Raw genomic sequence first — 57,671 nt, 5'->3', positions numbered from 1 at the left:
GCAGATGGAACCGGGAGATGCTGCGCCCCGAGCCGCGCCCCGCCCCGTTCTGCAGGGCGAAAAGGACCACGGGACGATGAAACATCTCGGCGATGCGCGAGGCGACGATCCCGATCACGCCGGGGTGCCACTCCTCCGAGGCAAGGACGATGCTCTTGCGCCCCTTGTAAGCGCCGCTGGTCAGCATCTGCCGCGCCTCCTCAAGCATGGCGCGCTCCAAAGCCTGGCGCTGGGCGTTGCTGTCATCGAGCTGCTGGGCGATCTCACGGGCCTGGTCCGGATCTTCGGTCAGAAGGAGTTTGAGCCCCAGGGCAGCGTCTTCGAGGCGGCCGGCGGCGTTTAATCGCGGGGCGAGCCGGAACCCGACGGCACCGCATCCCACCTCGCCGGTGGCGCCGGATACTTCCTTGAGCGCCTTGATCCCCACCCGTTTTTCCGCAGTCAGTTCCTTGAGGCCGTAGCTGACCAGGACCCGGTTCAGGCCGAGCAGCGGCACGACGTCGGCAATGGTCCCCAAGGCGACCAGGTCCAGGTACCGGCGCAGGTCCGGTTCCTTACCGGGAGGGAAATGGCCATCGCGCCGCAACCTGGCGCGCAGGGCAACGAGGAGGTTGAAGGCGACCCCAACCCCGGCGAGTTCCTTGAACGGGTACTGGCAGCCGGTCTGGTGCGGGTTGATCACGGCGTAGGCGTCGGGGAGGGTTTCCGGCGGCGCATGGTGGTCGGTGACGATGAGGTCGATACCGGCGCCGCGGCATAAAAGCGCCTCGGCGACCGAGGAGATGCCGCAGTCGACGGTGACCATGACCGCCGTCCCGCGTACCCGGGCGGCTTCCACACCGAGATCGGAGAGGCCGTACCCTTCGGTGAGCCTTTTGGGTATGTAGGGGAATGCGTTGAGACCGATTTCCTCGAAGAAGGAAATGAGGAGTGCCACGGAGGTGACCCCGTCCACGTCGTAGTCGCCGTGGACGCATACCGTCTCGCCCCGGGAAACCGCCTGGGCCAGGCGCTCGACCGCCGCCGGCATCCCGGTGAGCGTCATCGGGTCGTGCAGCGCCTTGAGCGCCGGACAAAGAAAGAGATCGGCCACCTCGGGATCGACGATGCCGCGGTTGGCCAGGATGCGGGCTTCCAGGGCCGGGATCGAGGAATCGACGAGCCTTTGCACCCCTTCCGGCGCCCCCTCCCGGGGGAGCCACTCTCTTCGCGTGACAGGTTGCATAAAGGGGAGCTCCGTAACAGGGATAAATCAAAATGACAGTTGGGGAAGACTACAGTATTTTCTGCGGAAGCGCCATTCCTGGCGCGCGTGATCAGAAGGTATTCGCTCCCACAGTGTCAATCACACTCGGTCCCGAAATGCACTGGTGGGTCGAGATGCCCAAAAAACGGCACCCTCCCCTTGAAAGAAAGAGGAGGGTGGACTGGATAAGACAAATCCCCCTAAATCCCCCTTCGCAAAGAGGGACTTGGGCGGACCTATGACTGATTACTGATTACAGATTTCTGAATCTGCCTACTGGCTACTGGTATCTGACGACTATTTCTTGCCCATGCCGGGGGGCATGTTCGCCATGTTCTGCATCTCGGACTTGATCTGCTGGGCGGTCGGGCTGGTCGAGTCGAACTGGAGGTACTTGGTCCAGATCTCGCGCGCCTTTTCGGGCTGCTTGAGATCGTTCATGTACACCACGCCGAGGTTGTAAAGGCTCTGCAGGTGCCGCGGATCGGTCGCCTGCGCCTTCTCGAAGTTGGCGATCGCCTTGTCGTACCAGCCGAGACGGCGGTACATGATCCCCTGGTCGGTCAGCGCATTCACGTTCTTCGGCTCGAGCTCCAGCACCTTGGTATAGGCGTTGACCGCCTTCTGGGGCTGATCGGTGTCGAAGTAGTCGTTGGCGAGCTGGTTCCAGACCTGTACGTTTTGGGGCTCGCGGGCGACGATCTTTTCGGCCTCGGCGATGCGCCGCTGGTAGTCGGTCGGAGAACCGGCGCCCAGCGGGACCGCGGCGTTGTTCGGCTCCTGCTTGTTGCTGCTGCTGATATTGAAGATGAGGTAGCCGCCTAAAAGTCCGACGATGAGGGCGACCACAATGGTAAGCAGGTTCTCTTTGCTCATCGATTCCTCTCTTATGCCTTGACCTCTTCCGGTGCTTTCTCCCAGATCACGACGATCGGGCTGGCCACGAAGACGGACGAATAGGTACCGACCGCGATCCCCACCGCAAGCGCGAAGGCGAAGTCGTGGATCACCTCGCCGCCGAAGACGAGCAGCGCGACCGCGGACAGAAACGCGGTGAGCGAGGTGACGATGGTACGGGAAAGGACCTCGTTGATGCTGCGGTTGAATACGTCCATGAGGGGATCCTTGAGGCTTTTGTGCAGGTTCTCACGGATTCGGTCAAAGACGACGACGGTGTCGGTCATGGAATAACCGGCGATGGTAAGGACCGCGGTGATCAGCAGGAGGTTGACCTCCTTGTGCAGCAGGAAGAAGACCGCGAAGATGGCGAGGACGTCGTGCAGGGTCGCCACGACGGCGGCCACGCCGAACTTGAAGTCGAAACGCCAGGCGATGTAGAGGACGATGCCGAGCATCGAGATGGCGACGGCGACCAGGGTGTCCTTCTTCAGCTTCTCACCGATGGAGGGACCGATCTCGGTGGAGCTCTCCACCTGGAACGGGTTGGCCGGGAACTCCTTCTTGAGCACGTCCTGAATGTGGTCGGCGACCTTCACATCGCCTTGGGAGCCCTTGCGGATCTTGATCAGGAGTTTGTTACCGTCGGTGATCTCCTGGAGTTCGGCGTCCTTCACCCCTTCCCGCACCAGGGCCTCGCGGGCCTGCTGGATGGTGACCGGCTTGTCGAATTTGAGCTGCATCGCGATGCCGCCGGAGAAGTCGATCCCCATGTTGGCGGCGCCGCGGCCGATCTGGATGATGGCGATGAGCCCGATGAGGGCTATGATGCCGGAGATGACGAAGGTAACCTTCTTCATCCCCATGAAATCGATCTTGGTTTTGCCGATGAGTTCCATTGTCTCCCCCTTATATGCTGAGTCTCTTCACGCGGACGCGATCGAGGAACATGTCGAAGATAACCCGGGTGGATACCAGCGACGTGAAGAGGTTGATGATGATACCGAGGCTCAGGGAGACGGCGAACCCTTTGACCGGGCCGGTGCCGAACTGGAACAGCACCGCCGCGGTGATGAGCGTGGTAACGTGGGAGTCCATGATGGTCAAAAACGCCTTGTCGTAGCCGGCGTCGAGCGCCGCATGCGGCGTCTTGCCCAGCCGGAGCTCCTCGCGGATCCTCTCGAAGATGAGCACGTTCGCGTCGACCGACATACCGACCAGAAGGACGATAGCGGCGATGCCCGGGAGGGTGAGCGTCGCGCCGAGGGCCGCCATCGCCCCCATCAGGTAGACGATGTTGAGCACCATCCCGATGTTGGCGACCATGCCGGAGATCTTGTAGTAGATCGCCATGAACACCACGACCAGGGCGACGCCGATCAGACCGGCGAAGAGCCCCTTGTGGATGGAGTCGGCACCCAGGGAAGGACCGACGGTGACGTTCTGCAGGATCTTGACCGGAGCGGGGAGCGAACCGGCGCGCAAAACGATGGCGAGGTCGGAGGCGTCCTTTTCGGTGAAGGAGCCGGAGATCTGGGCGGAGCCGCCGGAGATCCTTTCCCGGATGACCGGGGCGGAGTAGATGTTGTTGTCCAGCACGATGGCAAAGCGCTTGCCGACGTTGGCGGCGGTGACCTGGTCGAAGAGCCGCGCGCCGGTCGAGTTGAACTCGATGGCGACGTAGGGCTGGTTGTACTGCGAGTCGATGCGGATCTGGGCATCGGTGAGGAGCTCGCCGGTGATCATCGCCTTGCGCTTGACCACGAGCGGCGTCTCGGAGACGGCGCCGGTGGTGGGATCGGTGCGCTTTTCATAGAGGAGTTCGTCGTCCTCGGGGATGGTCCCCGGGGTGGCGGTCGCAGCGTTGACGTTCTCGTCGACGAGTTTGAACTCGAGGCGGGCGGTCTTGCCGATCAGCTCGATGGCACGCTTGGGATCCTTGATGCCGGGGAGCTGTACCACGATGTGGTCGATCCCTTCGCGCTGGATGATCGGCTCGGCGACGCCGAACTGGTCAATCCTGTTCCGGATCGTCTCCAGGGCCTGGGCCACCGCGCGGTCCTTGCGGACCTGGGCCTCTTTCTCGTTGATGCGAAGCTGCATGTTGACGAAGCCACCCTCGTTGGTGGCCGGGAGCAGCTCGAGGTCGGGGTACTTCTTTTTCACCAGCTTCTGCACCGCATCGGCAGAGGCGCTGTCGTAAAGGGTGACCTGAACGCGGTCGCTGCTGATCTTGCCAACCTTCTTGAAGCGCACCTTCTGCTCGTTGAGCGAGTCCTCGATATCGGTGGCGATCAGGTCCAGCTGACCTTCCACCGCCTTTTGGGTCTCAACCCCCATCACCAGGTGGGTCCCCCCCTGCAGGTCAAGACCGAGATGGATTTTGTCCTTGGGGAGAACACCGCTCCACCACGAGGGGAGCTGCCCGACCACCGTCGGTACCAGGTAAACGATTGAGGCGACGATGAAGAGGGCAATCAGGCTGACGCGCCAAGCGTATTTCTTCATGAACAAACTCCTTTGCCGGATAGTAAAAACGCTCTAGTCCTTCTTGACGATCGAGGCGATGAACCCCTTGTTGAACTTGATGTTCACGCCGGGGGAGACCTCGATGGTAACCACCTGGTCGTTGATGTCGGTCACCTTGCCGTGCATGCCGCCGGCGGTAACGACCTGGTCACCCTTTTTCAGCCCCTCGAGGAGCGAACGGTGCTCTTTCGCCTTCTTCTGCTGCGGACGGATCAGCAGGAAGTAGAAGATGGCGAACATGAGGATGAGCGGGATGAACTGGGCGAAGGGGTTCGAAGCGGCCCCGGAAGCGCCGCCCGGGGGAGAAGCCATTGCAAACGCCAAACCTAACATTGTCATACCTCCTGGATAGTTATTGCATTTGTTATTGAAAATACAGGGTCAGGGGTCGGGGATCGGGGATCGGGGAAACCCGGACCAGCCTCCGGCCTTTTATTTCGTCCGTTACCTCCCCCCTTTGCGAAGGGGGGTCGGGGGGGATTTGCTTCTCCCCTCATCAAAACATCAAAGGCAAATCCCCCTAACTCCCCTTTTGCCAAAGGGGGACTGGGAAGGACTTATTACTAATTCTGTCTACCGTTCACTGACTACCGATCCGGCCCCGCCTCTCTGAGCGTAGAACTCCTTGCGGAACGCGGAGAAGGTGCCGGCGGCGATGGAGTCGCGCACCTGGCGCATCAGGTTCAGGTAGTAGTGCAGGTTGTGCCAGGTGTTCAGCCGCGAGGCGAGAATCTCCTGGCTGCGGTACAGGTGCCGCAGATAGGCGCGGCTGTAGTTGCGACAGACGTAACAGTCACACTCGGGATCGACCGGGCCGGTGTCTTCCTCGAAACAGGCGGCCTTGATGTTGATCCGCCCGAAGCTGGTGAAAAGAGCCCCGTTTCGTGCGTTGCGGGTCGGCATGACGCAGTCGAACATGTCGTAGCCGGCGTTAACCGCCTCGATGAGGTCCTCGGGCGCGCCGATGCCCATGATGTAGCGGGGAAAGTGCTCCGGAACGTACGGGGCGCAGGCGTGAAACATCTCGTGCATCAGCCCTTTTTCCTCCCCTACCGAAAGCCCCCCCAGCGCGTAACCGTCAAAGCCGATCTCGATCAGCCGCTCGGCGCTTTCGCGCCGCAGCTCCGGATGCATCCCCCCCTGCACGATGCCGAAGAGCGCCTGGTCGGTCCGGGTGTGGGCCTCCTTGCAGCGCCGGGCCCAGCGGGTGGTCAGCTCCAGCGATTTTTGCACGTAGGAGACTTCCGCGGGGTACGGGGGACATTCGTCGAAGCACATGGCGATGTCGGCCCCCAGGGATTGCTGAATCGCGATGGAGAGCTCGGGGGAGAGAAAATGGCGGGAACCGTCGATATGGGAACGGAATTTGACCCCCTCTTCCGAGATCTTGCGCAATTCGCCGAGGGAGAAGACCTGGAACCCGCCGCTGTCGGTGAGGATCGGGCGGTCCCAGTGCATGAAGCCGTGCAGTCCTCCCAGCCGCCCCACCAGCTCGTGGCCGGGGCGCAGGTAGAGGTGGTAGGTGTTGGCAAGGATGATCTGCGACCCCGCTTGCACCAGTTCCTCGGGGGTCATCGCCTTAACCGTGGCCTGCGTGCCCACCGGCATGAAAATGGGGGTTTCGATCTTGCCGTGTGTGGTTGTCAGAGATCCGAGCCGGGCCGAGGAACCCGGGTCCTTCTTTATCAGTTCAAATTTCAGGTCGAACAATCGAACTCCATCGGTCAATTGACCGGACCATGGGCACAGGATGGCTCTCTAGCAAATTTCTTGCCGGACATCCGTCAAGTCCCCCTTTGCGAAGGGGGATTTAGGGGGATTTGCTTTAAGGTTTTAATGGGGGATAAGCAAATCCCCTCCCGCCCAACTTGGTCGAAGGGGGGAGTTGTCGGGGCCGTATCTCAAAGCCACCTGCGGCACATTAGATAATCTTTCGTCAGATGGCCGTTATTCTTAAACTTTTTTTGCCTAGGTCTTTTAGCCGATGAACATCGCGTCGCCGTAGCTGAAAAACCGGAAGCGCCGCTGCACCGCCTCGGCATATGCCGCGAGCATCCGCTCCTTCCCCGCGAAAGCGCAGACCAGCATGAAGAGGGTCGACTTCGGGAGGTGAAAGTTGGTGAAGAGCGCGTCGACGGCGCGGAAGCGATGCCCCGGGAGGATGAAGATGTCGGCCTCCCCCGGCCCGCTCTTGATTTCGCCCAAGGAAGCCGCGTGCTCCAGCGCCCGAAGCGTCGTCGTACCCAGCGCGATCACCCGCCCGCCCCGTTGCCGGGTTCGCTGCAGGGCGGCCACCGTCTCCTCGGGGATCCGGTAGGACTCGCGGTGCATGGTATGTTCGGCAAGCGCCTCCACCCGGACCGGCATGAAGGTGCCGAGCCCCACGTGGAGGGTGAGCGAAGCGATCTCGGTACCGCGGGCGCGGATCTGCCCCAAAAGCTCCTCGGTGAAGTGCAGCCCCGCGGTCGGCGCCGCCACCGCCCCGCGCTCCCGGGCGAAGACGGTCTGGTAACGCTCCCGGTCCGCCCCTTCCGGTTCCCGCTTGATGTACGGGGGAAGCGGCAACCGCCCTACCCGCTCCAGCCACTCATGGAAGTCGTCGAAGCCTGCGAAGCGGACCCGCCATTCCCCCTCGCCGCGGGAAAGCACCGTCGCGGTCACCCCCTCGGCAAGCTCGACGACGCAGCCGTCGGAAGGTGATTTCGAGGCCTTGATCAGTGCGCTCCAGATCTCGGAGTCGCCCCCTTCCCGGCGCACCAGGAAGATCTCCACCTTGCCGCCGCTGCTCTTCTTGCCGAAGAGCCGGGCCGGGATCACCCGGGTGTCGTTCAAAACCAGGAGGTCGTCGGGGCGAAAAAGCGCCGCGCAGTCGGCGACGACGGTTTCCCCGATGGCGCCGCTTTCGCGGTTCAGGGTCATCACCCGTGATGCGTCGCGGCGCTGGGCGGGGTGCTGCGCGATCAGCTCCGGGGGGAGCGGATAATCGAAATCGGAAAGAAACATCTAGTAATCGGACACCTTGGCGAGCTTCACCCCGGGATAGTAATAGGTGAGGATCTCGCGATAGCTGAAGCCATCGGCCGCGCGCTGTTTGGCACCCCATTGGCAGAGGCCGACGCCGTGGCCGCTCCCCACCCCGGCGATGACGCATTCGTCGCCTGAGACGCGGAGTTCGAAATTGGTGCTCTTCACGAAGCTGTAGCCGAGTGCCTTGCGGAAGCCGACCCCGGGAACCGCGGTGTTGCCGCGAGAGGAGACGACACCGACCTCCTCGACCCTGCCGCTGCGGTTTCTCCCGAGCACCTTGAGGTCCCGGATCGTGCCGACCGGGTAGCCGGCCGCACGCAGCCCTGACTCCAGCTTCTTCAGCGAGACGGTCTGCTCCCAGCGGGAGGGGTTCGCCTCGCCGCAGTAGCTGCAGGGTACGCCGTGCAGGTAGGGGACCGACTGGCCCCAGACGTTTTCGGCGTCCTCGGTGTGGCCGCCGCAGTTGGAATGGTAGAAGGCCTGGATCACCCTGCCGTCGTAGGTGAGCACCTCCCCCGCCGTCTCCTGGACCCCGCGCGCCGCGCGACTGTCCTCGCCGTCGGCGCCATCGTAGACCTGGTCCATCACGCTCGACTCCAACTGGTAGGGGGCTCCCCGCCGCGCCGCCTTCTGGTACATGGCATAGGAGCGGGCGATGACCGCCTGGGCCTTCACCGCCTCGATGGGCCAGGCCGAGGAGATCTCGCAGTTGATGAGCCCGACCAGGTATTCCTCCAGGCCGAGTTCATTGACAACCAAAAGCCCCTTGTCGGAGGGGCTGATATCAAGCAGTCCGCGGTATCCCTTTCCGTTCACCGTGACCCGCTGGGGGGCGGAGACGATGAGCCGGCGCAGGGTTTTGCCGTTCACCAGGATCCCGTCCCGGCCGCGACGCAGCTCGAACGGGGGCTCCAGGTCCAGCGGCATGGTCCCATCGGTTAAGAGGAGACCGGAACCATCGACCCGCACGCTCTCCGCTCCCTTGAGCAGGGCGACCCGGATCGTTTCCGGTCGCGGAGAGGCGATGCTCCCCCCGGCAACCAGGGAGAGCATCAGTATGATCAAGATCCGAAAACGGTTCATGTGCGGCACAATGAGTGGATTTACCCTTTCTAAAAAGCCTCAGATATTAATCATAGAACACCCTGCGAAGTCAATCATTTTGTCTGGCACGACGGGCGCTTCGGTTGGCTCGCGACTTGCTTTAATTAGAACCCTGGCTTGCGCTCTTTAATCTTACCACTGATTCCCGGAAACGCGGAGCCGGCGCGGGAAAAAAGGTAACACTCAACCCGGGTGCAATGGCGAAATCTGTTGTGGTTTCCCGCGAATTACGCTATATCGCTTCTACGTTTCGGCGATTTGGCAGAGAATCCGCTGAGCAGGGGGGGTATGTACAGCTCGCTCAAGGTGAAAATTCTAACGTTGATCACCGTTATCCTGGTGGTGATCTTCTCCACGGCGGCCTACCTCAACTACCAGAAACAAAAGGAGATGCTCCAGGAGATCGCCAACCGCAACACGGCGGTCCTCATCGAGACGATCCGCAGCAGCATCGGCAACGCCATGCTCTCCGGCCGCTCCGACGAGATCGCCAACATCTTCGCCCGCATCAAATCCCGCGAGTTCGTGAAGTCGATCCGCATCATCGACACCAACGGACGGGTCCTCAATTCGGCGGTCAAGGAAGAGATCGGGAAGATGGTCCCCGACCTCGACGAGCGCGCCATCCCGAGAAACTACAACTTCTTCAGCCATGACGGGGTCTTCGAATCCTACGCCCGCATCGGCAACGCCCCCCAATGCTACAAGTGCCACTCTCCGTCCAAGGACACCCTGGGCCTCTTGGAGATCCGGCTCTCCCTCGATTACATGACCGGCTTTCTGGAGGGTGAGCGCGAGACCGCCATCATCGCCTGCCTGCTCCTCACCCTGCTCGTCTCCGGGATCATCGCCCTCTTCCTGACCGGCTACGTGGAACGCCCGATCCGCCGCCTGATCTCCTACATGAAGGAGGTCGAAAACGGCCGCTTCGACCAACAGATCGCCCTCAAGGGGAGCATCGAGATGAGCACCCTCGGCGAGAGCTTCAACCTGATGGTGGGTCGGCTCAAGGGCCTGATCGACTCCACCTGCGCCCAGGAACGGGAACTGGCCCGGGCCCAGGAGAACCTCAAGCACCACCAAGAGACCGACGCGATGAACGCGCGGCTCGAGGAGCAGATCCGGGAAATCGAGAACTTGAACGTCTCCCTGGAGGAGCGGATCGAGGAGATCGAGGAGGCGAACTACAAGATCGCCGACCTCGCCGGCGAGCTCGAGGACAAGAACACCAACCTGGAGAAGGCGGTCACCAAGCTCTCCACCCTGTACCGGCTCGGCCTGGCGATCAACGGCACCATGGAGATCGACAGCCTGCTCAACCTGGTGGTGAAGACGACCATCGATACCATGCAGGCCCAGATCGGTTACGTCGTCCTCTACGACGCCGAGCGCGGTTCGCTGAGCGTCACCAATATCATGGGGAACGACCGGCCGATCCCGAACGGGACCCGGATCCCGATGAAGCGCTCCAGCGTCTCCACCTGGGTCATCGAAAACCGCAAGCCGCTCCTCATCGCCGACATCGAGGCATCGCCGCACTTCGACCGGATTTCCGCGCTCGGCTTCGAGACCAAAAGCGCGATCTGCGTGCCGCTCATGGTGAAAGAGGAGATCATCGGAACCATCACCGTCATCAACAAGGTGAACAACACCAAGTACAACCATGAAGAACTGGAGCTGTTGAGCACCATCGCCGCCCAGGCGAGCATCGCGATCAAGAATGCCAAGCTCTACGACGAGCAGCAGAAGACCTACCTGAACACGATCCAGGCGCTGGTCTCCGCCATCGAGGCCAACGACAGCTACACCCGTGGCCACTCCGAACGGGTCACCCGCTACTCCCTGGCCATCGCCCGGAAGCTGGAGCTCCCCCAGGAGCGCCTGGAGGTGATCGAGCGGGCGGCGATCCTGCACGACATCGGCAAGATCGGGATCAACATGGCGCTGCTCAACAAGAAGGACGAGCTCACCCCGGAGGAGGTCGCCGAGCTGCGGCAGCACCCCTCCATCGGGATGAAGATCCTGGAGCCGATCGAGTTTCTCCACGACGTGCGCCTTTGCATCGGGCAGCACCACGAGCGGTTCGATGCCCAGGGCTACCCGGGCCGGCTCGGGGGGGACCGCCTCCTTTTGGAATCGCGCATCCTCGCCATCGCCGACGCCTTCGACGCCATGACCTCGGAGCGCCCCTACCGCAAGCCGCTCGGGCTTGCCGACGCGATCCAGGAGCTCAGAGACCACGCCGGAGCCCAGTTCGATCCCGGGCTGGTGCCGATCTTCATCACCATTCTCAAAGATCCCGACTTCGTCGCGGACCTGCCGCGTCCGGCGGCGCCGGCCGAGCCGGTCGTCCCCGTCGCCCCCCAGGATTGTGCCCCCGGCCGATTCGTGGTATAAAGGGGGACCTGCCCTTTTCGGGGCAACCTACTGAAATAACTCAATGAACGTCGCAGGGCGGGCAGCGCCTCCCCGCCATTACCAACCCATCGGGTCGACCGCGTGGGCACCGGGTGTCCACCTTACGGCTACCGCGAACGGAGTTTCCGTGGCTCTTCTGGAAATTAAAGGTCTCTCGACGCACTTCTCCCTTCCCCGGGGCATCCTCAAGGCCGTGGAGCGGGTCGACCTGACCGTAGAGCGCGGCGAGACGCTGGCCCTGGTCGGAGAGTCCGGTTCGGGCAAGAGCATCACCGCCGCCTCGATCATGCGGCTGGTCCCGCCGCCGGGACGCATCGTCTCCGGGTCGATCCTGTTCGAGGGGGTGGACCTGCTCCAGCTCTCCGAAGATAAGATGCGCGAGATCCGGGGCAACCGGATCGCCATGATCTTTCAGGACCCGATGACCTCGCTGAACCCGGTCTTCACCATCGGGGAGCAGGTCGCCGAGGGGCTCAGGATCCACCGCGGGCTGAACCGCGCCCAGGCCGAGGAAGCCGCCGCGGAGATCCTCGCCCAGGTCGGCATCCCGGCGCCGCGGGAGCGCCTCAAGGATTACCCGCACCAGATGAGCGGTGGGCAGCGCCAGCGCGTGATGATCGCCATGGCGCTCGCCCTCAGGCCGGAACTGGTCATCGCCGACGAGCCGACCACCGCGCTCGACGTCACGATCCAGGCGCAGATCCTCGAGCTTTTGGACCGGCTCAAGGAAGAGACCCGCATGGGGCTCATCCTCATCACCCACAACCTCGGCATCGTCGCCGAACGCGCCCACCGCACCGCCATCATGTACGCCGGGAGCATCATGGAAAGCGCCCCCACCGAGGAGCTCTTCGCCAACCCGCTCCACCCCTATACCAAGGGGCTCCTCGCCTCGCTGCCGGAAAACGCGAAGCCGGGCCAGGAGCTCGCGACCATCAGCGGCAACGTGCCGGTCCTCTACGGGGGGACTGCCGGCTGTCCGTTTCGGGACCGCTGCCCGATCGGCGATGCCGGCTGCGCTGCGACCTATCCGGAGATGCACGACGCAGGAGGGGGGCACCTGGTCCGGTGCCTGAAAGCTCATGACTGATCTTTTGAGAGCCGAAGGGGTGGAAAAGCAGTTTGCCGCACGGGGCGGGGGGATGTTCGCGCCGCACCAGAGGCTGATGGCGGTGGCGGGAGTGGACCTGGAACTCAATCCCGGGGAAACACTGGGGATCGCCGGGGAGTCGGGGTGCGGGAAATCGACCGTGGCGCGGCTTCTGACCGGCCTGATCCCCCTTTCCGGGGGCCGGGTCACCTACCAGGGCCGGGACCTCGCCGCCTTGAGCCGGGCCGAGATGGCGCTTTTCCGGCGCGAGGTGCAGATGATCTTCCAGGACCCCTTCTCCTCGCTGAACCCGAGGATGCGGGTCTCCGAGATCCTGGCCGAGCCGATGGTGATCCACGGCATCGGCACCGAGGCCCAGCGCCGCGACCGGGTCGATTTCCTGATGAACCGGGTGGGGCTTCTCCCCGAGCAGCTTTCCCGCTTCCCCCACGAGTTCTCCGGGGGGCAGCGCCAGCGGATCGGGATCGCCCGCGCCCTCGCCGTCTCGCCGAAGCTCATCATCGCCGACGAGCCGGTCTCGGCGCTCGACCTCTCGATCCAGGCGCAGATCATCAACCTGCTCCAGGAGGTGAAGCGCGAGCTCGGCCTGGGTTTCCTCTTCATCACCCACGACCTGTCGGTGCTGCGCCACGTGAGCGACCGGATCGCCATCATGTACCTGGGAAGGATCGTCGAAAGCGGCAGCGCCGAGGAGGTCCTGGAGCACCCGCGCCACCCCTACACCGAGGCGCTGCTTGCCGCGATCCCGAGCGTGGACCCGAAAAAGCGCCGCAAGCACGCCGCCCCGAAGGGAGAAATCCCCTCTCCGCTGGCGCCGCCGTCCGGCTGTCCCTTTCACCCGCGCTGTCCCTACGCCGAGGAGCGCTGTCGGGTCGAGCGCCCGGATCTGGTGGAAAAGGATCGTCCCGGGCACCGTGCCGCCTGCCATTTCAGTGAAAAGCTGCCCCGCTGAAGGTTTTCGTTGACAAAACCCCGACCAACATTCAAATATAGTGATTCCTACCATAGTTGATCGCCTGAAGCGATCGGACTTCGAGGTAGAGGGTGCGTCCCACTTTAACCAAGGGGATTCAGGGGGATTTGCCGTCAGGGTTTACCCCCTTCCCAGGTGCTCCGGGAAGGGACCCCAAAGCAAATTGCCCCCAGCCCCCTTTGTCGAAGGGGGAGAGCAAGGCAGGCAGAAGTAATCGAGGAGGAGTTTACGTTGGCTTTCGATACCACGAGGAATTATTCCAAGGAAGCGGAAATACTGAAGGTGCTCGGGCACCCGATCCGGCTGAAGATCGTCTCCGGGCTCTGCACCCAGGAGTGCAACGTCAAGCATATCTGGGAGTGCCTGGGGCTCCCCCAGGCGACCGTCTCCCAGCACCTTGCCCTGCTGAAAAACAAGGGGATCATCGAAGGGACTCGCGACGGGGTCGAGGTGCACTACTCGGTGATCCACCCGCTGGTGCGGAAACTGGTGGACGTCCTGTCGGAAAACTGATCAGCTACCGCTAACGTCGAGTTCGGCGATGCGCAGCGCAGGAGCACCGGTACCACCAAAGAAGCGAAGGTCATCGGCAACCAGGTCTACCCGCTGGAACAGTTCCAGTACGTTTCCGGCTATGGCAATGCCTTTGACCGGATGGACGATCTCACCCCGCTCCACGTAGAAACCGGCAGCACCGACCGAGAAGTCCCCGGAAATCGGGTTGGCGGTATGCATCCCCATCACTTCGGTGATCAGGACCCCCTTTTCCATCCCTTCCCGTAGCGCCTCCGGCGAGGTTTTCCCCTTTTCGACAAAGAGGTTGTGCACCCCGGTGCGCGGGGGACTCCGGAGCGAACCCCGCACCGAATTCCCCGTCGATGCCACCCCCGCTTTCTGTCCCCAGAAGGTGTCGCAGAGAAATCCCTTCAGTTCGCCCGCGCGGACCAGCTCGACGTCCTGCTGCGGTACCCCTTCGCCGTCCCACGGCGCCGTCCCCATCCCCCCGTCCAGAAGACCGTTGTCTCGGACCGAGACCAGCGGTGAGAAGACCTGCTCCCCCACCTTCCCCTTGAAAAGCGACTTCCCCTTTTCGACGTTTTCCACCAGGAACGAGGCCGCGACGATGTCGAGAAGCTGGGTAGCGACGTAGTTGTCGAGGATCACCGGCACCCGCATGGTGGCCATGCTGCGCGCCCCCAGAAGCGACGTCGCCTTGGCGATGGCGCCGCGGGCGATCTTCTCCACGTCGATCCCGGCATAGCCGGTCGCGTAATCGAAGTCCCAGCCGATCTGCGCCGCGCCGTCTGCTTCGGCAACCGCCGAGGCGCTGCAGGAGACGTAGCTGCCGCGGTAGGCGCCGGTGACGCCGAACGAGTTTCTCAGGTAGAGATCAAAGACGCTTTCGCTGTAGCTGCACTTGCGGACCCGTTTTACCCGCGGGTCCCCGGAGAGGGCCAGGCGCTCCAATTGCAGGGCGCGCTCGACCTTTTCCTCGTGGGGAACCTTTTCCAGCTCGGCGTCGTAGATGCCGGACGGCTCCGGGTAGACCTGCGGAAGCGGGAAGGAGTTCGCGGCATCGGGGGTCTGCATCCGGGCCGCGGTGAGGGCCCCTTCCACCATGCGGGAGAGTGCCGCCGGCTCCAGGGTGGTCGAAAAGGAAAACCCGAGGCCGTCCCCCTTGAGCACCCGAATCGCGATGCCGAACGGCTCGGCGACCTTGTAGCTGTCCACCTTTCCTTCCTTGGACTCCAGGGAGAGATCCTTGGAGGAAGAGACCATGATTTCGAATCCGTCAAGCTGCTCGCGCTTTAAAAGCGCCTCGACCGCGTCGGCATGTTGGGAAAGCATAGGAGCTCCTTTCAATTGACAATTGACAATGGACAATTGACAACGAAAAACCTTGAAAAGACGTAAGTAATTGAAAAAGAAAGAGTGCGCCAACTAGTATACGGGAATTAAGCGCACTCTCTCAGCAGATCGGGTTCTACATTGTCAATTGTCAATTGTCCATTGTCAATTGCCTACCCGATTTCAAGGATCATCGCGATCTCGTCGCAGTCGGGGAACTTCGGGCATTTGATGCAGTCGCCCCAGACCTTGTGCGGCAGCTCGGATTTGTCGACCACGCGAAAACCCAGGGTGCCGAAGAAGTCGGGCTTGTAGGTGAGACAGAAAAGCCGCTTCAGCCCCAAGGCGCGCGCCTCTTCGAGACAGGCGTTGACGACCTGGCTCCCGATCCCCCGCCGCCCCGCCTCTTCGGCAACGGCGACGGAACGGATCTCGGCCAGATCCTCCCATACGATGTGCAACGCCGAAACCCCGAGCAGGCCGCCGTCTTCCTCGAAAACGTAGAAGTCGCGCAGGGCCTCGTAGAGCTCCGAAAGGGAACGGGAGAGCATCTCCCCTTTCCCGGCATATTTGGTCAACAGTTTGTGAATGTCCTTAACGTCAGCGATTTTTGCCTTACGAATCACGTTGCTGCCTCCTGAATCAACTCCCGGGCGTGCTCGAGGGTCTTCTCGGTCACCCGCGCCCCCCCCAGCATCCGCGCCACCTCGGCCACCTTGTCGTCGCCGGAAAGCGGGATCACCATGGTGAGGGTCCTTCCGTTTACCACCGACTTCTCCACCTTGAGGTGCCAGTCGGCAAATGCCGCCACCTGCGGCAGGTGCGTGATCGCCAGCACCTGCTGGGAGGACGCCACTTTCTTGAGTTTCTTCCCGACCAGTTCCGAAGTCGCCCCGCCGATACCGGTGTCTACCTCGTCGAAGATGAGGGTCGGCACGTCGCTTTCCGGGTGGAGCTGCTTCAGGGCCAGCATCAAGCGCGAGAGCTCCCCGCCGGACGCGATCTTGGCCAGCGGCTTGGGGGGTTCCCCGGGGTTGGGGGAGAAGAGAAACTCGGCCCGTTCGTAGCCGGCCGCTTTCGGCTCGGAAAAGGTCTCAAAGGAGGTGTCGAAGAGGGAATGCTTCATGGCGAGTTCGCCGAGCTCCCGCTCCATCCCCTTTTTCAGCTCGCCGGCCCCGGCCTGGCGCGCCTTGGTAAGAACGGCCCCCTGACGCGCCATCTCGGCGCGCAGCCGGTCCAGCTTCTCGACCAGCTCCCCCTTGGCCACCTCGCGCCCGGCCAGTTGGGCCAGTTCCGCCTCGATGTCGCGATGGTAGCGGATGACGTCGGCGACGGTCTCGCCGTACTTGCGCTTGAGGCGGTTCAACTGGTCGATCCGGTCGTCGAGCTGCTCCAGCCGGGCCGGATCGGTCTCGATGCGCGCCCCGTAGTCGCGCAGGGTAAGGGAGGCATCCTCCAATTGGGCGTAGGCTCCTTCGAGGGTTTCCAGAACCGGCGCCAGGGAGGCATCGACGCTTCCGGCCTCGGTCACCGAGCTGATCGCCCGGCGTACCCCGCCCAAAACGGCGGCGTCGTTGCCGTAGAGGGTGTCGTAGGCCTGCCCGGTGAGCAGGCGGAGCTTCTCGCCGTGGGCCAGAAGGCGCCGCTCCTCCGCCAGCTCCTCTTCTTCGTTTTCCGACAGCTTGGCCGCGGCGATCTCCTCGCTCTGGAAGGCGAGGATGTCGATGCGGCGCGCCGCCTCGCGCTCCCCTTCCTCCAGTTCCTGGAGCTCGGCGCGGGTGCGGGAGTACTCGTCGAACAGGGTGGCGAAGGTGCTGCGCAGCGGCAGGCAGCCGGCGAAGCCGTCCAAAAGGTGCAGGTGCCGGTCGGTCTTCAAAAGGGTCTGGGACTCGTGCTGCCCGTAGATGTTGATCAAAAGGCGGGCGAGTTCGGCGAGGATGGCGGTCGTCGCGAGCCCGCCGCCGATGAAGACGCGGTTTTTGCCGCCGCGCGAGACCACCCGGCGCACCAGGAGTTCGCCGTCGCAGTCGATCCCCCGCTCGGCAAGCTCGCTCACCAGTTCGGGCCGGTCGGAGAGGTCGAAGACCGCCTCCACGCTCGCCTCCTCGGCCCCGGCGCGGATCAGGTCGGTGCTCGCGCGTCCTCCCAGGATCAGGTTGACCGCGTCGATGATGATCGACTTGCCGGCGCCGGTTTCCCCGGTGAGGATGTTCATCCCCCCGTGGAACTCCACGTGGAGGTTCTCGATGATGGCGAGGTTTTTTATCTGCAGTTCACGGAGCATATGAAACCTTCGTTCGACGTTTTTACCAGATCCAGCCCACCACTACGTCCCCTCCCCTTCACGGGGAGGGACCGGGTGAGGGTGGGGCTCGGTGCGATTTTTCCACTGTCCCCAGCTTCCTTCTTCGTCCACAACACCACCGAAAGGCAAATCCACCCCGCCCCCTTCGCTAAGGGGGGAGTCTTAGGTGCCCCCTGCCACGAAAAAGGGCAGGAAAACGATCCCGCCCATTTTAATCATTGCGATACAAACTGCAAACTGAAATCTTACCCGGCACTTGCAATGCCTAACGCTCTCCCCACTTCAGCTTGGTGCGCAAAACGGAGAAGTAGTCCTTGGTCCGCGACTGCACGAGCAGGGTCCGCTGCTCAGCCTCCCAAATCTGCACCACGTCGCCGTAGGCAAGTTTTACCCCCACCTGCCCGTCCAGGGTCAGGTATACTGCCTCGTCGGCCGTGGTGAGTTCGATGGAGATCTTGGAGCCGGCGGGGATCACCAGCGGCCGGTTGGTCAGGGTATGCGGGCAGATCGGGGTGATCGAGACGCAGTCCAGCGCCGGATGGATGATCGGGCCGTTGGCGGAAAGCGAATAGCCGGTGGAGCCGGTCGGGGTCGAGACGATGAGACCGTCGGCCTTGAAGGTGGTGAGGTAGCGCCCGTCGACCACGGTTTCCAGGTCCACGATCCGCGCCAGCGCCCCCTTGTTGATGACGACGTCGTTCAAAACCCGGTGCCGCTCCAGTTCCGCCCCGTCGCGCTGGATCGAGGCGATGAGCATCATGCGCCGGGTCACCTCGAAGTCGCCGTTCAGGCAGCGTTCCATGGACTGGTAGAGTTCGTCCAGCGTGATTTCGGTAAGAAAGCCAAGGCTCCCGAGGTTCACCGCGAGGATCGGAATCTGGCGGTCCCCCAGGACACGGGCTGCGGCGATCAGGGTGCCGTCCCCGCCCAGTACCACGGCAAGGTCGGTGTCGCGCACGACCTCCTCGCTGTCGGCACTCAAGGCATGGCCGGGGGTGCTGAGCCTTTTGGAGAGGTGATCTTCGACCAGGGCGGTGACGCCCCGGTCGGCCAACCACTCGGTGAGTTCCTCGGCGACGCCGAGGCAGCGGGGGTCATGCACCTTCGCAAAAATAGCGATTTTTTTCATCACAACCCCTTTACCTTACTTGTAATCCTGGATCTAGTAGCATATATACAGTATCATTGTCCACGGTAAACTCCATGAGCCATGGACGCTGGATCAGAGCGGTACCACGCATGTCAATAACGACAGGAACAGGGTGCGCACATGACAGATGAACTGGATGCGATGAACGAACCACTGGACAAGGACATGATCATCATCAAGTCCTTCCTGGAGCATCTGGAATACACGCTGGGCAAAGACAAATACTCCGCGACCAAATACGACCGTTACAACGCTCTTGCCTATGCGGTGCGAAAGTACCTCGTCGAACGCTGGCTCGACACCCAGCAGGCGTATTACAACACCGATAACAAGCGGGTTTATTACATCTCCATGGAATTCCTCATGGGGCGGACCCTGGGGAACAGCCTCATCAACCTCGGGCTCTACGACGATTTCCGCGACGCCATCAACTCGCTCGGCTACGACTTCGAAGAGATCCTCTCCGAGGAGCAGGACGCCGGGCTGGGAAACGGGGGGCTCGGGCGCTTGGCCGCCTGTTTCCTGGATTCCATGGCGACCATGTCCATTCCCGCCTACGGCTACGGCATCCGCTACGAATACGGGATCTTCCGGCAGCAGATCGTGGACGGCGCCCAGGTGGAGATCCCGGACAACTGGCTGCGCTACCGCAACCCCTGGGAGCTCGACCGCCAGGAGCACCTGCATACGGTCAAGTTCTACGGGCGGGTGATCACCACCTTCAACAAGGACAACAAGCTGGTCCGGGAGTGGGTCGACACCGAGGACGTCATGGCGATGGCCTACGACACCCCGATCCCCGGCTACGACACCCAGACGGTCAACACGCTCCGGCTCTGGAGCGCCAAGTCGAGCCGTGAATTCGACCTCAAGTTCTTCAACGAGGGGAACTACATCCGTGCCGTGGAAAAGAAGATGCAGACCGAGACCATCTCCAAGGTCCTCTACCCCGCCGACAACGTCATCGAGGGGAAGGAGCTGCGCTTCAAGCAGGAGTACTTCCTCGCCTCCGCGACGGTGCACGACGTCCTGTACCGCTTCAAGAAGAAGCACACCGATATGCGGCTTCTTCCGGAGAAGGTCGCCATCCAGCTGAACGATACCCACCCTACCCTTGCCATTCCGGAGTTGATGCGGGTCCTCATCGACCTGGAAAACGTGGAATGGGAGGATGCCTGGGCAATCACCAAGAAGACCTTCGCCTACACCAACCACACCATCCTTCCCGAGGCGCTCGAGCAGTGGCCGGTCTGGTTCTTCGAGCAGATCCTGCCGCGCCACCTGCAGATCATCTACGAGATCAACGACTACTTCATGAAGGAGGTGCGCGCCCGTTTCCCGGACGATCCTGACCGGCCGGCGCGGATGTCGATCGTGGAGGAGCACTGGGAGCGCAAGATCCGGATGGCGCACCTTGCCATCGTGGGGAGCCACTCGGTGAACGGGGTCGCGGAGCTGCACTCCCAGATCCTCAGAGAGCGCCTGTTCAAGGACTTCTACGAGATGTACCCGGAGCGGTTCAACAACAAGACCAACGGGATCACCCAGCGGCGCTGGCTGAAGATGGCCAACCCGCCGCTCGCCCACCTGATCGACGATTACATCGGCGACGGCTGGGTCACCGATCTGTACGAGTTGGAGAAGCTGCGCGCGGTGGCGGAGGATCCCGAGTTCTCCCAGCGCTGGCAGGAAGTGAAGCGGTGCAACAAGGAGGAGCTCGCCGCCTACATCCTCAAACACAACGACATCGTGGTGGACCCGAATTCCCTTTTCGACTGCCAGGTGAAGCGGATCCACGAATACAAGCGGCAGCTTTTGAACGTGCTGCACATCATCACCCTCTATAACCGCATCAAGGAAAACCCCGAGGCGGAGGTCACCCCGCGCACCTTCATCTTTGCCGGCAAGGCGGCCCCCGCCTACTTCGCCGCCAAGCTCGTGATCAGGCTCATCAACGGGGTCGCCAAGGTGGTGAACGAGGACCCGGATGTTGCCGGCCGCATCAAGGTGGTATTTCTGGCCAACTACTCCGTCTCGCTCGCCGAACAGATCTTCCCGGCATCCGACCTTTCCGAGCAGATCTCCACCGCCGGGACCGAGGCCTCCGGGACCGGCAACATGAAATTCGCCCTGAACGGCGCCCTCACCATCGGGACCCTGGACGGCGCCAACATCGAGATGGCGGAAGAGGTGCACCGGGAAAACATCTTCATCTTCGGCCTCACCGCCGAGGAGGTCAGCCACCTCAAGGAGCAGGGATACAACCCGAGGGAGTACTACAACGGCAATCCCGAGCTCAAGAAGGCCATCGACATGATCTCCAGCGGTTTCTTCGCCCAGGGGACCCCCGACCTCTTCGTCCCGCTCACCGATTCCCTCATGAACCTGGGGGACAACTACATGCTCCTGGCCGACTACGCCTCGTACATCGCCTGCCAGGAGGAAGTCGGCAAGCTCTTCAGGAACAAAAACGAGTGGGCGCGGCTGGCAATCCTCAACTGCGCCGGCATGGGCAAGTTCTCCAGCGACCGGACCATCGAGGAGTACGCCCGGGAGATCTGGGGGATCAAGCCGATGGACGTGCACCCCGGCACCGTCAACGTAAAGAGGCTGTAGCCGGTGGATCTATTCGAAGCGGCAACCCAAAAGGTCGCGCCTCTCGCCGAGAGGATGCGGCCGCGCACCATGGACGAATACGTCGGGCAGGGACACCTCCTGGGCGAGGGCAAACTCCTGCGCCGGCTCATCGAGACCGACCGACTCACCTCGCTGATCTTCTGGGGCCCCCCGGGAAGCGGCAAAACCACCCTGGCGCGCATCATCGCCGGCGCCACCCAGTCCCATTTCATCTTCTTCTCCGCCATCATGTCCGGGATCAAGGAGATCCGCGAGATCGTCAAGGAGGCGGAGGACACCCTCAAGTACCACGGCAAGAAGACCATCCTCTTCGTGGACGAAATCCACCGGTTCAACAAGACCCAGCAGGACGCCTTTCTCCCCTACGTCGAGCGCGGCACCTTCACCATGATCGGCGCCACCACCGAGAATCCCTCTTTCGAGGTGATCGCGCCGCTGTTGTCGCGCTGCAAGGTCCTGGTGCTCAATCCGCTCACCCGGGAGGAGGTCATCGAGATCCTGGTGAGCGCGCTTGAGGACAAGGAGCGTGGCCTGGGGGAATTGGGTCTCAGCGCCGAGCCGGAGGCGCTCGCCTTCATGGCGGACCAGGCCGGCGGCGACGCCCGGGTGGCGCTGAACACGCTCGAGACCGCGTCGCGGGTGGTGAAGGAGGGGGCGATCACCCTGGAAACGGTGCGGGAGGCGATCCAGAAAAAGCCGCTGCTCTACGACAAGGGTGGCGAGGAGCACTACAACGTCATCTCCGCCTTCATCAAGTCGCTGCGCGGCAGCGACCCGGACGCCGCTCTCTACTGGATGGCCCGCATGATCGAGGCGGGAGAGGACCCCCTCTTCATCCTGCGCCGCATGGTCATCTTCGCCTCCGAGGACGTGGGGAACGCCGACCCGCGCGGGCTGCAGATCGCGATCTCCGCACTTCAGGCATTCCAGTTCGTCGGGATGCCGGAGGGAAGGATCATCCTGGGGCAGGCGGTCACCTATCTCGCCACCGCTCCCAAATCGAACGCCTCCTACGTCGGCATCAACAACGCGCTGCGCGAGGTGCGCCAGAGCGGGGCCCTGCCGGTTCCCCTGCACATCCGCAACGCGCCGACCTCGCTCATGAAGGACCTGGGATACGGCAAGGGGTACCAGTACCCGCACGACTACGCCGAAGGTTACGTCCCCCAGGGGTACCTCCCCGATGATCTGGCCGGCAGGAAGTTCTACGAACCGATCGGCTACGGCTACGAGAAGAGCATCAAGGAACGGATGGAGTGGCTGAAGAAGTCACGCGAGGAGTAGCGGTTTTTTCCAAATCTTCACAGTGCAGACTCCGAAACAGATGTAATACTCACCAGACGCCATAATCGGGACGGGTAAGGGCCGGACGGCATCGGCGGCTTCCTGTCCATTTCCGGGAGAGCACGATGAAAAGGATAGGGATCATAACCAGTGGTGGAGATTGCTCCGGCATGAACGCCGCGGTTCGGAGTGCAACCCGCACCGCCATCGGTCACGGCGTGGAGGTGCTCGGGTTCCGCAAGGGTTACCTCGGTCTTTTGAAAGGCGATTACCTGGAGATGACCTCGCGGGAGGTGGCGGGGATCCTGCACCGCGGCGGCACCTTTTTGCAGTCGGCGCGCAGCGAGGAGTTCCGGACCGAGAAGGGGCGCGAGAAGGCGGTCCAGCGCCTGAAGGATCTCGAGGTGGACGGGCTGATCATCATCGGCGGCGACGGCTCCCTCAAGGGTGCGCTCGCGCTGCATCGGCTGGGGGTCCCGGTGATCGGCATACCGGCGAGCATCGACAACGACATCCCCTTCACCGACATGGCGCTCGGCGTCGACACCGCGCTCAACAACATCATCTATGCCGTGGACTGCATCAAGGACACGGCAAGCTCCCACGACCGTGCCTTCGTCATCGAGGTGATGGGAAGAAACTCGGGGTATCTCGCCAGCATGTCGGCCATCGCCTGCGGCGCCGAATACGCCATCGTCCCCGAAATCGAGTGCGACCTCTCCGATCTTTGCAACCAGCTGCGGCTGCGCTGGGAGGAAGGACGCAGCAACGCCATCATCATCCTGGCCGAAGGGGCCGGGCACGCGCAGAACATCGCCGACACCATCAAGGACGCCATCGGCTTCGAGACCCGGGTCACCGTGCTCGGGCACTACCAGCGCGGCGGTGCGCCCTCGGTTTTCGACCGTCTGTTGGGAAGCCGCTTCGGCAATTCCGCGGTGGAATTTCTGCTCGCGGGGCAGCGCGGCAAGATGGTGGGGCTGATCTGCAACGCCATCGTTCCCACCCTGCTGGAGACCGTGGCGGTCAGCGAGAAGCGCCCGCAGGAGGAACTTTTGGGGATGGCGTCGGTGCTGGGAATCTAGATCAATGAACAATGAAACAATGAGACAATGAACAATACGAACCGGTCCCGAAGCAGGACGGAACAAAAAAGCGCGGCACCTGGATTCTACCGGTGCCGCGCTTTTTTTGTCACTGTTTCACTGTTTCACTGTTTCATTGTTTCATTGTCCCGTTATTCCCGGCAAATAGGTTATGGCGCTCACTACTCCGCCCTGCGGGTCCTCGATAACGCAGAAGCGGCCCACCTTGGGGATGTCGCGCGGCGCCACCAGGAGCTTGCCCCCCAATTCCACCGCCCGCGCGGCGGTGGCATCGACATCGGCGACGGTGACATAGACCCCCCAGGCAGTCGGGCGTCCGGTCCCCTCACCATGCGGGGAACAGATACCGCCGACCTGTTTGCCGTCTACCTTGATCAGGCTGTAGCCGTTCTTGGCGGCGAGCCATGGCTCGGTGGTCCAGCCGAAGATCCTGGTGTAGAAGGATTCGGCTCCCTTGGGGTCCGACGTCCTCAGTTCGAACCAACTTATCGCCCCGTGCTGCCTGAACTGATCCATTCTCCCCTCCCTTCTCCAGCGTCTGACACACAATTCTACTACCTTCCTCAGAATTGCAACGGCATCTGTCAAAAGGAGCTTTTGCCCAAGTTATAGCATCGGTCGTTCCTGAATATAGCTGATGCCAAAACCCACATTATCGACAGCCCCAACCATTCTGCTCCATCCCGGTACCGGTCTACCAGAGAGCCGCCGCGAAACACGATCTTTCAGCCCCGGTCTCAAATAGCCTTTTGTTACCGGTTATCTTGCTGTTCGGACCAAAGGGCATGCGCGCCGGCAATGGCTCCCCGAGGATAAGGAAGTGCCGCTCTTCATTCGCTTGGTATGCAGCGATCACAGGTTAAACTTCCCCAATATTTTTTTCACGGGAGGTGGGTTTCATGTCCGAACCGAAGAGAAGGTTCCCGATCGGAGCGGAACTCGTCAAGGGCGGGGTACATTTCCGGGTGTGGGCGCCCAGCTGCAAGAAGCTTGAGATCGTTGTTCTCGGGGAGGCAAAGGATGCCCCGCCCCTCGAGACGGTCCAGATGACCAAGGAGACGGAGGGATACTACTCCGGGATGAGCTCACAGGCCGGGGCCGGGTCCCGTTACAAGTTCCGGATCAACGGCGAGGACAGCTTTCCCGATCCCGCCTCGCGTTTTCAGCCGGAAGGGCCGCACGGCCCCTCCCAGGTAATCGCCCCGAAGACCTTCGCCTGGAGCGATCAGAAATGGCGCGGCGTGGAGGTGACCGGTCAGGTGATCTACGAGCTCCACATCGGGACCTACACCAGGGAGGGAACCTGGCTGGCGGCCATGGAAGAGCTCCCGGCGCTGGTCGACCTGGGGATCACCCTGGTGGAGGTGATGCCGGTGGCCGACTTTCCGGGCCGATTCGGCTGGGGCTACGACGGGGTCAACCACTTCGCCCCCACCAGGCTCTACGGCGAGCCCGACGACATGCGCCGCTTCGTGGACCGGGCCCACGCCCTCGGGCTCGGGGTGATCCTCGACGTGGTGTACAACCATTTCGGCCCGGAGGGAAACTACCTGGAACGCTACTCCCTCGATTACTACAGCCCGGCCGATAACTTGTGGGGTAAGGCGATCAACTTCGACGGTAAGAACAATGGGCCGGTGCGGGAGTTCTTCATTACTAACGCCGCCTACTGGATGAGCGAGTTCCACCTGGACGGGTTGCGCTTCGACGCCACCCACGCCATCTTCGACGAGTCTCCCATCAACATCCTCGGGGAGATCACCGAAAAGGCGCGCCAGGCCGCCGGGGAGCGTAAGGTCATCATGATCGCCGAGAACGAAACCGAGGAGATCCGCTGCCTGCGTCCCAAGGAGCAGAAGGGGTACGGCATGGACTGCGTCTGGAACGACGATTTTCATCACAGCGCCCACGTCTCCCTGACCGGCTACCATGACGCCTACTATTCCGAATTCCTGGGCGCGCCGCAGGAACTCATCTCCACCATCAAGTGGAGTTACCTCTTCCAGGGGCAGCGCTATTTCTGGGAGGACAAACGCCGCGGCACGCCGACCATGGGGTACAACCGGAGCCGCTTCATCAACTTCACCCAGAACCACGACCAGATCGGCAACTCCGCCTGGGGAATCCGGCTGCACAAGCTCGCCAACCCGGCAACCCTTCGGGCCGTGGTGACCCTGCTCCTTCTCGCCCCCCAGACGCCGATGCTGTTCCAGGGGCAGGAGTACAACGCCTCGACCCCCTTCCTCTATTTTGCCGACCTGAGCCCGGAGATAGCGGAGCAGGTCCATGCCGGGCGCATCGAGTTCCTCAAGGAGTTCACCAACATCGACTCGCCGGAGATCATCGCGACCATCGACAAGCCATCCGATCCCAACACTTTCGAGCAGTCGAAACTGGACCTGACCCAGCGCCAGCGGCACGACAAGACGTATGCCCTCTACCGCGACCTGATCGCGCTGCGTCGCGAGGACCCGGTGTTCCAGAAGGGATACCAATGCCAGATCGAGGGGGCGGTGCTGGGTCCCAACGCGTTTTTGCTCCGCTACTTCCTCGAAGATCAACAGCGGCTGCTGCTGTTCAACCTCGGGCGCGAGCTGCACCTGGCGCCGAGCCCGGAGCCGATGCTGGCCCCTCCGGAGGGATGCCACTGGGACATGCTCTGGAGCAGCGAACGGATCATCTACGGCGGCTCCGGGACCCCCAGTCTCGATCTGGATAAATACTGGCGGGTGCAGGGGAATGCGGCGGTAGTGCTGGTCCCGGAACAAAACGAGGCGGTGAAGCCACACAAGCACCAGGAGAGGACGCTCTGACGCCAGAGCAGGCGATTAGCAGCGGAGGAGACCTATGGAAAATCTTTTCGCAGCACGGGCCTTGATGGGACTTTCCCTCGCGTTCCATATCGTCTATGCAACGGTAGGGATCGGACTTCCTTTTTTGCTCATGCTCGCCGAAGGTCTCGCGCTGAAAACCGGAGACGACTCCTGGCATGACCTGGCACGGGGCTGGATCCGTCCCGCCGGGGTTCTCTTCGCCATCGGTGCGGTCTCCGGGACGATTCTCTCCTTCGAGCTCGGGCTCCTCTGGCCGCAGTTCATGGCCTTCAGCGGCCCCTTGATCGGCCTTGCCTTCTCGATGGAAGGGTTCGCCTTCTTCACCGAAGCGATCTTCCTGGCCCTTTACCTTTACGGCGAGCGACGCCTTTCCCGCCGCGCTCTCTTTCTCTGCACCATCCCCTTGAGCGTCGCAGCCGCAGTTTCCGCCGTCTTCGTCATCAGCGCCAACGGCTGGATGAACACCCCTTCCGGCTTCCAACTGGTGCAGGGTTCGCCGGCCGGCATCGATCCGGCTGGGGCCTTCTTCAACCCGGCCTGGCGCCACGAAGCGGTGCATGGCACCCTTGCGGCCTACACCGCCACCGGCTTCGGTATGGCCGGGCTCTACGCGGCGGCACTTTTGCGGGCGGCGCCCTGGCCCCATGCAGTGAACGCGCTGCGACTGACCCTCGGCGTAGCGACGGTGGCGCTCCCCCTGATGCTCTTTTCGGGAGACTGGGCGGCGGTATCGGTGGCTCGAGACCAGAAGGGGAAACTGGCCGCCATGGAGGCGCATTTCGTTACCCGCCCCGGTGCCCCGCTCATCATCGGTGGCTGGCCGGAGCCGGCCGAAAACCGGGTAGCGTACGGGATCCCGATCCCCAAGCTGCTCAGTCTGCTGGCGCACCGCAATCCGGACAGCGTGGTGGCAGGGCTCGATGCCCTTCCTCGCGCAGACCGGCCGGACCCGCGCCTGGTACACCCTTTTTTCGACCTGATGGTCCTATCTTTTTTCGTCATGTCGACGGCCGCCGGTTTGTTTTGGTGGAGCTGCCGCAGGCACGGACAACACACTCCCGGGCGTTTGACGCTTCGGTCGGTCGTCATTGCCGCACCGTTTGGATTGATCGCGCTGGAAAGCGGATGGATGGTGACGGAATTCGGCCGGCAGCCGTGGGTGGTACAGGGATACCTGAGGACGTCGCAGGGGGTTACCATGCACGGAGGGATCCTGCTGGTATTTCTCACCTTTTTCCTGGTCTACCTTGCCCTGACCGTGGCCATCTTCCGCTTGTTGCTCCGTCCCGACGGCGGTTCACGAAAGAGGCCTGCGGAGGTGGTTCATGAGTGAACTGGTCCTCTGCGAGCTGGCGCTCGGCGCCGGTTTCATACTCTATGCCCTTTTCGCCGGGGCCGACTTCGGCGGCGGCATTTGGACCGCGTTCGCCTTCGGCCCCCGGGCGGGACAGCAGCGCGACGCGCTCTTCAACGCGATCGGTCCGGTATGGGAGACCAACCACGTCTGGCTGATCTTCGTCGTCGTCACGCTCTTCACCGTCTTCCCGGCCGGTTTTTCCGCCCTCTTCACCACGTTGCTGACCCCGCTGGTGCTGGCCCTGGTCGGGATCAACTTTCGAGGGGCGGCTTTTGCCTTCCGGCACTTTGGCCGCCAGGCAGGGCGGGAGGTCCCCTGGAGCGCGGCGACCTTTGAAGTCGCCAGCGTGCTGACGCCGTTCACCCTCGGGCTTGCGGTCGCGGCAACTGGTGCCGGGAGGATAACCCTGGCCGGGGGGCAACCGTCGCTCGGGGTCGGGACCTGGCTCAATCCGTTCACGCTGATGGGCGGGCTGATCGGCGTTGCGATCTGCGCGTATCTCGCGCCGGTTTATATGACGGTGCGGGTAACCGGTGAGTTGCGGGAAGATTTTCGCAAGGAAGCTCTGCTGGCGGGGCTCGTGTTGGGAGGGTTGACCACACTGGCGCTACCGGTTGCCGTGTACGAGGCACCGGTTTTCGCCCAGCGACTGCTGCGATCCTGGCCGATCGCGTTCGTCGCTTTGGCCGTCGCGGCGGGATGCGCCACACAACTCTTTCTTTGGCGTCGGCACTATGCCCTGGCGCAGGTCTGCTCCGGAGGGGCCGTCGTCTGCACCCTCGGCGGGTTCGCCGCCGCACTCAGCCCAGAGCTTCTCATCGGGACCCTGTCATTTGCGGCCGCGGCGGCTCCGCGGCCGACCCTGAGCGCCTACCTGGCGATCCTGCCGATCGGCGCACTCATCCTGATCCCGTCGCTGGTTTATCTCTACTGGACCTTCCGGGGCGAGCCGGACCCGGAAAGGCCTGGGTCGAGCGTTAAATAGGCCTGTATTTTCAGCGGCTTGCCGGATTTTGTATTCTCCGGAAAGAATAATCATGAGCGCTCCGGCTCAGGCCCGGATTTGACGTCACGGCAGGTAATCTTCCCGAACCGGGGAAAACACCTCTATTGCCACCGCATCCTCCAGGATGTCGGCACCGTGGATGGCAGCGCCGGGGATGCACCAGCTGTCCCCGGAAGAAAGTTCCCGCGCTTCCTCCCCAATCCGGAGCCGGATTCGCCCCGAAACAAGGTAGCCGATCTGCTCGTGCGGATGCGCATGTTGCGGCAGTACCGCCCCCTGCCGCAGCCGAAACTCCACCATAAGAGTCTTGTCCCCATGAACCAGCGTCTTCTGCTCGATCCCCTCGAGCGCCTTCTTATACCCATCCCTGCTGTAGCTTGAAAACACCCGCGTCTCCTTTTCTCGATGACAATGCCACTGTGCCCCTCTCCAGCCCGGGTAATGCACAAGCCCTGGGGCCGGGGGCGTTTTTTCCTGCGCGAGGAAATAGTGCCGGCTCACCCTTATATCATTTCCGGCCTGGGGAGGGAATGTCCCAAGCCGTGGGAACAGTACCGACCGAATCCTGCCTACATAATCGCGCCGCAGGTCAGTAGGGGAGCAATAGTATCTTCATCCGGTCCTGGGATGGAAGAAAAAAAGGCGGGTACCAGATCTGCCGGAGCAGACGGTACCTGCCAGGATCAGTAGATGGAAACGGCGGCTGATCAGGTTGCTTGAAGCGCTGGTTTAGTCTCGAACGATTTGCCTCACGCCAGGAGTTATTGCATGGGAACCTGGACCACCGTATGGCCGGTTCCCAGGCCGAGATCGGCCTTGTCGAGGTTGGCCTGAATGGTCTGGAACATTTGCAGGTGATCGGGGGTGCTGACTAACCACGTCGGACCGGCAATGCTGTCTGCAAGGTCCTCGAGGCGAATACTGGGCGAGCCATCGAACAAAGTGAGCTGGTAGTCATTATCCGGGCAACTGTTCCCAGACCGGTCGTGCAGCACCAGCGCCCCATCGATGAGAAAGAGACGGTTTCGGAGGTCGGCGCAGTCGCTGTTCTTGAACAGCTCTACAAATGCCGCCGTATCGACAGGTACCTGCGTCGACCACTCCGATCCCGTCGTCGAGCCGGTGTCTCTCGTCGTTGCGGCCGCGGGGGCCGAAACGTTAGACTGCCCGCATCCTTGGAACAGCAAAGCCAGCATCAGAACCAGGACAATGCGATTCATACCTTCCTCCATTTCAATAGGGGACATAAAGCGGCAGCACACGCTTCTTTAGGAACATCATTCCAGATTCAACCCACCCTTTCTCATCCTGCGTTGGTGCTCATGTGTAATCAATTTCCATGCCACAAAACTGTCAGTACGAGCGACCAACAATAATGAACACTTAACAACCGCCCACTCATCATTAAAACATCTCAACTGTTCATTTTGTTACAGCCAAAAGCGGACAAACCTCGCAAATCCAGCGAGATGGGCCCAACTGTAAAAAAATGGACTGTCCATATTATTACAGTTGCCCTTCTTTTACTGATGTCTTCGTTGAATTAAAGCCGAGCAGGAAAAGCCTTTGGCATGACAGGTCGAGACGGTGCAAAAAAGGCCCGCGGCAACTACCGGAATTCCAATGGTCGCAGCGGGCCTTTCCTGTTCCTATGTCGTTCGCACCCCACTGCTGCGGCAAATCCATCCCGTTCACCAGCTGGGACCTGACCCCTTGAAAGGGAAAGGGGAGCGGCCCCAATCGGTCCAGTGGCTCTGGTCAGTACTTCTCGAAGGCAACGTCCTCCTCATCGAGGTTGAGCTCCGCCCCGTCGGCCGCCGGCTGCGCCCCCGCCTGGGCCAGCGTCCGGGCTCTGCGAACCGGTTTGGTGCGGGGCGCCGCCTTTGGCGTGAAGGTGGTTATGCTCTCGCTGCCGATCCGGAAAAAGCCCACGCTGTGCTGCAACTGTTCGGACTGCGATGCGAGCTCCTCCGCGGTAGACGACATCTTTTCCGCCGCCCCGGCGTTTTGCTGGATGACCTGGTCGAGTTGCTGGATCGCCTTGTTGATCTGGTTGCCGCCGGTGTCCTGCTCGCGGCAGGCGGCCCGGGTATCTTCATGTTGTCGAACATAGGACCTCCTTGGCCAGCGATGGTGTTTCCGGCATCCGGGACGGATCAGGCCGAAACCGCCTGGACAGCGCCGTCTCCCACCCGGAACTGCGCCCCCTCCCCGATCTCTTTCATCACTCCCAGTTCGTCCTCGGCAAAGACCCGGTCGATGTCGAGGATGATGATGAAGTCGTCGTTATTTTTACCCATACCGACGATGAAGCTGGTATCCAGCTTCGTTCCCAATCTCGGCGGCGGTTCGATCTGGTCCGGCTCCAAGTCGAGCACCTCCTGCACGGCGTCGGCCATCGCGCCGATCACCACCGTCTCCCCTTCCAGAACCACCTCGACGATGATGATGCAGCTATGCACCGTCTGCACCGCCTGGGGCATGCCGAATTTGCGCCTCAGGTCGATCACCGGTACCACGTTGCCGCGCAGGTTTATCACCCCCCGCATGTAGTCCGGGGTCTGGGGAACCTTGGTGGGCGTGGTGAAATCAAGCACCTCGCGGACCTGGCTGATATCGAAGGCGAAGAGCTCTCCGTCCAGGGTGAACGTCAGATACTGGGTGGTTTCAACAACGGTTTCGACAGTCATGTGCCCTCCTTGGATCTGCTCGAGCGTGTCTCCGCGCAGTATGAGCCCGAGATGTTTGAAGTTGGAAGATGTCTCTAAACAGTTGAGAAAACGCAAGCAACTGGAGAAGAGGATGGTGCTGCTGAATCAACCCACATCATTTTATGCTAATACTTTTCCCCTTGATCTCAATGCTGGCGAGGTTTCTCTCAAAGGGGACCAGGCTGGCCGCGAAGTGCCAGTGATGACACGAGAAAAGAGTCAGTCTGGCCCGCCCCCCCCAGGCGTCTCAATATTATTTTCAATCAATGAGGCTCCAAGGATTTCGCTGCGTTCCGTAATCGGGACATCCTTTTGAATGACGGATGAGTATTTAAGCCTTTTCTGTGGGAGCGCCATTCCTGGCGCGAACCGCCGAAGGCGGTGACGAGGGTTGCGGTCATTCGCGACTGGGAAGGCGCGCCCGCCGGGTAGGCAGCTACCGTCCTTAGTTCAAAAGCCATCGCGACAGGAATGTCGCATCTACAGCATTGCCTCGGGATGGAATGAAAAAAGCCCGCACGGCAAGGTATGCCGGGCGGGCTTTGGGAAGGTTCGATAAGGGAGGTCTTCGCTCAGAGGAGGGTGATCAGTTCGGTGTGCCGGTCGATCCGGGCGAACGCGGCCATCGGCGCCTTGTACGCCACGAACGGGATGGAGGCGGCTTCGGCGGCCTGCCGGTCGACGTCGGAGTCGCCGACGAAAAGGGCCTCGGAGGGGGCGATGCCGTACTGGTCCAGCACCTTGAACAAAGGCTCCGGGTGCGGTTTCGGGTTGGCCACCTTACCGGCGGTCATGACGCAGCTGAAAAAGCCGTCCAGGGAAAAGGTCTCCAGGAGCGCTTCCATCGAGGAGGAACGGTTGGTGCAGACCGCGAGTTCCACCTTGCCCTGCAGCTGCTCCAGGGTTTCCCGCAACCCCTCTTCCATGCGCAAAAGCGGGAAGAGCTTGCGGTAATCGATGGCGGCGGAGAAGGCCCGGACCTGGTCCATCGGGGTGTCGGCGGCAAAGAGGTACTCCAGGACCTCCTTGTTGGCGTAGGTGTGCAGGATCCGCATGGTATCGGCATCGCTTCGGTCCAGGGGCGGCTTTCCGAAGCGCTCCACGATCTGGCTGTAAAAGGCGAAGTTCGCTTCAAAGGAGTCGAAGAGCACTCCGTCGCAGTCGTAAATCACCGCTTTTATGGTGCTGGGGAACTTATTCACCGCTTGGGTCCTCGCGCTCGGGCAGGGTCTTCAGGTACTCTTCCCATTCGATGGGGAGCATGTGCTTTTTCTGGTTGTTGCATTCCTTGCAGCTGGGGACCACGTTTCCCCGGGTGCTTTTGCCGCCGCGGATGACCGGAACGATGTGATCCATGGAGAGCTCGGCGGGGGGAAACGTCTTCCCGCACCAGTGGCAGGTTCCCCGGCCGATCCGGTTCTTCCACCACTGGCTCTTGCGCAGTTCGCGGGCTTTTTCCCGCTCTTTCTTGATCTCCGTTTCGGAGACTTCGATGATGAAGTAATCCAAGAAAACCTCTGGAGGAATTGACCATGGACAACGAAAAGACTTGGGAATCCGGCGCCACGGGGTGAGGAGGGAGGATCTAGTTGCTTCTCCGGTAGCTTTCGATGGCGGCGCGGGCCAGGGCGTCGCAGCGCTCGTTTTCCGGATGCCCGTTGTGCCCGCGCACCCACTGCCAGTTGATCCGGTGCACCCGGGACTGTTGCAAGAGACGCTCCCACAGGTCCCGGTTCACGACCGGCTCCTTCTTGCTATTCACCCAGCCGCGCTTGAGCCAACCGGAGACCCACTCGGTCATCCCCTTGACCAGGTACTGCGAATCGGTGGTGATCACCACCTCGCAGGGGCGCTTGAGCGCCTCCAGTCCGGCGAGGGCGCCGCTGAGCTCCATCCGGTTGTTGGTGGTATCCCCGTCGGCCCCCGAAAGTTCCTTCTCGTTGTCCCCGTAGCGAAGGATGGTGCCGTACCCCCCCACGCCGGGGTTGCCGCTGCAGGCGCCGTCGCAGAAGATCTCAACGCGCATCGTTTCCTCCCTGGATCTGAACCGCGATCGCCTTCATTACCCGGTCCACGATCTGCTGGTGGGTCTCCTTGCAGTCGGGAAGCTGGAACAGATCGTCAAAGTGAAGCGGCGCCCCGAAGCGGACCCGCCCCCTTGCGCCGAAGGAGGGGAAACGCCAGGTATTGATGCCGGAGAGCCCCGCCGGGACCACCGCCGGACGCACGTCATAGATGATCTTGCCGACCCCGCGGTTGCCGGGTCCGAGTTTGCCGTCCTTGTGCCGGGTCCCCTCCGGGAACAGCATCACCTTCTGGTCGGCGAGGAGCTCGTTTAAGTGCTTGCCGGCCCGGACGTCCCGGCCGCGACGCACGCTGAAGGCGCCCCACGAGCGGAAAAGCCAGGCCAGAAAAGGGTTCCGGAAGAGCTCCTCCTTGGCCGGTGCCCACAGCATTTGCAAGGGATAGGTGCGGATGACGGCCCAGGGGAGAAAAACGGTATCGTAGGCGGAGATGTGGTTGGAGACGATGAGCACGCCGCCGGATGCGGGCAGATGCGACGCCCCTTCGATGCGAAATTTGTTCAGGAGGGAGGCATAGGTACCGATGACCCATGCCGACAAGGTGACCCAACAACGTCTGAGAAGCGAAACCTTCAATCCTACCCTCATAAATCGGAAGTGTTCCCGCAAGGGACACCTGCTTATACCATGAATATTCCAAAAGTAGCAACCGTTAACGGACCCGTAAACGGCCGGCCGCTACTCCCACACCCCATCCAGCTGGTAGCCGCAGGAAGGGCAACGCCCCTTGACCACGTGGTACTTCTCGATGAGATACCCGTAGCGCTTGACGAGCAGCGTGGCGCACCCGGGGCAGGTGCTGTCCTCGCCACCCTCGCCCGGGACGTTCCCTTCATAGACGTAGCGCAGGCCGGCATCGAGGCCGATCCGGCGCGCCTCGCGCAGGGTGGCGAGCGGGGTGCGCGGCTCCTTGGTAAGGAGGTAGGTCGGGTAGAACTGGGTAACGTGCCAGGGAACCTCGGGTCCCAGGTCGTTGACGATGAAGTCGGCGATCCCCTTGAGCTCGCCGCGGTCGTCGTTTTGGTTGGGGATGATCAGGGTGGTGAGCTCGATCCAGATGCCGTGGCGCTTGTAATCGACGATCGAATCGAGGACCTCGGAGAGTTGGGCCCCGATGATCTCCCGGTAGAACCGCTCGGAAAACCCCTTCAGGTCGATATTGGCGGCATCGAGGTAGGGGGCGATGACGTCGAGCGCCTCGGAGGTGATGTAACCGTTGGTCACGAAGACGTTCTTGAGCCCTGCGGCGCGGGCCAGCCGGGCGGTGTCGTAGGCGTACTCGAAGAAGATGGTGGGCTCGGTGTAGGTATAGGAGATGGAACGGCATCCGGCGGCAAGGGCACGGGCGACGATCTCCTCGGGGGAGACGGCGGTCCCGATGAATTCCACCGCCCCCTGGTCCGGCTGGGAAATGCTGTAGTTCTGGCAATGCAGGCAGCGGAAATTGCACCCCACGGTGGCTATCGAATAGCTCCGGGTGCCGGGGAGAAAATGGAACAGGGGCTTTTTCTCGATCGGGTCGGCGTGCTCCGCCACGGCCCGGCCGTAGACCAGGCTGTAGAGCTCGCCCCCACGGTTTTCCCGTACCCCGCAATGACCGCGGGCGCCGTGAGCGATCTGGCAGTGAAACCGACAAAGTCCGCAACGGATCCCGCCCTCTCCCACCTTTTCCTGGAACATCGCTTCTTTCATGACGCTCCCCCCTCTCCCGTTTAGGTACGGGTTATCATAGCACCCCCCCATTTCGTTTGCTACCGCCAACGGCGCGGCCCGGACCGAGTTTAGTATCGCTGCGCGATAAGTTTCGGATTTCGAAACTGGTGTTTACGTGAACGTCATGCAAAAAAAAATGCAGTATGCAGTTTCGGCACCTGGAGAAAGGTGGCGATCCGGGCATAATCTCGTTATAAATCCAGTTTCATCTGTATTTACCGGTACTTAGCCTGTATTTTTAGAAAAAGAAGGGAGACGGCGCACGCGATGTTTTAAAATGAAGGGTCCGTTTTAGGGGGGTGCCAACTTGGTAAACTATTGTTTTACAGACTTTTTTTGACCAAACTGACACAAAATAGCTGTTGCAGTAATTTTTTGCCTTTTATATATTTGTGTCACCAATTAAAACCAAAAGAGGAGAAATACAATGAACTGCCCGAAATGTAACACCGCAAACCGCGTCGAAATCATGATGCACTCCGACGGCTACGCCAAGGACCTTCTGGAATGCACCAGCTGCGGCACCGTCTGGCTGGACGGAAGCAACGAGATCGTCAGCGAACGTAAACAGGCGGCCTAAACCTCACTCCGAGGTGTAAGCGGCGGGAAACGGAGGTCGCGATCCCCTTTACCCGCCAGGCTTGCCAGCAGTTCGTCGTACACCGGAGCGAGCGTTCCCCAGTCATAACGCGTCACCGTCTGTTCTACTGACGCCGCGGCTTTTCTTCCCGCAACCAGCAGGGAACGCAGCCGCTCCCGGTAGGTGGTCCCCTCTTCGTACAGCCACGTGCTCCGCGGTTCCGGCAGATGTTCCGGATAGGAGAGCCGGTCCGGCAGAAGAGGGGTGCATCCGCAGTACATCGCCTGCACCACGCTCGCGCCGAAGAATTCCTGTCGCGAGGTGACCGGCAGGACATCGCCGCGCCACAGCCAGCGCGCGTAATCCCCGAAACCCTTCAGATACCCCCACTGCACCACCCGGTCCGCCAGGCGCTCCCGCGCTGTTTTAAAGATGGGCGGCACCCTTCCGAACGATTCACCTAGTACCGCAAGACGAAAATCGATCCCCTGGTCGGCGAGCTCGAAGAGCGCGTAAAAGAACGTCTCCGGGTCCTTGTCGTACTCCCAGCGGTGGTTCCAGATCACGAGCGGCGCTTCGCCCGCGGCCTCCGCGACGGCGGGACGGAAGGAGTCCAGCTTCTTCAGGTCCAGCCCCAGGGGGAGGACCCGGCTTTTGGCCGCGATGGCCGCGACGGTTCCCCGCTCCACCGCATCCGGGAAACGCCCCAGAAAACCGGGGAGGGCATCGAGGAAGGCGCTTCTGTGGTAGGCGGAGTTGAAAAGAACCGCATCGGCGGCAAGCGCCGTGGTGTAGTTGATGAAGGCGTAGTGGAGGTCCCGATCTTTTCCCGGGTCCGGATCCCCGGGGGACCAGGGGTAGGTGAGCTGGTTTTCGTGGAAGTAGACCGCGACCGGACAGCCGGCACTTCTTTGCCGGGTAAGGGCAAGGAAAGTCGCCAGGTCGAGCATGTCGGTGGCGAGGATGAGGTCGGGGGTCTGCGGCAGGGCGAGAAACTGGGCGGCGAGCGAGACGGCGCCGCCGTGCATGCGCCATTTCCAGTTGCGCCCGGGGAGGGTGAGGAGATCGACGTGGTGGCCGCTGCGCCGGGCGTATTCGGTGGCCCAGGCGGCGTGGGAGCCGGTAAAGTACGGCTCGACTAAGGCGATGCGCATGGTTTCTGGAGGACCTTTCCGTGCCTCCGGGGCCCCCATCGCAGCCCAGTCCGTCGCAGGCCGCGCTATCGCACGCAACCATTTAAGGAGAGGGGAAGCCAGGGGGGCTCCCGCGAAGGCCAAATTGCCAGAGGGTTCGGCGGATCAGAACATGAACCGGCGCATGCTGATGTTCATCAGGATCCCGACCCCGACCATCGAGGTGACCATGGAGGTCCCGCCGTAGGAGAAAAACGGCAACGGCACCCCGACCACGGGAAAGAGCCCGATCACCATACCCATGTTGATGACGATGTGCCAAAAGAGCATCGCGGAGACCCCGACGGCAAGGAGGCTCCCGAACCGGTCGTTGCAGCGGGAGGCGATCCCGAGCCCCCACAGGATGAGGAAGAGATAGAGCACCACCATCACCAGGCAGCCGATGAAGCCCCACTCCTCGGCGAAGACCGAGAAGGCGAAGTCGGTGTGCTGCTCGGGGAGGAAGCGGAGCTGGGACTGGGTCCCGTGCAAAAAGCCCTTGCCGAAGGTGGCCCCGGAGCCGACCGCGATCTTGCTCTGGATGATGTGGTAGCCGCTCCCCTGCGGATCGAGGTCGGGGTTCAGGAAGTTGTAGATGCGGTCCTTCTGGTAGTCGTGCAAAACGAAGCGCCAGCCGCCGTAGACAAGGGGGATGGCAGCGGCGAACAGGGTGGCCAGCGAGGTCCAGCGGACCCCGACGTAGAGGAGCATGGTCCCGGCGATCAGGACCACGAGGATGGCGGTCCCCAGGTCCGGCTGCTTCATGATGAGCAGGGCCGGGGCCCCCAAAAGCATGAGCGGGTAGGCAAGATCCTTGAGGGTGAGTCCCTGGAAGACGGGATACCGACTGAAGAACCGGGCGAAGGTGACGATGATGACGATCTTCATCGGCTCGGAAGGCTGCATGGTGAAAAAACCGAGGTGAATCCAGCGGGTCGCCCCCATGGAGGTCTTACCCACCACGAGCACCGCCAACAGCAGGAAGAGGATGCCGCCGTAGAGCCAGTAGGCGAAGTCCTCGAGCATGTGGTAGTCGAGGCTGCAGACGGTGAGGCACAGGACGATGCCGGCGGTGATCCAGTAGAGCTGCTTGATGAAAAATGGCGTCCCGATCTCGCGGTAGCTGGAGGCGGCGCTGTAGATGTTCACGACGCCGATGCTGCAGATGACGAGCACCAGCGCCAGGAGCGTCCAGTCAAAGTTGGTGAAGAGCCTTCGGTCAAACATCTATCTGATCCTTTGGTGACGCGGATGTGTTGTGCAGGGGATCCTGCCCTCACCCCAGCCGCTCCCGGGGGAGCGGGGGAAACGGTTACTGCTGTTTGGGCAGCGTGGCGGCGGGGGGCTGGACCGCCGGGGGGCCGGGGGCCGGCGCCGGCTTTTGGCCCGGAGCCGCCGGGGCGCCCTGGAGGACCGGAGCACCCTCCCCTTCTTCCTCGGTCTTGGGCGGCGCCTTGGGTACCGGCTTTTTGATGAGCCCCTTCCCTTCGAAGTAAGAGCGCATGATCCGTCCCGCCACCGGGGCCGCGGCGGAGCCGCCGTGCTCCCCGTGCTCGACGATGACCGCAACCGCGACCTCGGGCTTCTCGTAGGGGGCGAAGGCGACGAAGAGGGCGTGGTCGCGGAACTGGTAGGGTACGTCCCCCTTGCTGTCGCGCAGTTTCACGACCTGGGAGGAGCCGGTCTTCCCGGCGACCTTGACCTCGGCCAGGCGCGCCATCCCGCCGGTGCCGTGCGGTTCGTTGACGACCGCGAAAAGCCCCTCTTTGACGAGCTTGTAGGTTTCCGGATGCAGCCCGGTCTTCCCGATCACCTCCGGGGTGAATTCCTTGAGCACCTTGCCGTCGAAGTCGACGATCTTCTTCACCAGGTGGGGGCGGTAGATGGTCCCCTCGTTGGCCACGGTGGCGATCATGGAGGCAAGCTGCAGCGGGGTGGTCAGGACGTACCCCTGGCCGATGCCGACCGACAGCGTCTCCCCCTGGTACCACTTCTTCCCGAAACGCTTGAGCTTCCATTCCGAGGTCGGGATGATCCCACCCTTTTCCTGGTCCAGGCCTACCCCCAGCGGGGCTCCCAGGCCAAAGCGCTTGGCGTACTTGGCGATCCGGTCCACCCCGAGCCGCTCGGCGAGCTTGTAGAAATAGACGTCGCAGGACTCCCGCAACGCCCGTCTGAGCTCGACGTGCCCGTGCCCTTTCTTCTCCCAGCACTTGAAGGTGGAATTGCCGAACTTGTAGTAGCCGGGGCATTCCACCGAGGTGTGCTGGTCGATCAGCCCCTCTTCCAGCCCGGCGATGGCGGTGATGATCTTGAAGGTCGAACCGGGCGGGTACATGCCGCGCAGCGCCTTGTTCTCCAGCGGCCGCCGCTTGTCCTCCAGGTACTCCTTCCACTTGTCGGGCGGCATCCGCCCGGCAAACAGGGTCGGGTCGAAGTCGGGGCTGCTGGCAAAGGCTAAGATTTCCCCGGTGTTCACGTCCATGGCGACCGCCGCCCCCGCCTGGTCCCCCAGCGCCTGCTCAGCCACCTTCTGCATGTCGAGGTCCACGGTCAGGACCACCGAATTCCCCACCGAGGAGTCGGTCTCCTCGACGGTGCGCAAAAAGCGCCCGCGGGCGTCGACCTCGATCTGCCGGCCGCCGTCGCTGCCGTGGAGATAGTTCTCCCAGGCCCGTTCGATGCCGCTCTTGCCGACGTAGTCCCCGGCGTTGTATTCCTTGTAGCGATCCGAGGTGAGCTCGTTTTCCGAGATCTCGCCGATGTAGCCCAGAAGGTGCGCGGCGAGGTCGCCGTTGGCGTACTGGCGGATCGGCTTCATCTCGATGTTCACCCCGGAGAGGGAGAGGCGGTTTTCTTCCAGGAACTCCATCTGGTCCCGGGTGATGCCGGAGGCGACCACCAGCGGGTAGTACTTCGCCCTCCCCTGCCCCTTGCTCCACTTGTCCAGGATCTCCTTGCGGTCCAGGTTCAGGTAGCGGGCGAGGTTGTCGATGAGCTGCTCCTTGTTCTTCACGTCCTGGGGGATGACCGAGACCGAGAAGGAGGGGGTGTTCGATACCAGCACCTTGCCGTTTCGGTCCAGGATGGCGCCGCGCGGCGCGGCGACCGGAACGAAGCGGAGCCGGTTGTTCTCGGACTGGTCCAGAAGCTGGTCCGCCTGGACCTCCTGGAGGTACCAAAGGCGCGCCAGGAGCAGGAAGAACATGGCGAAGGCCCCCAGGGAGAGCCAGACGATGCGGCGCGCGTTGTTGAATTCGGGGAGATAGGTCTTGGGTTTCATCGCGCCTCCTCAGGTGCCGGAAGCGGCAGGTTGAAGAGAATCGAGGCGGCGAGCGCGTTGACCAGGGCCTGGGGGATGATCGCGGGGAGCACCGAGGCGTAGATCCCCTGAGATACCGAAAATACGATGAGCATGACGAGATTCAAAAGGGCGTTCAGGACCGTAGCCAAAAAGACGACGATCACCAGAAGGAGCCGGTTGTCGGTGAAGAGGCGGTCCGAGATTTCGGCGAGCAAAAGGTAAATGCAGAGGTAGGAAAATGCCTGCAGTCCGAAGCAAAGACCGGAGTAGCAGTCCTGGAGGATCCCCAGGGAAAGGGCGGCGGCCGGACCGAGCCGGTGCGGGAGCTTGAGTCCCAGGTAAACCACCAGGATGATCAGGAGATTGGGCTGAAAGGGGTCGACCAGGTAGGCCGGGAGCAGGGTCGTCTGCAACAGCAGCGCGATCAAGACAAGCGCGGTTATCTTAAGGTATTTGGTCATGGCCTGCCGGTGTCCGTTTTCACTGCCCGGGACGGAGCAACACCAGCATCTCCTCGAGCCGGGCGATGTTGACGCTGGGGCGCACTTCGATGGTCTGGAAGACCCCGTACTCCCCCTTTTTAACCATGGTCACCTCGCCGATGGGGAGTCCCTTGGGGAAGACGCCGCCTACCCCGGAGGTGACCACGGAGTCACCGACCTTGACGTCCTCGTCGCGAACGGTGAACTCCATCGAGCAGCGCCCCCCCCCCATGCCGCGGACCACCCCGCGGGCGCGGGAGCGTTGCACCACGGCAGCGACGGCGCTGGCATGGTCGGTGAGCAAAAGGACGCGCGAACTCTTGGGGGCGACCTTGACCAGCCGGCCGACGATCCCGCCGGCGGCAACCACCGGCATCCCCTCGGCAAGCCCGTCGGCGCTGCCGCGATCCACCACCAGGATCTTGAACCAGGCCGAGGAATCCTCGCCGATCACCGAGACCGCCAGGCTGGGCGCGTCAAGGCTCGTCTTGAGCGCCAAAAGCTCCTTCAGCCGGATGTTTCCCATCACCGCTTCGTTGGCCGCCACCACCCGTTCGTTGAGGCGCTTGACCCGGTCGCGCAGGATCTTGTTCTCGTGCCGGACGTTGATGAGGTCGATGTAGTTGCTCCAGATCCCATCGACGAAGCCGTTGACGCCGGCGGCCGTCGAAGTGAGCGGCGACGTGGCGGCCAGCACCGCCCGCTCCAGCGGGTTGGCGTGCTCACGGTTCTTCAGGTTCAGGGCGTAGGTCAGGAACGCCACCAGGAGGAAACCTCCGGTGATAAAGTAGCGCTTGTTTCGGGAAAAGAACTCTCGCATCGATCTCAAAAAAGGTTTAGGGGGCTGAAGGCCCCCTATTCAAGCAAACGTCGCCGGCAAACCGGACCGCCCGCTGCGGCCCGCCATCTCAAAGGCGTGAAACAAATCAGGAAACGCCGCCGCAGAGCGTGCTTTCATTGTATACCCGGATCAGGTAGTCCCGGTAGGAGGAATTGGGGGTCGCCGCGATGGCGTCGGACATCCCCTTGCAGTCCAGGTAGCCCAGCCGCAGGGCGATCTCTTCGAGGCAGGCGATCTTGAGTCCCTGGCGCGCTTCGAGGGTGCCGATGAAGTGGGAAGCCTCCAAAAGGCTCTGGTGCGTTCCGGTGTCCAGCCACGCGATGCCGCGTCCCAGCCGCTGTACGGTCAGTTCGCCACGGGTCAGGTACTCGAGGTTGATGTCGGTGATTTCCAGCTCGCCCCGGGCCGACGGCTGGATCGATTTGGCGATCTCGACGATGCGACCGTCGTAGAGGTAAAGGCCGGGGACGGCGTAGTTCGATTTCGGCTTGGCCGGCTTTTCCTCGATGGAGATGACCTTTCCGGCAGGGTCGAACTCGACCACCCCGTAGCGCTCCGGGTCCTGCACGTAGTATCCGAAGATCATGGCGCCGCTGGAGAATTCGGCGATGCAGCGGTCGAGCATCATCTTGCCGTAGAAGATGTTGTCCCCGAGAATCAGGCAGACCGGGTCTCCGGCCAAAAACTCCTCCCCGATCAAAAAGGCCTGGGCGATCCCCTTGGGCTCGGGCTGCACCGCGTAGGTAAGCGAGATTCCCCAGCGGGAGCCGTCTCCCAAAAGCGCCTGGAAGCGTGGCACGTCGGCCGGGGTGGAGATGATCAGGATGTCCTTGATCCCCGCCATCATCAGGGTGGCCAGGGGGTAGTAAATCATCGGCTTGTCATAGACCGGCTGCAGCTGCTTGCTGGCAACCATGGTGAGCGGATACAGCCGGCTGCCGGCCCCTCCCGCCAACAAAATACCCTTCTTGATACCTTGCGACATAACCACCTTTCGAACCCATTAAATTAATTAGCGCTACTTTTTAACATGAAGCGAAAATCGCGTCAAATCTTTAATTCCATTAGGATCGGAGCAATCGGGCCTTCAGTTCCTCGTCAATGAAGCTCTCTTCGATCGCCTCGCGCACCCACGGTTCCCGGAGCCGGGCCAGCACGACCGCCGCCCCCTCGCTGATGGCGGGAACGTCGCTCCAAAGCGCGTTGCGCAGGGAGCGCAAAAGGTGCGGATCGGCGGATTTGCCGTCGGCCAGGGTGCGGCACGGCTCGCAGAGCAGCGCAAGGTTCTCGGGGACCGGCTCTTCGTCGGGGCGGTATTCCCACAAGCGCAGCCCCTCGTCACCGCCGCACCACTCGCAGCGAAAGCCCGCGCGCTTGCCGATCGACTTTCCGAAGGAGGAGACCGCTTCCAGATGCTCCCGGTGCTGCTGATGTCCCTTCGCCATCCCGATATCCTCCGTCGCAAGCCAGGCCGACGCCCCAGTCTAGCAGAAGGGGCGGTGAGAAAAAAGACTTTTCCGAATCTGGGGCGTTTACGGCACCAACGGGGGGGCAGGCGACGGAGTTCCTGTCCCCCTCTTTCAAGGTCAACAGGTCCATTTCTGACATGGGGAGGGTCCGGAAGAGAGACCAACCCGGTGGGAGCGCCATTCCTGGCGCGAATAACCATCGCTGTTCGCGCCGGGAACGGCGCTCCCACAGCGCGCACCGGCATCACAGTATCAGCACCCGCACCACTGTATCAGCACCCGCACCACTGTGTCAGCACCTGCATCGCCAGGGAGTCGGCGTTCTGACGACGGTTTTTCGTGGACATCCCCTTGCTGCAGTGGTACTTTCCCCCCCCGCTGATGGCAATTTTTCCCCCGCGAGGCTTTCGTAACATGCTGCTCCCCCAACCGCTTTTCCACGGCACCCTGATCCGGCGCTACCAGCGCTTTCTCGCCGACGTCGAACTCGACGACGGCACGGTCGTTACCGCCCATACGGCGAATACCGGAAGCATGAAAGGGTGCGCCGTCCCCGGCAATCGGGTGGTCCTGTCGGTGAGCGACAATCCGGGTCGCAAATACCCCTACAGCTGGGAACTGGTCCATGCCGACGGCTTCTGGGCCGGCATCAATACCCGCTATCCCAACTTCCTCGCCCGCGAAGGGATCCTCGACGGCACCATCGCGGAGCTGGCCGGATACGAGAATCTGCGCGAAGAGGTCCCCTACGGAGAGGGCAGCCGCATCGATCTGCTCCTGAACGGGACCCGGGGCTCCTGCTACATAGAGGTCAAAAACGTCACCCTGGTGGAAAAGGGAGCCGCGCTTTTCCCCGACGCGGTCACCCTGCGGGGACAAAAACACCTCCGCGAACTGATGGAAGTCGTCCGCCGCGGCGACCGCGGCGTCAACCTGTTCGTGGTACAGCGCGGCGACGGCGAGTACGTCGCCCCCGCCGACGGCATCGACCCCGCCTATGGCCGAATGCTTCGGGAAGCCGCGGCCAACGGGGTGGAACTGCTCGCCTACCGCGCCGAAGTGACCCCGGGGGAGATCCGGCTGGTCCAGCGTCTTCCGGTGGTACTGTAGCAATCTCATTTGACATCACGCACCTCGGAGTTAAGCTTTACTGCATTGTGCCGGAAACCCGGGTAATTCCAGCGGGATGCACGCGTGGGGCGCGCCCCGCCCCAAAAAGAACCACCTACCGTCCACGGCAACCAAACCTAATATGACCGGCAAGACCATCAACCTGAGCATTGAGAGCAAACTAAGCGACGTCTGCCTCGTGGGTCACGCGGTACGCGGGGTCTGCTGCTGTTCCCCGCTGGACCAGGAGGACTACGGACGGATGGAGGTCTGCGTCGTCGAGGCGGTGACCAATGCGATCAACCACGCTTACCAGCGTCAGAACGGTTTCCGGGTCGAGACCGCCATCACCCTCCACGAAGACCGCATCTCCTTTGCCATCTCGGACTGCGGTACCGCCATCGTCAACTACGCTCCCCGCAGCCTCGAATTCGACCCGGAAGAAATCGGCTCCATCCCCGAAAACGGCATGGGGTTGTTCATCATCGAGACGATCATGGACGAGGTGACCTACACCTCGGCCGACGGCCGCAACACCCTCTCCTTCTGTAAATACTTCCCGTCTCCACTCCCCTGATTCTTCACCACCCCCCTTTATCCTCACAATCCCCCTTAGAATCCTCACCATCTCCCTGAATCCTCACCACCCTCCGGATCCGCCATCCGGCACCCGGCTTGCTCCGAACAACGTTCCCGCCCCCGAGCCTCGGTCGCATTCGCACCGGAATTGAGGTTTCGGCCGCGCCAACGCACGATGCACCGCTGTCATAGCCACTCAATACGCCACATTCATATTTTTTAGTTTATTACTGCTAATAGAAATGTTATAGTTCGCATCCCTCACAAGCTTGATCTGTTACATAGCGAGCCTGAGTTTTTACAGAGGCGCGGCACCACAATGAGAGTTGGGAGCGAGCTATGTCAGTGCTGCTCATATTGCTGACGGCAGCGGTCGTTGCCTGCCTGCTTCACCAAAGACAACACCTGCACCGGGTGCAAACCTATTTGCTGCGTCTGGAGGCCTACACCGCCAGTCTGCAGGAGGCGATCATCGATCCGCTCTTCAGCCTGGGCGCCGACGGAACGGTCACCGACGTGAACGGCGCGGCCGAACGTCTGACGGGCTGGAGCCGTAGCGAGCTCGTGGGGCGCCGTTTTTCCAGCATCTTCACCGAGCCGAAACGGGTAGAAAGGGCCCTGCGACGGCTGATCCCGAGCGGCTCGCTGCATGGCCTCGACCTTGCCGTCCGACAGCGCCATGGACAAGTCCGGACCGTCCGACTCGATGCCACCATCTTCCGGGGAGCGGGAGCCGTGGCCGGGTCCACGGCCATCGTGCACGACCTGAGCGCACTGGAGCAGAAGCCGGAGCCCCTGGCAGAGGTGGAAGAACACGCCTCGTTTCGGCTGGGTGCCGACTGCCTGGCCGAGCTTGACGAGCAGAACCTCGTTCAGGTGCTGGACATAGGCTGGCTGGAGTCGGTACTGAATGACTTCCAGAAGCTGGCCGGCACCGCGTTGGCGATCGTCGATCTCAAAGGCAACGTCCTGGTCCAGTCGGGGTGGCAGGAGGTCTGCACCAGGTTTCATCGGGCCAGCCCCGAAGCGGCCGCAGCCTGTAAGGAAAGCGACCTCGTCTTTTCCGGGCACGGACGCCCCGGGGAATACCACACCTACAAGTGCCGCCACGGTCTTTGGGAGGTCATCACTCCGCTGTACATCGCCGGAACCCACGTGGGCAACATCTACACCGGGCAGTTCCTGATGGAGGAGGAGGCGATCGACCCCGAACAGTTCTCGGAACAGGCGAAGCGGTATGGCTTCCACCCAGAGCACTATCTGCAGGCGCTGGACCGGGTGCCGCGGGTAAGCCGGGAAAAGATCCGCACCGTGATGGACTTCCTGGTCAAATTCGCCGAGCAGAGCTCCCGGCTGAGCTACAGCAACCTTCGGCTCGCCAAGGCGATGAGCGACCAGAAATGGATCCAGGAGGCGTTGCGCCAGAGGGAACGCCATTTCCGAGGGCTGCTGCAGCGGTCTCCGATGCCGATCGCCCTGATCGGCGCCGACGGGCAGATCCAGTACCTCAACGACCGGTTCGCCGCGACCTTCGGCTACACCCGGGAGGAACTCCGGGACGAGGAGACCTGGTGGTCCCTGGCCTTCCCCGAGCCTGAGTACCGGGCGCGCTCGCTCGCGACCTGGCAGCAACTGATCGAAAAGGCCCAGCAGGAGGGGACCGACATCGAGTCCTACGAGTTCCGGGTCACCTGCAAGGACGCATCGACGCGCACCTTCGACACCTTTGGCAGCGTCATCGGCACCAGCATCATGATCGTCTTCAACGACATCACCGAGCGCAAGCTGGCCGAGGAATGCGTCAACATGCTGAACCTGGAACTGGACCGGCGGGTCGAGGAACGGACCGAGCAGCTGGAGGCGGCGGTTCATCAGCAGGAAGCGTTCAGCTATTCCGTTTCCCACGACTTGCGGGGACCGCTGCGCCACATCAACAGCTACGCCGCCATCCTGCGCGAGGAGTTCGCAAACGCGCTTCCCGAGGAAGCACAGCGCTACCTGGACCGGCTGGTGGCGGCGAGCAGCCGCATGGGGAAACTGATCGACGACCTGTTGCTCCTGGCGCGGGTCACCCGGACCGAGATGAAACGGGAAATGGTCGACCTGACCGCTCTTGCGGAGGAGATTGCCCAGCGGCTGCAGGAGGAGAACCCGCAGCGGGAAGTGAATTTCACCATCACCGAGGCGCTCAGCGCACCGGGAGACCCGATCCTTTTACGCCAGGTGCTGGAGAACCTCCTGGAGAATGCGTGGAAGTACACCGGGAAAAAGTCGCGAGCCGAAATCGAGTTCGGGAGGACCAATTTCGAGCTGGGATGGGCCTTCTACGTCCGGGACAACGGGGCGGGATTCGACATGACTTTCCGGGAGCAGCTTTTCGGGGCGTTTCAGCGGCTGCACGGCGACGAATACGAGGGGAACGGGATCGGGCTGGCGACGGTACAGCGGATCATCTCCCGTCACGCCGGGAAGGTGTGGGGGGAGGGAGAGGTCGGGGCCGGGGCGACGTTTTACTTCACGCTGGAGCAATGAACAAAGAGCAAAGAGCAACTTCTAAAACAGTGGGGGCCGCGTCAACATAGTATTGGTGCGGCCCCCACGTTTTTTCTGCTCATAGCTCATTGCTTTGCTCATTGCCCCAAAAGGAACTCGAAGTCCTCCCGCCCGATGGTGAAGGAGCTCTCGAGCTCGGCGTCTTCCAGCAGGGCCTGGTATAACCGGAGCTTGCGCTTTTTCAGCTCCATCATCTTCTCTTCGATGGAATGCCGCATCAAAAGCCGGGTGATGGTGACCTGACGCAGCTGCCCGAGCCGGTGCGCCCGGTCCGATGCCTGGCTCTCCACCGCCGGGTTCCACCACGGATCCAGATGGAATACGTAGGAAGCCCGGGTCAGGTTCAGCCCCCTCCCCCCCGCCTTCAGGCTCAACAGGAACACGGACGGGTCCGTACATTCCTGGAATCCCTGCACCAGTTCCTTCCTTTTCCCCACCGGAGTCGACCCGTCCAGCCGGAAATGCCGGATCTGCTCCGCCTCGAACGCCTCCTGGACCACGTCCAGAAAGGAGGTGAACTGGGAGAAGACCAGGACGCTGTGCCCTTCCTCGAAGAGTTCCCGCACCTGCTCGATCAAAAACTCGATCTTGGGCGAGGCGTCACGCATGTCCGGGATCAGCAGATTGGTGGACAGGCAGATCTGGCGCAGTTTCAAGATCGCCGTCAGCGCGATGATCCGTGCCTGCCCTGCGGAGTTGGAGCTGTAAGCCTGGGCGACGGTTTCCTTCACCTGGGCCACGGTTCTCACGTAGAGTGCCTTCTGGCGCGGGCTCATCTCCAGGTAGATATCGGTCTCCACCTTGGGCGGGAGCTCCGAGGCAATCATGTCCTTGGAGCGTCTGAGGATGAAGGGGCGGGTGCGCCGGATCAGGGTATCCAAAAACTGCGGGTCGTCGCGCCCCATCTGCTTGCGGAACGGCTCGTAGGGACCGAGCAGCCCCGGAAGCGCAAGGTCCATCACCGAGTAGTATTCGCCCAAGTGGTTCTCCACCGGCGTCCCGGTCAGGGCGAGCTTGAAGCGCCCCTTGAGCCGCCGCACCGCCCCGGTGGTCTCGGCGTGAATGTTCTTGATCGATTGCGCCTCGTCGAAGACGATAACGTGAAACGGGATCTGGCCCAGCTCCTCGATATCCCGTTGCACCACCCCATAGCTGGTGAGGACAACGTCGACCCCCTCGAAATCGGCGCGCCGTCCGGTGCCGCGGTAGACCATGACGTTGAGCCGGGGATAAAACCGCGCGATCTCGCTCTCCCAGTTGAAAATCAGGCTCGGCGGCACCACGACCAGGTGCGGCCCGGCCACCTCCGCCGCCTTGATCCCCCCCTCCAGGAGCCCGGCCAGCAGGGCGATGGCCTGAATCGTCTTGCCCAGGCCCATATCGTCGGCCAGGCAGGCGCCGAAGCGGTGCTCGTACAGAAAACCGAGCCAGGAATACCCCTCGACCTGGTATTTGCGCAGGGTCGCCTGCAGCCCGGACGGCGGTGCGAGCTGCGGGATCCGCTCGAAATTGACCAGGCTGTCGATGATCTGTTCGTCCTCCGGGGAGAGGAGGATCCGGACCCCGTTGCGCCTGAGGACAATCCAGTCCAGGATCTGCAGGCGCGGCACCCGCACCACTTCCTTTTTGCCGTGCGCCGCCAGGAAGGAGAGGTTGCGGCTGCTCTCCTCGTCCAAGATCACGATGGAGCCGTTTTTCCGGAAAAGCCCCCCGCCGCGCACGGCATCGAGGAATTCCTGCTCGTCCACCAGTTCCCCTTGGAACCGGATCTCGGGGCGCAGTTCGAACCAGTCGATGGTCGACCGGGTCGCATCGAGGGTGAAGCTCCAGCTGACCGCCTCCAGGGGGCGTCCGTCCATGGTGAGGGTGAAACCGGCGCGCTCACAGGCGGTCCGCAGCGCGGGAAGACTTTGCAGCAGGGAAGCGCGGTCCACCGACATCTCTCCCGGCGCGGAGGCTTCCGCAAACAGCTCAGCGCCGAAGAGCCGGTACGGGATTTCGAGCAGCCGCGCCTGGAGGCCGGCATCGAACTCCACGGCCAGCCATCCGGCATCACCCAGCTGCAGGAGAGTCTGCCGTTCGGTCACCGCCTGCCAGAATCCGGCGATCAGCCGGCGCGCTTCCGATTTGACGCCGCGCTTGCTGAAATCGGCACCGCTCAGCGCATTACGGATCACCCGATCGCGGTCGGTGCGGGTCCGGCAGGTCAGGGAGGCGAAACAGGCATCCAGCAACGTGATGACCCGTTTCTTAGCGCGCAAGGGCTGCGGGAACCGGGCCCGGCCGGCGGCGGGGAAAAACCAGAAGGCCTCGTGGGAAAGCGGGAAGGTCATCCCTTCGACTTGCCCCTCAGCGACCAGGACGAAGCGGTTGGCACTCTCGGTGAGGTTCAGGCGATAGTCGGGCTGGAGCTGGCGCAGCGGCGCCGGCTCCCCCTGCCGGGTCAGCTGGGTGTGACGCAGAAACTGGTCCAGCTCGGCGGTGCTGAGCGAAAGCTGCATCTTGTTGAAGCCGGTGAGGGAAACCGAAAATCCCTGGCGATCTTCCCGGAAATCGGAATCGGGAAGCGCTGCCAGCACAGCGGTGAGGCGGCGATAGAACCTGAGTCCGGCGGGATCCTCGATCCGTTCGATCCGGCCCGCCTTGGTATCGAAATGGTACTGCTCGGAGGCGATGGAAGTCTCCCCGAGCGGCGTGCCGTCTTCGAGAGTTCGGGTACCGGTAAGCCGCCCGGCGGTGCTGTCGAGCAAAAGGCGGGTGGAGCGGGTCCGGTCGGTATCGAGGGTGAGCGGGATTTCTCCGTCAGGCCCGGCAAATACTACCGGATAGCGCCGGCGGAAACGGGCGCGGAACTCCTCGATCACCTTCTGCTGAAAGGCGGGGAGCACCATGGAACGAAGGAACTCCCGCATCGTCATGGGGAGCGTGGGGTCGAAAAGGGCAGCCGGGTCGCTACCGCGCCGGACTTGGAGCCTGAGATCGTCACCGACCGGCTCGACCAGAAGGGAAAACTCTTCTTCACCGGGGGCTCGGGATTCGGAAACGATGGGAAGATGGCTGCGGATCAGGTCCAAGTAGGGCTGCGGCAGGTGCAGCATGGGAAATGATGCGGGGGAGACGGCTTTCTTCAGCGTTGCCAGCGAGGCGACGACGTGGGGGCAATAGCCGCTGGGGCTCCAGACGCCGCATTCGCAGGAAGGGGAAAGCTCCCCCAACTGCAAAGTGAACGCTACCTGGATCACCTCTTCGGCATGGAGTTCCATCCGGAGCGTGGCGCCGTCTTCGCTCCAGACAACACCGGAGACGGGGCAGCGCTTGAGCAGCTCGAACCCTCGGAAGAGGTGCCCCTTGTCGGCAAGGGCATATATGGCTGCTGCGGGCATCTCGGCTACATGCCGCACCAGGGCATTTCTCTTGGATTCCATCCGGTCGCCCCCCCGCGGGCGCTGTACGCTGAACGAACGGCGTATGTTAGCAGAAAGCGCTAAGTATTACAAGATACAAAGAAAAGACAGGATGAGGGGTTGGGGCTGGGACTGGGGGTGGGGGAAGCCTTTCAGCTCCCCCCTTTGCGAAGGGTGTCGGGGGAATTTGCCTTTTACCAAGACCGAGAACGAAAGAGGGCGCAGCATGCTGCGCCCTATATGTATTGAAAAACCCGAGACTGCGGGCTCATCAACCACCGATCCTGACCACGGTTCACCGAAGGACGTTACCGCTGGTCCTCTCCATCATTCCCATAGGTCTCGATGATCCACCGGGCAATGCTTCGCCTGGGCGGGAGCATATCCGGCATCACGCCTTTGGGAAACCAGCGGGCATCCTCGAGCTCGGTCTGGTCCACCCGGACCTCCCCTTCCAGGTAGTCGGCCACAAAGCCGGCCATCAACTGGCTCGGGAAGGGCCAGTTCTGGCTCCCTACGTAGCGGATGTTATGAACCTTGATGCCGGTCTCTTCTGCTACCTCGCGTACGACACACTCCTCCAGACTCTCTCCGAAATCAACGAACCCGGCGACCAGGCTGTAGCGCCCTTTCGGCCATTCCGGCTTGCGCGCCAGGAGCATCTCGTCGCCACGCTTTACCAGGACGATCACGCAAGGATGAATATGCGGGTAGTGTTCGTGGGAGCAGCTCGTGCAGCGTTTGCCCCAGGAAAGGTCGATCCGCTCCAGGCTGCCGCCGCACCGGGAGCAGACGTTACAGAGCCGATCCCAATACAGAAGCTGCTTGGCGAGCCCGGCCAGGGACATCAGGTCGTCGGGAAGTTCGACGGTGGGAACCGCCTGCAGCGAGGGTGGGGGCACGTCGGAGCGGGACAGCGATACGACGCGAATCGGAGCACCGTCCCACAGGCCGAACAGCATCGGCCCTTGGGATGGGATCATCCCCGGCAAAAGCGCGCCCTGGGGAAGCGCGCCGTCGTCGAGCAGGATGGTATCGCCCTGAAGGATTACCCACGCCGCGTGGTCGCCGTCATCGGCCATCTCCCCTGGCTTCTTCTGGGTAAACCGTTCCCGGAGCGCTTCCGCATTGAAGGGAAGGTTGATGGTATCGGGATATTTCATTACTTGCCTCCTCCGGCAGATGCGCCGTGGAAGGAGGTCTATCACGAAAAAACTTCGGGATCAATTGCGAATCGGGGGTCGGGGGACGGGGCAGGTGCTAGGGGGTCGGCGCTGCGATGAGGACGCGGACGCAGGTCACTCTTGTGGGAGCGCCTTTCCAGGCGAGATTAACAGTCGTCGCACCGACAGGACAGAAATCAGTCCCCATCAGGGGGCGGATGTGGTTGACCTGAAGGTTCGGCGGAGAAACGCCCTCACGAGTCCTTCTGGCGCGATATCCCACTGCGGCAGTCCATCAAGAATCTTTCCAGGATCCGCACCAGTTCATCGGTCTGTTCCGCGATTTCAGCCCATTCCTCGTCAATCATGGTTGCCTCCTACACTCAGTCGGACTAGCCGGATACCGGGTCGAAATCAACTAACTGCAGCTACATGAGTTTTACCACATGCACATTGCTTACACAATGAGCATATCGGCACCCCCTTTATCAACTTTAATAAAAAAGCATGCATCTCCTCTTTTTTATTGAGCGAATAAAAGACCATCTCCGGGTTGACGCCTGTTAGCACCTTCTTCCTGAGCCAGCACGTGGATCCCTTCGGAAAAATCCGATTCTCAAACTCGTTAGCCGAGCCTCCCTCTGTGACAGAAGCGCCAATTCAACAAGAAAGCACCATCCTGGGCAACCAGAGACCGGTTGCCACGGGACGTTTTCCTCTTGCATTGAGAGGTCTCGTTATGCCAATCTTTCTCATTTAAGAAGATGGGATGTCCCCTCCAGACAGAGCGGGCGAGCCCCATCATGATTATCAAGGATGGCGATGCAGGAGAACGAAGTGAAGAGAAGACTTCCGGCCGAGTGGGAGCCGCAGGACGGCGTGCTCGTGGCGTGGCCTCACGAAAACAGCGACTGGCAGCCGTATCTCGACCAGGTCGAACCGGTCTTCGTGGATATCGTGCACCAGATCAGCCGGTTCGAAACCGCGATCATTGCCGCCCCCGATCCGGACCGGGTGCGGGAGATGCTGGCGGCAAAAGGAAACGTACCGGAGACGGTGCGGATCTACGAGATCGACACCAATGACACCTGGGCGCGCGACTTCGGCCCGATCACCGTGGTCGACGGCCAAGCCCCTACCCTGCTCAATTTCGGGTTCAACGGATGGGGGCTCAAGTTCGCCTCCGACCTCGACAACCGGATCAACCGACGCCTGCAGGGGCTGTCCGCGTTCCGGGTCCCGCTGCAGACGGTTGGGCTCATCCTCGAAGGAGGGAGCATCGAAAGCGACGGGGCGGGAACCATACTCACCACCGAAGAGTGTCTCCTCAACGAGAACCGCAACCCGCACCTCACCCGCGAGGAGCTGGAGGCGGAACTGCACGCCCTTTTCGGCAGCGACCGTTTTCTCTGGCTCAGCAACGGCTACCTGGCCGGCGACGACACCGATTCGCACGTCGACACCCTGGCGCGCCTTTGCCCGGAGGACACCATCGCCTACGTGACCTGCGACGATCGCGAAGACGAGCATTACCACGCCCTGAAGGCGATGGAGCTGGAAATCGCCGCCTTCCGGACCGCCGCTGGAAAGCCGTACCGGATGGTCGGTCTTCCCTGGCCCGCTCCGCGGTTGGACGAAGACGGCAATCGCCTCCCCGCGACCTACGCCAATTTCCTGATCGTGAACGGCGCGGTGCTCGTCCCCACCTACCAGGATGCCAACGATGCCGCCGCCCTCGAGGCAGTCGGCACGGCATTCCCGGGACGGGAAATCGTCGGGGTGGACTGCCTGCCGTTGATCCTTCAGCACGGCTCGCTGCATTGCGTTACCATGCAGCTCCCCAAGGGAACACTGAAGTAGCGCCAACCTCCCCCCCCTTTGACAAAGGGGGGCTGGGGGGATTTGCTTTTGAGATTTTGCCGTCCGCAAAGCCCAGAGCAGCGAATGCGACTCTCAAAAGGGCCTAAAAACCAAATCCCCTAAATCCCCCTTTTTCAAAGGGGGACTTTAAAACACATCGTTACCTAGATTCAGGAGAGTTCGATGCAAAAGCTGAAAGTGGCACTGGTACAGCAGAAGGTACGTCCGACCCGCCAGGAGAACCTGGACGAGAGTGCGGCGGGCATCCGCAAGGCGGCGGCCCAGGGGGCGAAACTGGTCGTGCTGCAGGAGCTCCACGCCGGCAGCTACTTCTGCCAGACCGAGGACACCTCCTGCTTCGAGCTCGCCGAGCCGATCCCGGGCCCCGGCACCGAGTTCCTGGGCGCCCTGGCTGCGGAGCTGAAGGTCGTCATCGTCTCCTCGCTCTTCGAACGCCGGGCTCCCGGGATCTACCACAACACCTCTGTCGTGTTCGACAGCGATGGCAGCATCGCCGGCAAGTACCGCAAGATGCATATCCCGGACGACCCCGGCTTCTACGAGAAGTTCTACTTTACCCCGGGGGATCTCGGTTTCGAGCCGATCCGCACCTCGGTGGGAACCCTCGGTGTCCTGGTTTGCTGGGATCAGTGGTATCCCGAGGCGGCGCGGCTGATGGCGCTGGCGGGGGCCGATCTCCTTATCTACCCGACTGCGATCGGCTGGGACCCGCGCGACGAAGACGCCGAGAAGGAGCGCCAGCGCGAGGCCTGGATCACCATCCAGCGCTCTCACGCCGTGGCCAACGGGATTCCCGTCCTCTCCGTCAACCGGGTCGGCTTCGAGCCCGATCCCAGCGGGGTCGGCGCGGGCATCCAGTTCTGGGGATCGAGCTTCATCGCCGGGCCGCAGGGAGAGTACCTGGCACAGGCGGGCCAGGAGAACGAAGAGCTCCTGATCGCTGATCTGGAGCCCAAGCGCAGCGAAGACGTGCGCCGCATCTGGCCGTTTCTGCGCGACCGACGCATCGACGCCTACGGGGACCTGGTCCGGCGCTACCGGGATTAGCCCCGCTGATATAACACCTGCTTTTACTGTTTTGATTTAATACCTTGCATTCACTCTTTCATGGCACCCAAGGAGTTCCACATGCTGTTGCACGACCGGGAGATTCTCGAAGCGCTTTCCAGCAGCAAGGTTCTCACGTCCATGATCACCCCGGCGGTCCTCATCTCCGCCTCAGGCACGCTCATCTTCTCGACCTCCGGCCGGCTGGGGCGGGTCTTCGACCGGGTGAACGCGCTTAAAGCAGAAGTGGAGGGGATCGCGGCCAAACGGCTTTCCCATCCGCGGGAACGCCTGGAGCACGTCACCGAGCTGATGGCGATCCAGGGCATCCGGGGGCGGCTGCTGCAAAGAGCCCTTTCCGCGCTCTACACCGCCACCGCCCTTTTCATCGCTTCCAGCATCGCCATTGCCATGAACGTCGCCTTCGGCGGCCCCGATACCAGTTGGGCCCCGACCGGCATCGCCCTTTTCGGCGGACTCTTCCTCTTCGCCGCGAGCGCCCTGCTCCTCTACGAAAGCCGCTTCAACCTCAAGTTCATCGAGGGGCAGATGCGGCTGGTCAATTACCTGAAGGACCAGATAACGGTCGACGACGACAAGCCCAGCTAGATAACAACCTGATTCTGTATATTTGGTGGACCACGTGCCGGCATCTCCCGTAGAAAATACTCACGCCCTGCTGCTTCGAAACTACAACGATCTCCGTCCGGCGGACCGGGCCGTGCTCCAGCTCCTTTCCGTGGCCTACGCCCCGATTTCCAAGACGTCGATCCTGAACTGCACTCGCAAGTTCGGGATGCGCGACGCTGACGGCAAGGCCTACACGCAAGATGCGGTAAAAGAAACGCTGGATCGGCTGAAGCGCCTGCGGCTGGTGATCGTGTCCTACGAAGGATTCACCTGCGCTCCAGCCATGATGCACCATGTTACCTTCGCCTCGGCCGCCGAGGGCCATTTCGCCGACCTGGCGCGGGTTATCCAGACCGAGATCCCGAGTACCTGGGGGAGCAATTATTACCGCTCCAGCAAGCTTGCCCTGCGCGATCTCAGGATCGCCTTCTATCGCCGCGATGCCGACTACGCCTTCCAACTGCTCGACGCCTTTACCAAGCAGTTCTCCCTTTCCCCATTGCAGCCCCACCCGTTCGTGCAGATCTGCACCGATCCTTTCGACGCCGCCTGGTTCCGGACCCTGCCGGTGCCGCTGGCCACGACCACACTGAAGGAACTCTTCTCCGGCACCGCCGTCCGGCTGGTTCAAGCCCAGGAGCCCTTCGCCGCACTGACTGACCTGGTCGAGCAGGGATCGGTGTCGGCGGAAGAGAAAGGGATCTACGCGCTGGAACTTTTGCTGCGGGACCGTTTGGATGAGGCGGAACAGCTTGCCCACGGCCTCCCCCACTCCTCCGGCAGAAGCGTGCTGGCCCTGGTCGCGTTGCGGCAAGGAAGGTACCAGGAAGCGGCGGCACTTTTCGAAGACGCGCTGGTCCTGATCAAGAAGGAAACCGGGAAGCGCCGGACCTTCTTCACCAACCTTGCCGGCCCCTGTTTCATCCTGGCTCTTATCGCCACCGGCGATCCCGCTCTGGCTGCCAAAGCCAGGCAGCACTGTGATTTCGTCCAGGGCAGGCGGGAATGGCCCCTGGAAGACCTGATCCAGCTTCTGGCGATGACCATCCAGGACATCAGCGGCGAAGGCACGGCCCGAAACATCATCGAAATCCTCTGCACCCACAAAAACACGACGCTGCCGCTGGCGCCCCTCTTTCAGGCGATGGCGCTGTACTGGAGCGGGTCGCCGCGCGCCCGGGAAAAGGGGGAGGAACTGATCGGGCTGGCCCGCCAGGCCCGGGAGGCGGGATACCTCTACCTGGCCGGGGAGATGGAAATCGCGGCGGCGACCTGCGGCGCCTCCCCGCCTTCAGGCACCAAGCTCCGCGCAACCTACAAAAAAAGCGGACTGGTCCCGCTGATCGACGTCGTAAAGCGTGCTGAGATCTGGGAAAAAGCGCTCTCGGCCCTGATCAAGCTGAACGAGCCGGAGCAAAAGGAAGGGGCGAAGCCCGCTTCGGAGTCCCGGCTGATCTGGTATTTCGAGGACCACGGGCGGTTTATCGAGCTGCAGCCGCGGGAACAGAAGCAGACCGCGACCGGGAAGTGGACCGCGGGGCGCAACGTCGCGCTGAAGCGGCTGGCCCTGGAGACCAAGGACATCGATTTTCTTTCCGATCAGGACCGGCTGGTCTGCCAGGCGATCAAGCCGGAGCACGAGCTCGGGTACGGCTACTACGGCCGGGACGTCTATCGGCTGGACCTGGAGCAGGCACTGCTTTTACTGGTCGGCCATCCCGACGTCTACCTGGATCCGGCGGCGCAGGTGCGCCTGGAACTGTTTTCGGGCGAACCGGAACTCCAGTTGGCGGCACAGGGAGACACCCTCACCATGTCCCTGTTCCCCCAGTTCGAGAAGGATAAGAAGATCGCCCTGGTCCGCGAAAGCCAGAACCGGATCCGGGTCTACGAGGCAAAGGACGAGTACCGGAAGATCTCCGGAATCCTGGGCGAGGGTCTGCGCATCCCGGCGGCAGCTAAGGAAAAGGCGCTGGAGGCGGTACGGGCGCTCTCGTCTTTGGTTGTGGTCCATTCCGACGTCGGTGGGGCGGGAGACACGGTTCCCGGTGACACGACCCCCTGTTTCCATCTGCTCCCCTATCAGCACGGCGTGAAGGTGGAGCTCCTGGTGCGG

General features: G+C 62.1%; 50 protein-coding genes (2 of these 50 running past the window's edge). 18 read left to right on the top strand and 32 right to left on the bottom strand.

Annotated elements, in window-relative coordinates; genetic code table 11:
• From recJ to JFN93_RS02445, 8 genes are all read right to left on the bottom strand, one after another.
• Positions 1 to 1,225 carry the 5' portion of a single-stranded-DNA-specific exonuclease RecJ gene (gene recJ, locus JFN93_RS02480; protein WP_199382409.1) on the bottom strand. The gene continues 497 nt to the left of window position 1, outside the view, so the window shows 1,225 of its 1,722 coding nt (coding positions 1-1,225); the start codon lies at positions 1,223 to 1,225; its stop codon lies off the left edge, out of view.
• Between the two features lie 318 nt (positions 1,226 to 1,543).
• A complete protein-coding gene (locus JFN93_RS02475) occupies positions 1,544 to 2,122 on the bottom strand; it encodes a tetratricopeptide repeat protein (RefSeq protein ID WP_199382408.1) in 579 nt (192 codons plus the stop codon).
• Positions 2,123 to 2,133: 11 nt separating this feature from the next.
• Positions 2,134 to 3,042, bottom strand: a complete 909-nt coding sequence (gene secF / locus JFN93_RS02470) for a protein translocase subunit SecF (protein ID WP_199382407.1) — start codon at positions 3,040 to 3,042, stop codon at positions 2,134 to 2,136.
• 10 nt (positions 3,043 to 3,052) lie between these two features.
• Positions 3,053 to 4,651 (bottom strand): protein translocase subunit SecD, encoded by a 1,599-nt coding sequence (gene secD, locus JFN93_RS02465; protein ID WP_199382406.1) that lies wholly within the window; start codon positions 4,649 to 4,651, stop codon positions 3,053 to 3,055.
• 33 nt (positions 4,652 to 4,684) lie between these two features.
• Complete coding sequence (gene yajC, locus JFN93_RS02460) at positions 4,685 to 5,005, bottom strand: preprotein translocase subunit YajC (RefSeq protein WP_199382405.1); 321 nt, start codon at positions 5,003 to 5,005, stop codon at positions 4,685 to 4,687.
• 240 nt (positions 5,006 to 5,245) lie between these two features.
• Positions 5,246 to 6,382: a tRNA guanosine(34) transglycosylase Tgt gene (gene tgt / locus JFN93_RS02455; RefSeq protein ID WP_199382404.1), complete on the bottom strand. Its 1,137-nt coding sequence runs from the start codon at positions 6,380 to 6,382 to the stop codon at positions 5,246 to 5,248.
• A gap of 267 nt (positions 6,383 to 6,649) precedes the next feature.
• Positions 6,650 to 7,675, bottom strand: a complete 1,026-nt coding sequence (gene queA / locus JFN93_RS02450) for a tRNA preQ1(34) S-adenosylmethionine ribosyltransferase-isomerase QueA (protein WP_199382403.1) — start codon at positions 7,673 to 7,675, stop codon at positions 6,650 to 6,652.
• The gene (locus JFN93_RS02445; protein WP_199382402.1) at positions 7,676 to 8,782 is read right to left on the bottom strand and encodes a SpoIID/LytB domain-containing protein; all 1,107 of its coding nucleotides are present in this window, start codon (positions 8,780 to 8,782) and stop codon (positions 7,676 to 7,678) included.
• 309 nt (positions 8,783 to 9,091) lie between these two features.
• Between JFN93_RS02445 and JFN93_RS02440 the strand changes: the two genes are divergently transcribed.
• The 4 genes from JFN93_RS02440 (at position 9,092) to JFN93_RS02425 (ending at position 13,818) form a co-directional block, all read left to right on the top strand.
• Positions 9,092 to 11,200: an HD domain-containing phosphohydrolase gene (locus JFN93_RS02440; RefSeq protein WP_199382401.1), complete on the top strand. Its 2,109-nt coding sequence runs from the start codon at positions 9,092 to 9,094 to the stop codon at positions 11,198 to 11,200.
• 148 nt (positions 11,201 to 11,348) lie between these two features.
• On the top strand, positions 11,349 to 12,311 hold the full coding sequence (locus JFN93_RS02435; protein WP_328753459.1) for an ABC transporter ATP-binding protein: 963 nt from the start codon (positions 11,349 to 11,351) through the stop codon (positions 12,309 to 12,311).
• Positions 12,304 to 13,284: an ABC transporter ATP-binding protein gene (locus JFN93_RS02430; protein WP_199382399.1), complete on the top strand. Its 981-nt coding sequence runs from the start codon at positions 12,304 to 12,306 to the stop codon at positions 13,282 to 13,284. Before JFN93_RS02435 ends, JFN93_RS02430 begins: the two co-directional genes overlap by 8 nt.
• Positions 13,285 to 13,536: 252 nt before the next feature.
• Positions 13,537 to 13,818, top strand: a complete 282-nt coding sequence (locus JFN93_RS02425; RefSeq protein WP_199382398.1) for an ArsR/SmtB family transcription factor — start codon at positions 13,537 to 13,539, stop codon at positions 13,816 to 13,818.
• On the opposite strand, the gene JFN93_RS02420 is transcribed toward JFN93_RS02425, so the two are convergent.
• The 4 genes from JFN93_RS02420 to JFN93_RS02405 form a co-directional block, all read right to left on the bottom strand.
• Positions 13,819 to 15,153 carry a TldD/PmbA family protein gene (locus JFN93_RS02420; protein WP_199382397.1) on the bottom strand — a complete coding sequence of 445 codons (1,335 nt, stop codon included), beginning with the start codon at positions 15,151 to 15,153 and terminating at the stop codon, positions 13,819 to 13,821.
• Between the two features lie 173 nt (positions 15,154 to 15,326).
• The gene (locus JFN93_RS02415; protein ID WP_199382396.1) at positions 15,327 to 15,779 is read right to left on the bottom strand and encodes an N-acetyltransferase; all 453 of its coding nucleotides are present in this window, start codon (positions 15,777 to 15,779) and stop codon (positions 15,327 to 15,329) included.
• Entirely contained in the window at positions 15,776 to 17,437 is a 1,662-nt protein-coding gene (gene recN / locus JFN93_RS02410; RefSeq protein ID WP_199382395.1) for a DNA repair protein RecN, read from the bottom strand. The genes JFN93_RS02415 and recN overlap by 4 nt, the downstream gene beginning before the upstream one ends.
• 286 nt (positions 17,438 to 17,723) lie before the next feature.
• Entirely contained in the window at positions 17,724 to 18,587 is an 864-nt protein-coding gene (locus JFN93_RS02405) for an NAD(+)/NADH kinase (RefSeq protein WP_199382394.1), read from the bottom strand.
• A 141-nt stretch (positions 18,588 to 18,728) separates the two neighbouring features.
• Between JFN93_RS02405 and JFN93_RS02400 the strand changes: the two genes are divergently transcribed.
• The 3 genes from JFN93_RS02400 to pfkA all read left to right on the top strand — a co-directional run bounded on the left by JFN93_RS02400 (position 18,729) and on the right by pfkA (position 23,614).
• Complete coding sequence (locus JFN93_RS02400) at positions 18,729 to 21,224, top strand: glycogen/starch/alpha-glucan phosphorylase (RefSeq protein WP_199382393.1); 2,496 nt, start codon at positions 18,729 to 18,731, stop codon at positions 21,222 to 21,224.
• Between the two features lie 54 nt (positions 21,225 to 21,278).
• Entirely contained in the window at positions 21,279 to 22,529 is a 1,251-nt protein-coding gene (locus JFN93_RS02395; protein ID WP_199382591.1) for a replication-associated recombination protein A, read from the top strand.
• A 125-nt stretch (positions 22,530 to 22,654) separates the two neighbouring features.
• Positions 22,655 to 23,614, top strand: a complete 960-nt coding sequence (pfkA, locus tag JFN93_RS02390; RefSeq protein ID WP_199382392.1) for a 6-phosphofructokinase — start codon at positions 22,655 to 22,657, stop codon at positions 23,612 to 23,614.
• 141 nt (positions 23,615 to 23,755) lie between these two features.
• Here pfkA and JFN93_RS02385 read toward each other — a convergent pair whose 3' ends face one another.
• Positions 23,756 to 24,151: a VOC family protein gene (locus JFN93_RS02385; protein ID WP_199382391.1), complete on the bottom strand. Its 396-nt coding sequence runs from the start codon at positions 24,149 to 24,151 to the stop codon at positions 23,756 to 23,758.
• A 383-nt stretch (positions 24,152 to 24,534) separates the two neighbouring features.
• Between JFN93_RS02385 and treZ the strand changes: the two genes are divergently transcribed.
• Genes treZ through JFN93_RS02370 form a run of 3 tightly spaced genes read left to right on the top strand, consistent with a single transcriptional unit; the run spans position 24,535 to position 28,811 of the window.
• Entirely contained in the window at positions 24,535 to 26,448 is a 1,914-nt protein-coding gene (gene treZ / locus JFN93_RS02380; RefSeq protein ID WP_199382390.1) for a malto-oligosyltrehalose trehalohydrolase, read from the top strand.
• A gap of 34 nt (positions 26,449 to 26,482) precedes the next feature.
• Positions 26,483 to 27,802 (top strand): cytochrome ubiquinol oxidase subunit I, encoded by a 1,320-nt coding sequence (locus JFN93_RS02375; RefSeq protein ID WP_199382389.1) that lies wholly within the window; start codon positions 26,483 to 26,485, stop codon positions 27,800 to 27,802.
• On the top strand, positions 27,795 to 28,811 hold the full coding sequence (locus tag JFN93_RS02370; RefSeq protein WP_199382388.1) for a cytochrome d ubiquinol oxidase subunit II: 1,017 nt from the start codon (positions 27,795 to 27,797) through the stop codon (positions 28,809 to 28,811). Before JFN93_RS02375 ends, JFN93_RS02370 begins: the two co-directional genes overlap by 8 nt.
• 84 nt (positions 28,812 to 28,895) lie before the next feature.
• On the opposite strand, the gene JFN93_RS02365 is transcribed toward JFN93_RS02370, so the two are convergent.
• The 9 genes from JFN93_RS02365 to amrS form a co-directional block, all read right to left on the bottom strand.
• Entirely contained in the window at positions 28,896 to 29,219 is a 324-nt protein-coding gene (locus tag JFN93_RS02365; RefSeq protein WP_199382387.1) for a cupin domain-containing protein, read from the bottom strand.
• Positions 29,220 to 29,593: 374 nt separating this feature from the next.
• On the bottom strand, positions 29,594 to 30,052 hold the full coding sequence (locus JFN93_RS02360; protein WP_199382386.1) for a hypothetical protein: 459 nt from the start codon (positions 30,050 to 30,052) through the stop codon (positions 29,594 to 29,596).
• Between the two features lie 538 nt (positions 30,053 to 30,590).
• The gene (locus tag JFN93_RS25425) at positions 30,591 to 30,818 is read right to left on the bottom strand and encodes a hypothetical protein (protein ID WP_236021499.1); all 228 of its coding nucleotides are present in this window, start codon (positions 30,816 to 30,818) and stop codon (positions 30,591 to 30,593) included.
• Positions 30,819 to 30,988: 170 nt separating this feature from the next.
• Complete coding sequence (locus JFN93_RS02350; RefSeq protein WP_199382385.1) at positions 30,989 to 31,522, bottom strand: chemotaxis protein CheW; 534 nt, start codon at positions 31,520 to 31,522, stop codon at positions 30,989 to 30,991.
• Between the two features lie 593 nt (positions 31,523 to 32,115).
• Positions 32,116 to 32,745, bottom strand: coding sequence for an HAD family hydrolase (locus tag JFN93_RS02345; protein WP_199382384.1), 630 nt, complete (start codon positions 32,743 to 32,745; stop codon positions 32,116 to 32,118).
• The gene (locus JFN93_RS02340; RefSeq protein WP_199382383.1) at positions 32,738 to 33,052 is read right to left on the bottom strand and encodes an HNH endonuclease; all 315 of its coding nucleotides are present in this window, start codon (positions 33,050 to 33,052) and stop codon (positions 32,738 to 32,740) included. Before JFN93_RS02340 ends, JFN93_RS02345 begins: the two co-directional genes overlap by 8 nt.
• A 76-nt stretch (positions 33,053 to 33,128) precedes the next feature.
• On the bottom strand, positions 33,129 to 33,569 hold the full coding sequence (rnhA, locus tag JFN93_RS02335; protein WP_199382382.1) for a ribonuclease HI: 441 nt from the start codon (positions 33,567 to 33,569) through the stop codon (positions 33,129 to 33,131).
• A complete protein-coding gene (locus JFN93_RS02330) occupies positions 33,559 to 34,203 on the bottom strand; it encodes a lysophospholipid acyltransferase family protein (protein WP_199382381.1) in 645 nt (214 codons plus the stop codon). The genes rnhA and JFN93_RS02330 overlap by 11 nt, the downstream gene beginning before the upstream one ends.
• Before the next feature lie 102 nt (positions 34,204 to 34,305).
• On the bottom strand, positions 34,306 to 35,319 hold the full coding sequence (amrS, locus tag JFN93_RS02325) for an AmmeMemoRadiSam system radical SAM enzyme (protein ID WP_199382380.1): 1,014 nt from the start codon (positions 35,317 to 35,319) through the stop codon (positions 34,306 to 34,308).
• Between the two features lie 448 nt (positions 35,320 to 35,767).
• On the opposite strand from amrS, the gene JFN93_RS02320 reads away from it, so the two are divergent.
• Positions 35,768 to 35,920, top strand: coding sequence for a TFIIB-type zinc ribbon-containing protein (locus tag JFN93_RS02320; protein ID WP_199382379.1), 153 nt, complete (start codon positions 35,768 to 35,770; stop codon positions 35,918 to 35,920).
• Here the strand turns inward: JFN93_RS02320 and JFN93_RS02315 are convergent.
• From JFN93_RS02315 to JFN93_RS02280, 8 genes are all read right to left on the bottom strand, one after another.
• Complete coding sequence (locus JFN93_RS02315; RefSeq protein ID WP_199382378.1) at positions 35,917 to 37,074, bottom strand: tRNA-queuosine alpha-mannosyltransferase domain-containing protein; 1,158 nt, start codon at positions 37,072 to 37,074, stop codon at positions 35,917 to 35,919. The genes JFN93_RS02320 and JFN93_RS02315 overlap by 4 nt on opposite strands.
• A gap of 144 nt (positions 37,075 to 37,218) precedes the next feature.
• Complete coding sequence (rodA, locus tag JFN93_RS02310) at positions 37,219 to 38,319, bottom strand: rod shape-determining protein RodA (protein WP_199382377.1); 1,101 nt, start codon at positions 38,317 to 38,319, stop codon at positions 37,219 to 37,221.
• An 85-nt stretch (positions 38,320 to 38,404) separates the two neighbouring features.
• Entirely contained in the window at positions 38,405 to 40,375 is a 1,971-nt protein-coding gene (gene mrdA / locus JFN93_RS02305) for a penicillin-binding protein 2 (protein WP_199382376.1), read from the bottom strand.
• On the bottom strand, positions 40,372 to 40,857 hold the full coding sequence (gene mreD, locus JFN93_RS02300) for a rod shape-determining protein MreD (RefSeq protein WP_199382375.1): 486 nt from the start codon (positions 40,855 to 40,857) through the stop codon (positions 40,372 to 40,374). Before mreD ends, mrdA begins: the two co-directional genes overlap by 4 nt.
• Positions 40,858 to 40,876: 19 nt before the next feature.
• A complete protein-coding gene (gene mreC, locus JFN93_RS02295; protein ID WP_199382374.1) occupies positions 40,877 to 41,698 on the bottom strand; it encodes a rod shape-determining protein MreC in 822 nt (273 codons plus the stop codon).
• A gap of 106 nt (positions 41,699 to 41,804) precedes the next feature.
• Complete coding sequence (gene rfbA, locus JFN93_RS02290; RefSeq protein ID WP_199382373.1) at positions 41,805 to 42,704, bottom strand: glucose-1-phosphate thymidylyltransferase RfbA; 900 nt, start codon at positions 42,702 to 42,704, stop codon at positions 41,805 to 41,807.
• 79 nt (positions 42,705 to 42,783) lie between these two features.
• Positions 42,784 to 43,164 carry a hypothetical protein gene (locus tag JFN93_RS02285; RefSeq protein ID WP_199382372.1) on the bottom strand — a complete coding sequence of 127 codons (381 nt, stop codon included), beginning with the start codon at positions 43,162 to 43,164 and terminating at the stop codon, positions 42,784 to 42,786.
• 296 nt (positions 43,165 to 43,460) lie between these two features.
• The gene (locus JFN93_RS02280) at positions 43,461 to 43,604 is read right to left on the bottom strand and encodes a hypothetical protein (protein ID WP_199382371.1); all 144 of its coding nucleotides are present in this window, start codon (positions 43,602 to 43,604) and stop codon (positions 43,461 to 43,463) included.
• Between JFN93_RS02280 and sfsA the strand changes: the two genes are divergently transcribed.
• From sfsA to JFN93_RS02265, 3 genes are all read left to right on the top strand, one after another.
• Positions 43,603 to 44,298 carry a DNA/RNA nuclease SfsA gene (gene sfsA, locus JFN93_RS02275; RefSeq protein ID WP_199382370.1) on the top strand — a complete coding sequence of 232 codons (696 nt, stop codon included), beginning with the start codon at positions 43,603 to 43,605 and terminating at the stop codon, positions 44,296 to 44,298. The genes JFN93_RS02280 and sfsA overlap by 2 nt on opposite strands.
• A gap of 142 nt (positions 44,299 to 44,440) precedes the next feature.
• On the top strand, positions 44,441 to 44,875 hold the full coding sequence (locus tag JFN93_RS02270) for an ATP-binding protein (RefSeq protein ID WP_236021498.1): 435 nt from the start codon (positions 44,441 to 44,443) through the stop codon (positions 44,873 to 44,875).
• Between the two features lie 341 nt (positions 44,876 to 45,216).
• A complete protein-coding gene (locus JFN93_RS02265) occupies positions 45,217 to 47,409 on the top strand; it encodes a PocR ligand-binding domain-containing protein (protein ID WP_199382368.1) in 2,193 nt (730 codons plus the stop codon).
• A 98-nt stretch (positions 47,410 to 47,507) separates the two neighbouring features.
• On the opposite strand, the gene JFN93_RS02260 is transcribed toward JFN93_RS02265, so the two are convergent.
• Both JFN93_RS02260 and nudC read right to left on the bottom strand, forming a co-directional pair.
• Positions 47,508 to 50,855 (bottom strand): DEAD/DEAH box helicase, encoded by a 3,348-nt coding sequence (locus JFN93_RS02260; protein ID WP_199382367.1) that lies wholly within the window; start codon positions 50,853 to 50,855, stop codon positions 47,508 to 47,510.
• Between the two features lie 287 nt (positions 50,856 to 51,142).
• The gene (nudC, locus tag JFN93_RS02255; RefSeq protein WP_199382366.1) at positions 51,143 to 51,997 is read right to left on the bottom strand and encodes an NAD(+) diphosphatase; all 855 of its coding nucleotides are present in this window, start codon (positions 51,995 to 51,997) and stop codon (positions 51,143 to 51,145) included.
• 837 nt (positions 51,998 to 52,834) lie between these two features.
• Here nudC and JFN93_RS02250 point away from each other — a divergent pair.
• The 4 genes from JFN93_RS02250 to JFN93_RS02235 all read left to right on the top strand — a co-directional run.
• Positions 52,835 to 53,857 carry an agmatine deiminase family protein gene (locus JFN93_RS02250; RefSeq protein WP_328753432.1) on the top strand — a complete coding sequence of 341 codons (1,023 nt, stop codon included), beginning with the start codon at positions 52,835 to 52,837 and terminating at the stop codon, positions 53,855 to 53,857.
• 183 nt (positions 53,858 to 54,040) lie between these two features.
• Positions 54,041 to 54,925, top strand: coding sequence for a carbon-nitrogen hydrolase (locus tag JFN93_RS02245; RefSeq protein ID WP_328753430.1), 885 nt, complete (start codon positions 54,041 to 54,043; stop codon positions 54,923 to 54,925).
• An 81-nt stretch (positions 54,926 to 55,006) separates the two neighbouring features.
• Entirely contained in the window at positions 55,007 to 55,534 is a 528-nt protein-coding gene (locus JFN93_RS02240; protein ID WP_199382364.1) for a DUF2721 domain-containing protein, read from the top strand.
• Positions 55,535 to 55,568: 34 nt separating this feature from the next.
• On the top strand, positions 55,569 to 57,671 hold the 5' portion of the coding sequence (locus JFN93_RS02235; protein WP_328753428.1) for a DEAD/DEAH box helicase. Its footprint extends 2,070 nt past the window's final position; 2,103 of the gene's 4,173 nt are visible here — the first part of the coding sequence; its start codon is at positions 55,569 to 55,571; its stop codon lies off the right edge, out of view.

The organism is Geomesophilobacter sediminis (assembly GCF_016458275.1).
GTDB lineage: Bacteria > Desulfobacterota > Desulfuromonadia > Geobacterales > Geobacteraceae > Geomesophilobacter > Geomesophilobacter sediminis.
This window is presented reverse-complemented; position numbering and strand designations above follow the sequence as displayed.

Bases quoted from the DNA above. Each gene is read 5' to 3' on its own strand.
- rfbA (WP_199382373.1), bottom strand. From the start codon at position 42,704: ATGTCGCAAGGTATCAAGAAGGGTATTTTGTTGGCGGGAGGGGCCGGC.
- treZ (WP_199382390.1), top strand. From the start codon at position 24,535: ATGTCCGAACCGAAGAGAAGGTTCCCGATCGGAGCGGAACTCGTCAAG.
- mreC (WP_199382374.1), bottom strand. From the start codon at position 41,698: ATGCGAGAGTTCTTTTCCCGAAACAAGCGCTACTTTATCACCGGAGGT.
- JFN93_RS02245 (WP_328753430.1), top strand. From the start codon at position 54,041: ATGCAAAAGCTGAAAGTGGCACTGGTACAGCAGAAGGTACGTCCGACC.
- secD (WP_199382406.1), bottom strand. From the start codon at position 4,651: ATGAAGAAATACGCTTGGCGCGTCAGCCTGATTGCCCTCTTCATCGTC.
- sfsA (WP_199382370.1), top strand. From the start codon at position 43,603: ATGCTGCTCCCCCAACCGCTTTTCCACGGCACCCTGATCCGGCGCTAC.
- nudC (WP_199382366.1), bottom strand. From the start codon at position 51,997: ATGAAATATCCCGATACCATCAACCTTCCCTTCAATGCGGAAGCGCTC.
- JFN93_RS02440 (WP_199382401.1), top strand. From the start codon at position 9,092: ATGTACAGCTCGCTCAAGGTGAAAATTCTAACGTTGATCACCGTTATC.
- yajC (WP_199382405.1), bottom strand. From the start codon at position 5,005: ATGTTAGGTTTGGCGTTTGCAATGGCTTCTCCCCCGGGCGGCGCTTCC.
- JFN93_RS02405 (WP_199382394.1), bottom strand. From the start codon at position 18,587: ATGAAAAAAATCGCTATTTTTGCGAAGGTGCATGACCCCCGCTGCCTC.
- JFN93_RS02445 (WP_199382402.1), bottom strand. From the start codon at position 8,782: ATGAACCGTTTTCGGATCTTGATCATACTGATGCTCTCCCTGGTTGCC.
- JFN93_RS02270 (WP_236021498.1), top strand. From the start codon at position 44,441: ATGACCGGCAAGACCATCAACCTGAGCATTGAGAGCAAACTAAGCGAC.
- JFN93_RS02420 (WP_199382397.1), bottom strand. From the start codon at position 15,153: ATGCTTTCCCAACATGCCGACGCGGTCGAGGCGCTTTTAAAGCGCGAG.
- rnhA (WP_199382382.1), bottom strand. From the start codon at position 33,569: ATGCGCGTTGAGATCTTCTGCGACGGCGCCTGCAGCGGCAACCCCGGC.
- amrS (WP_199382380.1), bottom strand. From the start codon at position 35,319: ATGAAAGAAGCGATGTTCCAGGAAAAGGTGGGAGAGGGCGGGATCCGT.
- JFN93_RS02385 (WP_199382391.1), bottom strand. From the start codon at position 24,151: ATGGATCAGTTCAGGCAGCACGGGGCGATAAGTTGGTTCGAACTGAGG.
- queA (WP_199382403.1), bottom strand. From the start codon at position 7,675: ATGTTTCTTTCCGATTTCGATTATCCGCTCCCCCCGGAGCTGATCGCG.
- JFN93_RS02350 (WP_199382385.1), bottom strand. From the start codon at position 31,522: ATGACTGTCGAAACCGTTGTTGAAACCACCCAGTATCTGACGTTCACC.
- JFN93_RS02360 (WP_199382386.1), bottom strand. From the start codon at position 30,052: ATGAATCGCATTGTCCTGGTTCTGATGCTGGCTTTGCTGTTCCAAGGA.
- JFN93_RS02395 (WP_199382591.1), top strand. From the start codon at position 21,279: ATGCGGCCGCGCACCATGGACGAATACGTCGGGCAGGGACACCTCCTG.
- JFN93_RS02320 (WP_199382379.1), top strand. From the start codon at position 35,768: ATGAACTGCCCGAAATGTAACACCGCAAACCGCGTCGAAATCATGATG.
- JFN93_RS02375 (WP_199382389.1), top strand. From the start codon at position 26,483: ATGGAAAATCTTTTCGCAGCACGGGCCTTGATGGGACTTTCCCTCGCG.
- JFN93_RS02265 (WP_199382368.1), top strand. From the start codon at position 45,217: ATGTCAGTGCTGCTCATATTGCTGACGGCAGCGGTCGTTGCCTGCCTG.
- mreD (WP_199382375.1), bottom strand. From the start codon at position 40,857: ATGACCAAATACCTTAAGATAACCGCGCTTGTCTTGATCGCGCTGCTG.
- rodA (WP_199382377.1), bottom strand. From the start codon at position 38,319: ATGTTTGACCGAAGGCTCTTCACCAACTTTGACTGGACGCTCCTGGCG.
- JFN93_RS02315 (WP_199382378.1), bottom strand. From the start codon at position 37,074: ATGCGCATCGCCTTAGTCGAGCCGTACTTTACCGGCTCCCACGCCGCC.
- JFN93_RS25425 (WP_236021499.1), bottom strand. From the start codon at position 30,818: ATGTCGTCTACCGCGGAGGAGCTCGCATCGCAGTCCGAACAGTTGCAG.
- secF (WP_199382407.1), bottom strand. From the start codon at position 3,042: ATGGAACTCATCGGCAAAACCAAGATCGATTTCATGGGGATGAAGAAG.
- JFN93_RS02260 (WP_199382367.1), bottom strand. From the start codon at position 50,855: ATGGAATCCAAGAGAAATGCCCTGGTGCGGCATGTAGCCGAGATGCCC.
- recN (WP_199382395.1), bottom strand. From the start codon at position 17,437: ATGCTCCGTGAACTGCAGATAAAAAACCTCGCCATCATCGAGAACCTC.
- JFN93_RS02475 (WP_199382408.1), bottom strand. From the start codon at position 2,122: ATGAGCAAAGAGAACCTGCTTACCATTGTGGTCGCCCTCATCGTCGGA.
- JFN93_RS02280 (WP_199382371.1), bottom strand. From the start codon at position 43,604: ATGTTACGAAAGCCTCGCGGGGGAAAAATTGCCATCAGCGGGGGGGGA.
- JFN93_RS02430 (WP_199382399.1), top strand. From the start codon at position 12,304: ATGACTGATCTTTTGAGAGCCGAAGGGGTGGAAAAGCAGTTTGCCGCA.
- mrdA (WP_199382376.1), bottom strand. From the start codon at position 40,375: ATGAAACCCAAGACCTATCTCCCCGAATTCAACAACGCGCGCCGCATC.
- JFN93_RS02240 (WP_199382364.1), top strand. From the start codon at position 55,007: ATGCTGTTGCACGACCGGGAGATTCTCGAAGCGCTTTCCAGCAGCAAG.
- JFN93_RS02370 (WP_199382388.1), top strand. From the start codon at position 27,795: ATGAGTGAACTGGTCCTCTGCGAGCTGGCGCTCGGCGCCGGTTTCATA.
- pfkA (WP_199382392.1), top strand. From the start codon at position 22,655: ATGAAAAGGATAGGGATCATAACCAGTGGTGGAGATTGCTCCGGCATG.
- JFN93_RS02285 (WP_199382372.1), bottom strand. From the start codon at position 43,164: ATGGCGAAGGGACATCAGCAGCACCGGGAGCATCTGGAAGCGGTCTCC.
- JFN93_RS02400 (WP_199382393.1), top strand. From the start codon at position 18,729: ATGACAGATGAACTGGATGCGATGAACGAACCACTGGACAAGGACATG.